The 55,811-nt window shown below is 73.1% G+C and carries 55 protein-coding genes (1 of these 55 running past the window's edge); 26 read left to right on the top strand and 29 right to left on the bottom strand.

Annotated elements, in window-relative coordinates; genetic code table 11:
• Both yczR and J4557_RS28090 read left to right on the top strand, forming a co-directional pair.
• Positions 1-787, top strand: partial view of a MocR-like transcription factor YczR gene (yczR, locus tag J4557_RS28095; protein WP_208269757.1) — the 3' portion only. It extends 605 nt beyond the left edge of the window; the window shows 787 of its 1,392 coding nt (coding positions 606-1,392); its start codon lies off the left edge, out of view; it ends in the stop codon at positions 785-787.
• Positions 788-1,230: 443 nt separating this feature from the next.
• Entirely contained in the window at positions 1,231-2,427 is a 1,197-nt protein-coding gene (locus J4557_RS28090; RefSeq protein WP_208269756.1) for a CapA family protein, read from the top strand.
• A gap of 27 nt (positions 2,428-2,454) precedes the next feature.
• Here the strand turns inward: J4557_RS28090 and J4557_RS28085 are convergent, their stop codons facing one another.
• Positions 2,455-6,135, bottom strand: coding sequence for a hydantoinase B/oxoprolinase family protein (locus J4557_RS28085; protein ID WP_208269755.1), 3,681 nt, complete (start codon positions 6,133-6,135; stop codon positions 2,455-2,457).
• A gap of 129 nt (positions 6,136-6,264) precedes the next feature.
• Here J4557_RS28085 and J4557_RS28080 point away from each other — a divergent pair, with 129 nt between their 5' ends.
• A complete protein-coding gene (locus J4557_RS28080; protein ID WP_208269754.1) occupies positions 6,265-7,155 on the top strand; it encodes a universal stress protein in 891 nt (296 codons plus the stop codon).
• Positions 7,156-7,211: 56 nt separating this feature from the next.
• Positions 7,212-8,615, top strand: coding sequence for an FAD-binding oxidoreductase (locus J4557_RS28075; protein WP_208269753.1), 1,404 nt, complete (start codon positions 7,212-7,214; stop codon positions 8,613-8,615).
• Positions 8,616-8,674: 59 nt separating this feature from the next.
• Here the strand turns inward: J4557_RS28075 and J4557_RS28070 are convergent, their stop codons facing one another.
• The 10 genes from J4557_RS28070 to J4557_RS28025 form a co-directional block, all read right to left on the bottom strand.
• On the bottom strand, positions 8,675-8,983 hold the full coding sequence (locus tag J4557_RS28070) for a histidine kinase (protein WP_208269752.1): 309 nt from the start codon (positions 8,981-8,983) through the stop codon (positions 8,675-8,677).
• A gap of 210 nt (positions 8,984-9,193) precedes the next feature.
• Positions 9,194-9,799, bottom strand: a complete 606-nt coding sequence (locus J4557_RS28065) for a V-type ATP synthase subunit D (protein WP_208269751.1) — start codon at positions 9,797-9,799, stop codon at positions 9,194-9,196.
• A complete protein-coding gene (locus J4557_RS28060; protein WP_208269750.1) occupies positions 9,796-11,220 on the bottom strand; it encodes a V-type ATP synthase subunit B in 1,425 nt (474 codons plus the stop codon). The genes J4557_RS28065 and J4557_RS28060 overlap by 4 nt, the downstream gene beginning before the upstream one ends.
• Positions 11,217-12,725, bottom strand: coding sequence for a V-type ATP synthase subunit A (locus tag J4557_RS28055; RefSeq protein WP_208269749.1), 1,509 nt, complete (start codon positions 12,723-12,725; stop codon positions 11,217-11,219). The genes J4557_RS28060 and J4557_RS28055 overlap by 4 nt, the downstream gene beginning before the upstream one ends.
• Positions 12,710-13,234: a hypothetical protein gene (locus J4557_RS28050; protein ID WP_208269748.1), complete on the bottom strand. Its 525-nt coding sequence runs from the start codon at positions 13,232-13,234 to the stop codon at positions 12,710-12,712. The genes J4557_RS28055 and J4557_RS28050 overlap by 16 nt, the downstream gene beginning before the upstream one ends.
• Complete coding sequence (locus J4557_RS28045) at positions 13,231-13,461, bottom strand: hypothetical protein (protein WP_208269747.1); 231 nt, start codon at positions 13,459-13,461, stop codon at positions 13,231-13,233. The genes J4557_RS28050 and J4557_RS28045 overlap by 4 nt, the downstream gene beginning before the upstream one ends.
• Positions 13,458-13,709: an ATP synthase subunit C-like protein gene (locus J4557_RS28040; protein WP_208269746.1), complete on the bottom strand. Its 252-nt coding sequence runs from the start codon at positions 13,707-13,709 to the stop codon at positions 13,458-13,460. The genes J4557_RS28045 and J4557_RS28040 overlap by 4 nt, the downstream gene beginning before the upstream one ends.
• Positions 13,694-15,121, bottom strand: a complete 1,428-nt coding sequence (locus J4557_RS28035; RefSeq protein WP_208269745.1) for a V-type ATPase 116kDa subunit family protein — start codon at positions 15,119-15,121, stop codon at positions 13,694-13,696. Before J4557_RS28035 ends, J4557_RS28040 begins: the two co-directional genes overlap by 16 nt.
• A complete protein-coding gene (locus J4557_RS28030) occupies positions 15,108-16,031 on the bottom strand; it encodes a hypothetical protein (RefSeq protein ID WP_208269744.1) in 924 nt (307 codons plus the stop codon). The genes J4557_RS28035 and J4557_RS28030 overlap by 14 nt, the downstream gene beginning before the upstream one ends.
• Positions 16,028-16,465, bottom strand: a complete 438-nt coding sequence (locus tag J4557_RS28025; RefSeq protein WP_208269743.1) for a hypothetical protein — start codon at positions 16,463-16,465, stop codon at positions 16,028-16,030. The genes J4557_RS28030 and J4557_RS28025 overlap by 4 nt, the downstream gene beginning before the upstream one ends.
• A gap of 406 nt (positions 16,466-16,871) precedes the next feature.
• On the opposite strand from J4557_RS28025, the gene J4557_RS28020 reads away from it, so the two are divergent.
• Together J4557_RS28020 and J4557_RS28015 are read left to right on the top strand one after the other, a co-directional pair.
• Positions 16,872-17,261: a PLD nuclease N-terminal domain-containing protein gene (locus J4557_RS28020; protein WP_208269742.1), complete on the top strand. Its 390-nt coding sequence runs from the start codon at positions 16,872-16,874 to the stop codon at positions 17,259-17,261.
• 115 nt (positions 17,262-17,376) lie between these two features.
• Entirely contained in the window at positions 17,377-18,162 is a 786-nt protein-coding gene (locus tag J4557_RS28015; RefSeq protein WP_208269741.1) for a YhjD/YihY/BrkB family envelope integrity protein, read from the top strand.
• On the opposite strand, the gene J4557_RS28010 is transcribed toward J4557_RS28015, so the two are convergent.
• Positions 18,149-19,198 carry a class I fructose-bisphosphate aldolase gene (locus tag J4557_RS28010; RefSeq protein ID WP_208269740.1) on the bottom strand — a complete coding sequence of 350 codons (1,050 nt, stop codon included), beginning with the start codon at positions 19,196-19,198 and terminating at the stop codon, positions 18,149-18,151. The two genes, J4557_RS28015 and J4557_RS28010, sit on opposite strands and share 14 nt — an antisense overlap.
• A gap of 166 nt (positions 19,199-19,364) precedes the next feature.
• A complete protein-coding gene (locus J4557_RS28005; protein ID WP_208269739.1) occupies positions 19,365-20,213 on the bottom strand; it encodes a universal stress protein in 849 nt (282 codons plus the stop codon).
• 245 nt (positions 20,214-20,458) lie between these two features.
• On the opposite strand from J4557_RS28005, the gene J4557_RS28000 reads away from it, so the two are divergent.
• The 9 genes from J4557_RS28000 to J4557_RS27960 are packed head-to-tail and all read left to right on the top strand — an operon-like array spanning position 20,459 to position 27,513.
• The gene (locus tag J4557_RS28000) at positions 20,459-20,692 is read left to right on the top strand and encodes a HypC/HybG/HupF family hydrogenase formation chaperone (protein ID WP_208269738.1); all 234 of its coding nucleotides are present in this window, start codon (positions 20,459-20,461) and stop codon (positions 20,690-20,692) included.
• Positions 20,689-21,639, top strand: a complete 951-nt coding sequence (locus J4557_RS27995) for a DMT family transporter (protein WP_208269737.1) — start codon at positions 20,689-20,691, stop codon at positions 21,637-21,639. The genes J4557_RS28000 and J4557_RS27995 overlap by 4 nt, the downstream gene beginning before the upstream one ends.
• The gene (locus J4557_RS27990; protein WP_208269736.1) at positions 21,636-22,403 is read left to right on the top strand and encodes a DUF6390 family protein; all 768 of its coding nucleotides are present in this window, start codon (positions 21,636-21,638) and stop codon (positions 22,401-22,403) included. Before J4557_RS27995 ends, J4557_RS27990 begins: the two co-directional genes overlap by 4 nt.
• Before the next feature lie 16 nt (positions 22,404-22,419).
• On the top strand, positions 22,420-22,899 hold the full coding sequence (locus tag J4557_RS27985; protein ID WP_208269735.1) for a Crp/Fnr family transcriptional regulator: 480 nt from the start codon (positions 22,420-22,422) through the stop codon (positions 22,897-22,899).
• Positions 22,896-23,720, top strand: a complete 825-nt coding sequence (locus J4557_RS27980; protein ID WP_243776457.1) for an FAD/NAD(P)-binding protein — start codon at positions 22,896-22,898, stop codon at positions 23,718-23,720. Before J4557_RS27985 ends, J4557_RS27980 begins: the two co-directional genes overlap by 4 nt.
• Before the next feature lie 2 nt (positions 23,721-23,722).
• A complete protein-coding gene (locus J4557_RS27975; protein ID WP_208269734.1) occupies positions 23,723-24,508 on the top strand; it encodes an NADH-quinone oxidoreductase subunit B family protein in 786 nt (261 codons plus the stop codon).
• Entirely contained in the window at positions 24,492-25,787 is a 1,296-nt protein-coding gene (locus J4557_RS27970; RefSeq protein ID WP_208269733.1) for a Ni/Fe hydrogenase subunit alpha, read from the top strand. The genes J4557_RS27975 and J4557_RS27970 overlap by 17 nt, the downstream gene beginning before the upstream one ends.
• Complete coding sequence (locus tag J4557_RS27965) at positions 25,784-26,365, top strand: hydrogenase maturation protease (RefSeq protein ID WP_208269732.1); 582 nt, start codon at positions 25,784-25,786, stop codon at positions 26,363-26,365. The genes J4557_RS27970 and J4557_RS27965 overlap by 4 nt, the downstream gene beginning before the upstream one ends.
• Positions 26,362-27,513 carry a 4Fe-4S dicluster domain-containing protein gene (locus tag J4557_RS27960; RefSeq protein WP_208269731.1) on the top strand — a complete coding sequence of 384 codons (1,152 nt, stop codon included), beginning with the start codon at positions 26,362-26,364 and terminating at the stop codon, positions 27,511-27,513. Before J4557_RS27965 ends, J4557_RS27960 begins: the two co-directional genes overlap by 4 nt.
• Before the next feature lie 63 nt (positions 27,514-27,576).
• On the opposite strand, the gene J4557_RS27955 is transcribed toward J4557_RS27960, so the two are convergent.
• The gene (locus tag J4557_RS27955; RefSeq protein ID WP_208269730.1) at positions 27,577-29,634 is read right to left on the bottom strand and encodes a PP2C family protein-serine/threonine phosphatase; all 2,058 of its coding nucleotides are present in this window, start codon (positions 29,632-29,634) and stop codon (positions 27,577-27,579) included.
• Positions 29,635-29,708: 74 nt separating this feature from the next.
• The gene (locus tag J4557_RS27950) at positions 29,709-30,554 is read right to left on the bottom strand and encodes a universal stress protein (RefSeq protein ID WP_208269729.1); all 846 of its coding nucleotides are present in this window, start codon (positions 30,552-30,554) and stop codon (positions 29,709-29,711) included.
• Between the two features lie 342 nt (positions 30,555-30,896).
• On the opposite strand from J4557_RS27950, the gene J4557_RS27945 reads away from it, so the two are divergent.
• Positions 30,897-32,219, top strand: coding sequence for a nicotinate phosphoribosyltransferase (locus tag J4557_RS27945; RefSeq protein WP_208269728.1), 1,323 nt, complete (start codon positions 30,897-30,899; stop codon positions 32,217-32,219).
• Positions 32,220-32,236: 17 nt separating this feature from the next.
• Here the strand turns inward: J4557_RS27945 and J4557_RS27940 are convergent, their stop codons facing one another.
• The 3 genes from J4557_RS27940 to J4557_RS27930 are packed head-to-tail and all read right to left on the bottom strand — an operon-like array spanning position 32,237 to position 35,051.
• A complete protein-coding gene (locus tag J4557_RS27940; protein WP_208269727.1) occupies positions 32,237-34,552 on the bottom strand; it encodes a heavy metal translocating P-type ATPase in 2,316 nt (771 codons plus the stop codon).
• Positions 34,553-34,566: 14 nt separating this feature from the next.
• Positions 34,567-34,803 (bottom strand): hypothetical protein, encoded by a 237-nt coding sequence (locus J4557_RS27935; protein ID WP_208269726.1) that lies wholly within the window; start codon positions 34,801-34,803, stop codon positions 34,567-34,569.
• The gene (locus tag J4557_RS27930) at positions 34,800-35,051 is read right to left on the bottom strand and encodes a DUF1876 domain-containing protein (RefSeq protein ID WP_208269725.1); all 252 of its coding nucleotides are present in this window, start codon (positions 35,049-35,051) and stop codon (positions 34,800-34,802) included. Before J4557_RS27930 ends, J4557_RS27935 begins: the two co-directional genes overlap by 4 nt.
• Before the next feature lie 318 nt (positions 35,052-35,369).
• Between J4557_RS27930 and J4557_RS27925 the strand changes: the two genes are divergently transcribed.
• The gene (locus J4557_RS27925) at positions 35,370-35,948 is read left to right on the top strand and encodes a hypothetical protein (protein ID WP_208269724.1); all 579 of its coding nucleotides are present in this window, start codon (positions 35,370-35,372) and stop codon (positions 35,946-35,948) included.
• Between the two features lies 1 nt (position 35,949).
• Entirely contained in the window at positions 35,950-36,573 is a 624-nt protein-coding gene (locus J4557_RS27920) for a class F sortase (protein ID WP_208269723.1), read from the top strand.
• Positions 36,574-36,787: 214 nt separating this feature from the next.
• Here the strand turns inward: J4557_RS27920 and J4557_RS27915 are convergent, their stop codons facing one another.
• From J4557_RS27915 to J4557_RS27890, 6 genes are all read right to left on the bottom strand, one after another.
• Positions 36,788-37,240 (bottom strand): Crp/Fnr family transcriptional regulator, encoded by a 453-nt coding sequence (locus tag J4557_RS27915; RefSeq protein WP_208269722.1) that lies wholly within the window; start codon positions 37,238-37,240, stop codon positions 36,788-36,790.
• A 172-nt stretch (positions 37,241-37,412) separates the two neighbouring features.
• On the bottom strand, positions 37,413-38,258 hold the full coding sequence (locus J4557_RS27910) for a universal stress protein (RefSeq protein WP_208269721.1): 846 nt from the start codon (positions 38,256-38,258) through the stop codon (positions 37,413-37,415).
• A gap of 71 nt (positions 38,259-38,329) precedes the next feature.
• The gene (locus tag J4557_RS27905) at positions 38,330-38,743 is read right to left on the bottom strand and encodes an OsmC family protein (RefSeq protein WP_208269720.1); all 414 of its coding nucleotides are present in this window, start codon (positions 38,741-38,743) and stop codon (positions 38,330-38,332) included.
• Between the two features lie 123 nt (positions 38,744-38,866).
• Positions 38,867-39,730: a universal stress protein gene (locus J4557_RS27900; protein ID WP_208269719.1), complete on the bottom strand. Its 864-nt coding sequence runs from the start codon at positions 39,728-39,730 to the stop codon at positions 38,867-38,869.
• Positions 39,727-40,221 (bottom strand): flavodoxin domain-containing protein, encoded by a 495-nt coding sequence (locus tag J4557_RS27895; protein WP_208269718.1) that lies wholly within the window; start codon positions 40,219-40,221, stop codon positions 39,727-39,729. Before J4557_RS27895 ends, J4557_RS27900 begins: the two co-directional genes overlap by 4 nt.
• A 258-nt stretch (positions 40,222-40,479) precedes the next feature.
• Positions 40,480-40,683 carry a DUF1918 domain-containing protein gene (locus J4557_RS27890; protein WP_208269717.1) on the bottom strand — a complete coding sequence of 68 codons (204 nt, stop codon included), beginning with the start codon at positions 40,681-40,683 and terminating at the stop codon, positions 40,480-40,482.
• A gap of 223 nt (positions 40,684-40,906) precedes the next feature.
• On the opposite strand from J4557_RS27890, the gene J4557_RS27885 reads away from it, so the two are divergent.
• From J4557_RS27885 to J4557_RS27875, 3 genes are all read left to right on the top strand, one after another.
• The gene (locus J4557_RS27885; RefSeq protein ID WP_208269716.1) at positions 40,907-41,374 is read left to right on the top strand and encodes a hypothetical protein; all 468 of its coding nucleotides are present in this window, start codon (positions 40,907-40,909) and stop codon (positions 41,372-41,374) included.
• 124 nt (positions 41,375-41,498) lie between these two features.
• A complete protein-coding gene (locus tag J4557_RS27880) occupies positions 41,499-41,864 on the top strand; it encodes an STAS domain-containing protein (RefSeq protein WP_208269715.1) in 366 nt (121 codons plus the stop codon).
• Between the two features lie 71 nt (positions 41,865-41,935).
• Entirely contained in the window at positions 41,936-42,190 is a 255-nt protein-coding gene (locus tag J4557_RS27875; RefSeq protein WP_208269714.1) for a hypothetical protein, read from the top strand.
• A gap of 106 nt (positions 42,191-42,296) precedes the next feature.
• Here the strand turns inward: J4557_RS27875 and J4557_RS27870 are convergent, their stop codons facing one another.
• Both J4557_RS27870 and J4557_RS27865 read right to left on the bottom strand, forming a co-directional pair.
• A complete protein-coding gene (locus tag J4557_RS27870) occupies positions 42,297-44,987 on the bottom strand; it encodes a cation-translocating P-type ATPase (protein ID WP_208269713.1) in 2,691 nt (896 codons plus the stop codon).
• Positions 44,988-45,127: 140 nt separating this feature from the next.
• A complete protein-coding gene (locus J4557_RS27865; RefSeq protein WP_208269712.1) occupies positions 45,128-47,770 on the bottom strand; it encodes a bifunctional acetate--CoA ligase family protein/GNAT family N-acetyltransferase in 2,643 nt (880 codons plus the stop codon).
• Positions 47,771-48,076: 306 nt separating this feature from the next.
• On the opposite strand from J4557_RS27865, the gene J4557_RS27860 reads away from it, so the two are divergent.
• The 5 genes from J4557_RS27860 to J4557_RS27840 are packed head-to-tail and all read left to right on the top strand — an operon-like array spanning position 48,077 to position 52,957.
• Entirely contained in the window at positions 48,077-49,441 is a 1,365-nt protein-coding gene (locus tag J4557_RS27860; RefSeq protein ID WP_208269711.1) for an amino acid permease, read from the top strand.
• 27 nt (positions 49,442-49,468) lie between these two features.
• Entirely contained in the window at positions 49,469-50,677 is a 1,209-nt protein-coding gene (locus J4557_RS27855; protein WP_208269710.1) for an arginine deiminase, read from the top strand.
• Positions 50,674-51,612 carry an ornithine carbamoyltransferase gene (argF, locus tag J4557_RS27850; protein ID WP_208269709.1) on the top strand — a complete coding sequence of 313 codons (939 nt, stop codon included), beginning with the start codon at positions 50,674-50,676 and terminating at the stop codon, positions 51,610-51,612. Before J4557_RS27855 ends, argF begins: the two co-directional genes overlap by 4 nt.
• A complete protein-coding gene (locus J4557_RS27845; RefSeq protein WP_208269708.1) occupies positions 51,609-52,508 on the top strand; it encodes a carbamate kinase in 900 nt (299 codons plus the stop codon). Before argF ends, J4557_RS27845 begins: the two co-directional genes overlap by 4 nt.
• The gene (locus J4557_RS27840) at positions 52,505-52,957 is read left to right on the top strand and encodes a pyridoxamine 5'-phosphate oxidase family protein (RefSeq protein WP_208269707.1); all 453 of its coding nucleotides are present in this window, start codon (positions 52,505-52,507) and stop codon (positions 52,955-52,957) included. Before J4557_RS27845 ends, J4557_RS27840 begins: the two co-directional genes overlap by 4 nt.
• Positions 52,958-52,994: 37 nt before the next feature.
• On the opposite strand, the gene J4557_RS27835 is transcribed toward J4557_RS27840, so the two are convergent.
• The 3 genes from J4557_RS27835 to J4557_RS27825 all read right to left on the bottom strand — a co-directional run bounded on the left by J4557_RS27835 (position 52,995) and on the right by J4557_RS27825 (position 55,334).
• Complete coding sequence (locus tag J4557_RS27835; protein ID WP_243776456.1) at positions 52,995-53,642, bottom strand: CBS domain-containing protein; 648 nt, start codon at positions 53,640-53,642, stop codon at positions 52,995-52,997.
• 41 nt (positions 53,643-53,683) lie between these two features.
• Positions 53,684-54,529: a universal stress protein gene (locus J4557_RS27830; RefSeq protein WP_208269705.1), complete on the bottom strand. Its 846-nt coding sequence runs from the start codon at positions 54,527-54,529 to the stop codon at positions 53,684-53,686.
• A 331-nt stretch (positions 54,530-54,860) separates the two neighbouring features.
• Positions 54,861-55,334 (bottom strand): cyclic nucleotide-binding domain-containing protein, encoded by a 474-nt coding sequence (locus tag J4557_RS27825; protein ID WP_208269704.1) that lies wholly within the window; start codon positions 55,332-55,334, stop codon positions 54,861-54,863.
• Between the last annotated feature and the right edge of the window lie 477 nt (positions 55,335-55,811).

Below are 55,811 nucleotides of genomic sequence, written 5' to 3'. Positions count from 1 at the left end.
GACGTTCCTGGAGGTTCGCGCCCGGCTGTTGCCCGTCGCCTTGACCCCTTCCGGCTGGGACACCGCGCAGCTCCGTGAAGCGGCGCGCGCCGCGCATCTCGCCTACCTGATACCCGACTTCCACAACCCGACCGGGATGAGCATGGCCGCGGGCGTGCGCCGCGACCTCCGACTGCCCTGCCTCACCGTCGTCGACGAGACCATGAGCGATCTCGCTCTGGACGGAGCGAGCCCGGAGCCCTTCGCGGTCCACATGCCCACCGCCATCAGTATCGGCTCAGTCTCCAAGAGCATCTGGGGCGGCCTCCGCATCGGCTGGATTCGCGCGACCCCCTCCCTTCTGGAACGCGTCGAACAGGCTCGCCCCGCCACGGACCTCGGCACCCCCGTAGTCGAACAGCTCGCCACCGCCGTCCTGCTCAACGAACGTCGGACCCGGCGGCACAAGACGCTCCATCAGCTGAGAGAACAGCGAGAAGCGCTGAGGCGAGCACTCACCGAGCACCTGCCTCATGTCCACGCACCACAGCCGGCCGGTGGCATGACGCTGTGGGCTACATTCCCCGAACCCATCAGCTCGCGCCTGGCAGCCATCGCCCCTGACCACGGAGTGGCGATCGCGGCCGGACCTCGATTCGGTGTCGGAGGCGCGTTCGAACGCAACATCCGCCTGCCGTACACGCTCCCTGCGGACCAACTCACCCAGGCGATCCGCAGACTCGCACAGGCGGAACAGGCGCTCACCCAAGGAGCGACCGGAACCCATACCCCCGCGCCTGTTGCATGAGCGTCAACAACGCTATGACCCGCAACGACGTTGTCACGTTCGCACTGGGCGCCGTCGCTTAGCACTGCCCAAGGTCGGCGCTCTCTGGGCGGTCAACGACCTGCCCACCTCGCTGCTCATGGAGCGCTTCTACGGCTCGGGTCGGCCAGCCGGGGCAGGGCCGAGTGGAGCAGTTCGTCCAGGTGCGCGAACGGCCCGATCGGCTCCCGGACCTCTCGCGTCATGCGCGCGATTTCCCCCCCGGCATGGGCTTCGCTCACCCTCGGCTCCTCTTTCAGTCGTCCCCAATTAGTGATTTTCCCCGATTTGCCGGACTGTGCCATGAGAGAGCCGCAAAGGGAACTTCTCTCCACCATCGGCCAAAGACCAAAAGCACCACATTATTGAGCATTAGCCGGTTGCTCGCACTCATTTCAGGAACGACGGCCCGTGTGACGAGTTATTTGCTGAAGAGGACTTCCCGGACAACGGCGTTCCTGCTGGCCGCGGCGCTCACCGCGCTCGTGGCGGGGTGCACGGCCGACGTGCGCCATGCTCCGTCCCATCGGCGTGCGGCCGCGCCCAGGGGGCCCGCCACCGTCACGGTGGCGGCCACCGGCGACTTCCTTCTGCACCAGCCGCTCATCACGCAGGCGGCCGAGGACGCCGCGACGAGCGGCCACCGCGGCTGGGACTTCCTCCCCATGCTGAGGCAGCTGCGCCCCCTCATCGACACCGCCGACATCGGCATCTGCCACCTGGAGACACCGGTGGCCACGCGCCGCGGCCCGTTCCAGGGCTATCCCACGTTCAACTCCCCGCCGCAGATCGTCGACGCCATCCGCGACCTCGGCTACGACACCTGCTCCACCGCGTCCAACCACACCATCGACCAGGGCGACGCCGGGGTGCGGCGGACGCTCGGCGCCCTGGACGCCGCGGGCGTCCGGCACACCGGATCGGCGCGCGGCCCCGCCGAGGCCGACCGCACCGATCTGCTCGACGTGCGGGGTGTGAAGGTCGCGCAGCTCTCCTACACCTACGGCACCAACGGCATTCCGATCCCGCGGGGCCGGCCGTGGCTGGTCAATTCCGGGCTGGACGCGCCCGCGATCCTGCACGCCGCCGCCCGCGCGAGAGCGAACGGCGCCGAGATCGTCATCGTCAGCCTGCACTGGGGCGAGGAGTACCGGCACGCGCCCACGGACGAGCAGCGGGCGCTGGCCCGCCGCCTGCTCGCCTCACCCGACGTCGATCTGATCATCGGCGATCACGTGCACGTCGTGCAGCCGTTCGACCGGATCAACGGTAAGTGGGTCGTGTACGGCATGGGCAACCAGGTCGCCAATCCGGTCGCCAACAGCGAGGACACCCACGAGGGCCTGGTCGCCCGGTTCCAGCTGACGCGCGACGCGGCGGGCCGCTGGCGTGCCGCGCCGTCGTTCGTCCCGACCCTCGTGGAAGCGGGCCCGCCGATCCGGCTCGTCGACCTGCCCCGTGCGCTCGCCCGTGGCGACCTTCCCGCCTCGACCCGCGCCCGGTACCGCGCGGCGCTCGACCGCACGACGACGACCGTCCGCAGCCTCGGACCGAAGGTCCCCATGCTGGACGGCCCCCTCCCGGGCGCCCCGGCCTCCGCCGAGCAGCTCGCGGGCCCCTAGGACGCGTCGAGACGGGCGTGCGGCCGCTCACTCCGCACCGTAGCCGCCGCCGCCCGGTGTCTCGATGACGAAGACGTCGCCGGCGCCGACGTGCAGCGAGTCGCAGCCCTTCATCGGCGTCACGGTGCCGTCGGCGCGCTCCACCCACTGCCGGCCCAGCGCGCCCGGAGCGCCGCCCGCCATGCCGTACGGCGGGACGCGCCGGTGGCTGCTCAGCGTGGTCACCGTCATCGGTTCCAGGAAGCGGATGCGCCGCCGGGCTCCGTCGCCCCCGCGCCGGCGTCCCGCCCCACCGCTGCCGCGGCGGATCTCGTGGCCTTCGAGCAGCACCGGGTAGCGCCACTCCAGCACTTCGGGGTCGGTGAGCCGGGAGTTGGTCATGTGGGTCTGGACGACGTCGGCGCCGTTGAAGCCGCTCCCGGCACCGGAGCCACTGGCCACCGTCTCGTAGTACTGGTGGCGCTCATTGCCGAAGGTGACGTTGTTCATCGTGCCCGAGCCCTCCGCCATCACCCGCAGCGCACCGTACAGCGCACCGGTCACGGCCTGCGAGGTCTCGACGTTGCCCGCGGCCACGGCCGCCGGGTACTCCGGCGACAGCATCGTGCCCGGGGGGATCGTGACGTGGATCGGCGTCAGGCAGCCGGCGTTCAGCGGGATGTCCTCGGCCACCAGCGTGCGGAACACGTACAGCACGGCCGCCATCGCCACCGACGACGGCGCGTTGAAGTTGCCGTCCGACTGGGGGGAGGTGCCGGTGAAGTCGATGTCGGCCGTCCTGGCACGGCGGTCGATGCGGATCGCGACTCTGATCACCGCGCCGCTGTCGAGCTCGTAGGCGTACGAACCGTCGTGCAGCGCGCTGATCACCCGACGGACCGACTCCTCCGCGTTGTCCTTGACGTGACCCATGTAGGCGTGCACGACGTCCAGGCCGAAACTCCGGACCATGTCGCGCAGCTCCCGCACGCCCTTCTCGTTGGCGGCGACCTGGGCGCGCAGGTCGGCGACGTTGTCGAGCGGGTTGCGGGACGGATGGACCGCCGAGCTGAGCAGCTCGATCGTCTCGGCCTCCCGCATCCTGCCGCCCTCGACGAGGAGCCAGTTGTCGATCAGGACGCCCTCCTCCTCCACCCTCCTGCTGAAGGCCGGCATGGACCCCGGGGTGATGCCGCCGATCTCGGCGTGGTGCCCCCTGGACGCGACGAGGAAGGAGAGGCCGCCGCCCTCGCCCGGCGCGGAATCCACGTCCCCGGCGAAGACGGGGGTGACGACGGTGACGTCGGGCAGATGCGTCCCGCCATGGTAGGGGTCGTTGAGCACGTAGACCTCGCCCCGCCGCATCCCCCCGGCGGGCATCCGCCGCCTGATCAGCTCCTTGATGGAGGCCCCCATCGAGCCGAGGTGCACGGGGATGTGCGGCGCGTTGGCGATGAGGTCGCCGTCCGCGTCGAAGATCGCGCAGGAGAAGTCCAGGCGCTCCTTGATGTTGACCGAGTGCGCCGTGCTCCGCAGCCGGACGCCCATCTGCTCGGCGATGGACATGAAGAGGCTGTTGAAGATCTCCAGCATGACCGGGTCGGCGGCGGTGCCGACCGCGCGTCCCCCGGGCCTCGGCGCCACCCGGGCGAGCAGCAGGTGGCCGAGCTCGTTCACCCTCGCGCTCCAGCCCTCGTCGACCACGGTCGTCCCGTTGGCCTCCGCGATGATCGCCGGGCCCGGGACGGTGTCCCCGGGCCGCAGGTCCCCCCGCTGGTACAGGGCGACCTCCCGCCAGGCGCCGCCGGCGTACGCCCGGACGCTCACCGGCTCGGCGGGCCCTCGGCCGCCGCCCGGGAGCGGCGCCTCCGCCGCCCGGTCCAGGTCGCCGACGGCCTCGATCGACACGGCCTCCACGACGATCTGCTTGTCCCGCATGAGGAAGGCGAACCGGCGCCGGTAGGTCTCCTCGAACTCGGCGACCATCGACTCCACGGTGCCGATCCGGACCAGCAGGGCCGTGTCGGTGCCGGCGTAGCGCAGGTGAGCGCGGCGCAGGACGCGCTTCGCCCCCATCCCCTCGTCCCGCAGCTCATCGCGCGCGTCGCGCTCCAGCCTCCCCAGGATCGCGCTCAGCTCGGGCAGCAGGTCCTCGCTCAGCGGGGCCTCCACCGCGGACTCCCGCATGGCGGTGACGTCGGCCAGCCCCATCCCGTACGCCGACAGCACCCCGGCCAGCGGATGGACGAGCACCTGCCGCATGCCGAGGGCGTCGGCGACCGCGCAGGCATGCTGGCCGCCGGCGCCGCCGAAGGTGGCCAGCACATATCCGGTGACGTCGTAGCCGCGTTGCACGGAGATCTTCTTGATCGCGTTGGCCATGTTGGTCACCGCGATCTCCAGGAACCCGGCCGCGACGTCCTCGGGCGGGCGGCCGTCGCCGATCTCGGCCGCCAGGGCGGCGAAGCGGTCCCGGACGACCTCGGCGTCGATGGGCCGGTCACCCGCCGGGCCGAAGACGTGCGGGAAGTGCTCGGGCCGGATCCGCCCGAGCATCACGTTCGCGTCGGTCAGGGTGAGCGGGCCGCCGCGGCGGTAGCAGGCCGGACCGGGATCGGCGCCCGCGGAGTCGGGGCCCACCCGGTACCGGCCGCCGTCGAAGTGCAGCACCGACCCGCCGCCGGCCGCGACCGTGCGGATGCTCAGCATCGGCGCCCGCATCCGCACTCCCGCCACCTGCGTCTCGTACTGGCGCTCGAACTCGCCCGCGTAGTGCGAGACGTCGGTGGAGGTCCCGCCCATGTCGAAGCCGATGACCCGCTGGAAGCCCGCGGCGGCCGACGTGCGCGCCATTCCGACGATGCCGCCCGCCGGCCCGGACAGGATCGAGTCCTTGCCGCGGAACCCCCGGGCGTCGGTGAGCCCGCCGTTGGACTGCATGAACATCAACGGCACGCCGTCCAGCTCCTCGGACACCCGGTCGACGTACCGGCCCAGGATCGGCGAGAGGTAGGCGTCGACGACGGTGGTGTCGCCGCGCGAGACCAGCTTCATCAGCGGGCTCGTCGCATGCGACTCCGAGACCTGGGTGAAACCGGTCCGGCGTGCGATCTCCCCGATGGCGATCTCGTGCGCGGCGTGGCGGTAGCCGTGCACGCACACGATCGCGACCGAACGCAGTCCCTCCTCGTAGGCCGCGCGGAGGTCGCGTTCGACTGCGTCCTCGTCCAGCGGGACGACGACCCGCCCGTGCGCGTCGACGCGCTCCTTCACCTCGATCACCCGTGCGTACAGCAGCTCGGGCAGCACGATCTCCCTCGCGAAGATGTGCGGGCGGTTCTGGTACGCGATCCGCAGCGCGTCGCGGAAACCCTCGGTGATGACCAGTACCGTCGGCTCGCCCCTGCGTTCGAGCAGGGCGTTCGTCGCCACCGTCGTCCCGAGCCGCACGCCCGCGATCCGCTCCGTCGGGATCGGCCCGCCGGGCGCCACCCCGAGCAGGTGCCTGATCCCGGCGAGCGCCGCGTCCTGATAGCGCTCCCTGGCCTGCGAGAGGAGCTTGTGCGTGAGGAGGGCACCGTCCGGCCGCCTGGCGACCACGTCGGTGAACGTGCCGCCACGGTCGATCCAGAACTCCCAGCCCGAGAAGCGCGGCGAGGCAGGCCCGCTGGGCGAGGCGCCCGCGGCGTCGTCCCGCGAAGGCGGGTCGTGCCCGTCGTCAAGGGCCATGCTTCACGTCTATCACCCGACGGCCGAGAGGAAGGAGGCGGCCCAGGTCACGGCCCGCCGGGCGACCGGTGCCCCCTGTGGTTTCGGTCCGGCGAGGCTGGACACAACCGCCGCGAAGGGAGGCGGCAAATGAACCAGAACCACAGGTCAGACACCGTACTGGTCGGATACGACGGGTCCCCCGCCAGCGATCGGGCGCTCCAATGGGCCGTGGAGGCGGCTCGGCTGCGCCGGCTCCCTCTCACGATCTGCCACGCATGGCACTGGCCCTACCCGCTTCGCCCGCCGGACGAGGACACCCTGGAGGTGGTCCAGAGCGCGGGGGCGATCGTGGCGGACGAGGGCGTGCGCAAGGCGCACGCTCTGGCCGAAGACCTGGAAGTCCGCTGGGAGCTGGAACGGGGGTGGGCCTCGGCCATGCTGCTGAAGGCCTCCCGGAGCGCCCGCCTGGTCGTGCTCGGCGCCCGCGGGCACGGCGGGTTCGAGGGCCTCGTGGTCGGCTCCACCGCGGTCCAGATGGCGGCCCACGCCGATCGGCCGGTCATCGTCGTACGGGCGGACTCGCCCGTCGCCCACCCGGACGGGGGACGGATCGTGGTCGGCGTGGACGGCTCACCGGCCAGCGAATCGGCGCTCGGGTTCGCCTTCGAGGAGGCCGCTCTGCACAAGGGATCGGTGACCGCCCTGTGCAGCTGGTGGGACCCCGCCGCGCTCCCCGGACCGGACCGCGCGCCCTTCAGCGACCCCGAGGCGGTCAGGCGTGAGGCCACAGCACGGTTCGAGCACGCCGTCAGGCCGTGGCAGTACGACTTCCCCGACATCCCGGTGGAGGCGGAGTTCGTCGTGGACACGCCGCGACGTGCCCTGATCAACGCCGCTCAAGGCGCCTCCCTCCTGGTGGTGGGCGACCGCGGGATCGGCTCGGCGCCCCAGATGCTCCTGGGACCGGTGACCCAGGCGGCACTGCAAGAGGCGCCATGTCCGGTGGCGGTGGTGCCCGCACAGCAGAACGAACGATGAAGGCAGGCGCCCCCCGTTACGAAAACGTCGGCCACATCGACGAAAGGGGCGATGACATGCCGGGACCCACCATCGAGCTCCTGCGGGAACAGGCGCGTGGCCGCGTCATCACTGCGGATGACGCCGGCTACGACGAGGCCCGCAGAGTTCACAACGCCATGATCGACCGCCGCCCGCGCGTCATCGTCGAGTGCGCCGACGCCGGCGACGTCATGGCGGCCGTGGACTTCGCGCGGGAGAACGATCTCGATCTCTCGGTGCGAGGGGGATCCCACAGCGTGCCCGGGTTCGGCACCAACGACGGCGGCGTCGTGATCGACCTCTCGGCCACGATGAGGAGTGTCCGGGTCGAGCCGCACACCCGGACGGTGCGCGCCGAGGGCGGATGCACCTGGGGGGACTTCAACCACGCGACGCACGCCTTCGGGCTGGCCACCACGGGCGGGATCATCTCCACGACGGGAATCGCGGGCCTCACGCTCGGCGGCGGCATCGGCCACCTGAGCCGTAGCCGCGGGCTGTCGGCCGACAATCTGATCTCCGCCGACGTCGTCACCGCGGACGGGCGCTTCCTCACGGCGAGCGAGAAGGAGCATGAGGATCTGTTCTGGGCACTGCGCGGAGGCGGCGGGAACTTCGGCGTGGTGACCTCGTTCGAATACCGCCTCCACCCGATCAGCGACGTCTATGCGGGCTTGTTCTTCTTTCCGCTGGACAGGACACGCGACGTGCTCGAGTTCTACCGCGGCCACATCACCGAGGCGAGGGAGGAGCTGGGCATGTTCCCCGCCTTCCAGATCGCCCCACCGCTGCCGTTCATCCCCGAATCCGAGCACGGCAAGCCGTTCTGTGCCGTCGTGGCGTGCTGGGCGGGCCCGCTGGAGCAGGCGGAGAGCGCTCTCGCCCCGATCCGCGAGGTGGCGCCCAGGGTCGCCGAGCTGGTCACGCCGATGCCCTACCCGGCGCTCAACAGCCTGTTCGACGATCTGGTCCCGCGGGGTCTCCAGCACTACTGGAAGACCGCGTTCGCCTCCGAACTGACCGACGGGGCCATCGCCGCACACGTCGAGCACGGCCCGCAGGTGCCGGCCGTCAACTCGACCGTTCACATCTACCCGATCAACGGGGCCTGCCACCGGACGGCGCCGGACGCCACCGCCTTCGTCCACCGCGATGCGACCTTCGCGACCGTCATCGCCGGGATGTGGCCCGACCCGGCCGAGAACGACGACAACGTCCGGTGGGTGAAGGACTACCACCGGGCCCTGGAACCGCACTCCGCCCGAGGCGGCTACGTCAACTTCATGGCCGGCGACGACGCGCCCCGCCTCCGTGACGCCTACAAGGAGAACTACGAGCGGCTCGTGTCGGTCAAGAACGTGTACGACCCGGGCAACCTCTTCCACATGAACCAGAACATCGCTCCTGCAGGCCCTGCCGCAGCAGGCGCCGCGCGCTGATCCGATGACGCGAACGCCGGCGGCCTCGGCGAGGCCGCCGGCGGGGGCGCACGAGCTCTTCAGCGTTCAGTGGCGTCCCCGGCGACGGCGTCGAGATCGAAAACGGCCAGGCGCAGCCGTCTGACCATTCCGTCCAGCGCGTCCAATGCGGCCCGGACCCGTTCGGCGGCGGCCGGGTCGGCGATCTCCGGCAGCGCTCCGTGCAGGCGCAGGCTGACCTCGAAGATCTCCTGCACCAGGGTGTCGGACAGATAGCGCCCGATCCGCTCGCGATGCGCGTCCAGCGCCCCTGTCTCCCCTAAGGCATCACGTGGGAGGGCGCTGCCGCCTTGGTGGACCGAAGGGCAGATGGAGTTCGGGAGTGACATGACGGAAACCTTCCTTCATGTTCACGTGAGTCGCCCGGTTGAGCCGATCTGGGACGAACGTACCCGGAACGCTCCAAGTGGCTCGAGGAGAATGTCACCTGCGCCCCAAATTGTCCTATCCATGAGGGCGATCACCTGATCCGCACCCGCGCAGCGGATCCTCGCCTCCCCCGCGATGACCGATCGAGCCCGGGCGTTCGGCGGACCGGATCACGGGCGGTCGTCGCGGCCGGCGAGCAGGCGCAGGCGGGCGCCGTCCTCACGCTCGCGCTCCTCCAGGGAGAGCTCGATCCGGTCGAGCGCGGAGCGCAGCCTGGGAAGGCGGCGGCGTTCGATCGCGCGAATGCGCTGGCGCGTCGCCGAGACCTCGGCGTCGATGACGGCCGCCGCGGCCTTCGCGGCGGCGTGCGCGCAGGCGGCTTCGAGTGCGGCCCGGCATGCCCGCCGGGCGGGTTCGAGAGCGGGGCTGCCCGGAGCCGGGCCGGACTCGTCCGGCAGGTCGAAGGCGATGTGCGCGGGGTGGTCCACCCCCATCGTGGTGGCGTGCTCCACGGTCAGTTCGGCATGCCGTCCGGTCGAGGCGAGGGGCAGGACGCGGCGCCCGCCCAGCAGGAGGGCGCGCAGGAGAAGCCGGTCGGCCTCCCGGCAGCGGCGGTCCCATTCGTCGCCCGTCGCGGCGGCGAGCCGGTGGAGTCCGTCCTGCTCGCCGCGCAGGATGGCGAGCTTGCGCTGGAGGAGGTCGAGGGCGGCTTCGGCCGCGTCGATGCGCTGCCGGTGCCAGAGCCGCCCGGCGCGTCCCTGCGGGCCGGCGCTCATCGTTCGCGCCCGAGGTGGGCGTCGATGGTCTCGCTCGGCAGCATGGTGAGCTCTCTTCGGGGCAGCGCCGCGAGCGCACGCCAGGCCCTGTCCAGGGTCTGCCGCAGTGGCCGGGACTCGGATCTGCCTTGTGCGATGAGGGTCTGGCGGCAGGCCCGCTCGAAGTCGAGGTAGCGATGGTCGGTCTCGCTGAGGGCCCCGATCCCGACGAGTTCGCCGAGTTCACGGGCGTGCCGGGCCCCGGAGAGGGCCGCGAGCGTCTGCGCGGCGACGTCGAGGTGGTCGGAGCGGGTGCGGCCGGGGCCGGCGGCCTTGCGCATGAGCCGCGACAGGGACTCCAGCGGGTCGACCGGCGGGTAGACGCCGAGAGCGTGCAGTTCGTCGGACAGGACGATCTGGCCCTCGGTGATGTAGCCCGTCAGGTCGGGCACGGGGTGGGTGATGTCGCCGCCCGGCATGGTCAGGACGGGGATGAGCGTGACCGAGCCGGCGCGGCCGCGGACGCGTCCGCACCGTTCGTAGAGGGAGGCCAGGTCGCTGTAGAGGTAGCCGGGGTAGGCGCGCCGGGCGGGGATCTCGCCGCGGGCGGAGGACACCTCCCGCAGCGCTTCGCAGTAGGACGTCATGTCGCCCATGACCACCAGGACGTGCCGTCCCTCCTGGAAGGCGAGGTGCTCGGCCACGGTCAGCGCGATGCGCGGCGTGAGGATCCGTTCGATCACGGGGGCGTCGGCGAGGTTGAGCAGCAGCACCAGGTCGCCGGCGGCGGAGCGGCCCTCCAGGATCCGGCGGACGGTGGCGGCGTCGGCGTGGGTCAGGCCCATCGCGGCGAACACGACGCAGAACGGCTCGTCGCCCGCCGACGCCTGGGCCGCGATCTGGGCGGCCAGTTCCAGGTGGGGAAGCCCCGCCCGGGAGAAGATCGGCAGCTTCTGCCCCCTGGCGAGCGTGGTCAGCGCGTCGACGGCCGAGATCCCCGTCAACACCGGCTCGGCGGGCGGGTCGCGGTGCACGGGGTTGAGCGGGACACCGGCGACGGGGGCGTCGGCGGCGCCCAGCACCGGCGGCCCGCCGTCCAGCGGCCGCCCCATCCCGTCGCAGACCCGCCCGAGCCAGGCCGTACCGACCGGGACGCGCATCGGCGCGCCGCTGAAGGTGACGCGGGTGCCCTCGGTGTGCATTCCGCCGGTGCCCTCCAGCACCTGGACCAGCACGCGGTCCCGGGCGGTGTCCAGGACGAGCCCGTGCCGCCTGTCGCCCGTGGCGAGCCGGATCTCGGCGAACTCGTCCCACCCCACGTCCTCGGCACCCGACACGATCATGAGGGGGCCGCGGAGCCGCGCTATCCGGGTGAAGGCCGGCCTCGGCCAGGCGGTGCGGTCCGTTTCCCGCCCCGGCGCCTCACCCGCCTCTCCGGTCATGGCAGGCTGCCCAGCCTGCTCAGGATCGCGTCCCGGCGGGCCTGGACGTCGGTCACGGTGCGGGCCTCTTCACGAGCGCGGACAAGGGGTGAGTAGTCGAGGTCCTCGACGGCCGCCACGTCGCCTCCCGCGCTCACCAGGTCGCGGCAGCGGTCCACCACGGCGATGACGGCGTCGGCCAGCGCGGCGGTGCGCTCGGGCGAGCAGGACGCGTCATGGGGGCTGAGTGCGCTCTGCTGAAGGACGCCCTCCCGCAGCAGGCGACCGGCCAGCAGCATCACGCGCTCGGTGCCGGGCAGGGTGCTCGTCCCGACGAGTTCGGCCAGGGCGGTGAGGCGGTCGGCCTCCGCGAGCAGGCTCGCCGTCCGCGACCGGCGCCGCGCCCATTCGGGGTCGCCCGCGGCGGCGTGGCTGCGCGCCAGCACCGGGACGTCCCGCGCGAACGACCCCGACCAGGAGACCGCCGGATAGTGGCGCGAGTACGCAAGGTCCTTGTCCAGACTCCATCTCGCGCGCACGAATCGTTCGGTGTAGGCGGTGACGGGCTCGGTCATGTCGCCGCCCGGCGGGGACACCGCGCCGATGATGGTGACCGACCCGTCAGCGCCGCCGCGGGTCCGGACCCGCCCGGCCCGCTCGTAGAAGGCGGCGAGCGCGGACGGCAGCGCGGCCGGGTAGCCCTCCTCCCCCGGCAGCTCGCCGGCCCGGGAGGCGAACTCGCGCAGAGCCTCGGCCCACCGCGAGGTCGAGTCGGCGATGACCACGGCGCCCTTTCCCTGGTCGCGGAAGTACTCGGCCACGGTGACACCGCTGTGGACACCGGCTTCGCGGGCCATCATCGGCATGTTGGAGGTGTTGGCGATGACGACGGTGCGGTCGGCCAGGCGCCCGCCCGTCCGCGGATCGTCCAGCTCGGCCAGCTCGGCGAGGACGTCGGCCATCTCGTTCCCGCGCTCACCGCAGCCGACGTAGACGATCACGTCGGCGTCGCACCATTTGGCGACCTGCTGCAGGAGCATGGTCTTGCCCGTGCCGAAACCGCCGGGGACGGCGACGGTCCCGCCGCGCGGCACGGGGAAGAGGAGGTCGATGACGCGCTGTCCCGTGTGGAGGGGCGTGTCGGCGTCCAGCCGTTCGGCATAGGGGCGCGGCTTCCTGATCGGCCAGTACTCCGCCCCGGGCATGTCCGCCCTCAGGGTGCGGGTCGCCGGATCGAGCCGGACCCCCGCGTCGCCCAGCGGACGCAGCAGCCCGTCGAAGACACCGCCGAGCAGATGGGGGCCGAGCGGAGCGGAGAGGGCCCTGCCCGTCGTGCCGCCGGCGGCGCCGGGAGCGAGCCCGCCGGTGTACTCATAGGCCTGGACGGCGGCGGTCTCGCCTTCCAGCGCGACGATCTCGCCGGGAAGCGCGGCGGAGCCGAGTTCGACCACGTCGTTCATGGCGGCGCCGCGCAGGCCCACCATCTCCACGAGGGGGCCGTTGACGCGGGTCACTTCGGCGTCCACAGGTCCGCCGCCTCCTTCCCCAGTGCCGCCATCGCCCGCTCGGCGAGGGCGCCGGCGGACAGGTCCAGTTCCGCGTCGGGACCGCGCGCGATCAGGCCGCCGCCGGCCGCCCGCTCGACGAGTGCTCCGGGGCCGAGCAGGCGGCGCGCCCTCGCCGTCAGCGCCCGTTCGGCCGTCGCCGCCGCCGGCCCGTCGAAGAGGCTTCGCACCTCGGCACGGACCCTGCGCAGCAGCTCTTCGTACACCTCCCTGCGCGCGCCCAGGATGATCTCCCGTGACGCGGCGCGGGCCTGGGAACGCGCCGCCGCCGCGGCCGCCGTCCCGTCGGAGCGGCCGGCCGCACGCGCGTCGTCGAGGATCCGGGCCGCTTCGGCGCGGGCCGCGTCGACGGTGGCGGCCGCGTCGCGTTCGGCCTCGGCGATCAGGCGAGCGGCCTCGGCGCGGGCACGGGCCGCCAGAGCCTCGTGCACCGGCGCCAGGGCGTTCCTGACGTGGCGGTCGCCTTTCATGGCGGCATCACGACGGTCAGGATTCCGGGGCGCCGGTCGTACGCGCCCTCGAGCGCCGCCGCGGCGGCGGGCGTCAGCACGACCACCCTCACCCGGTCGTCGAGCGAGTCCCAGGCGGACCGGACCTCCCGCGCTCCGTCCGCGGGGCTGATCAGCGCCCCGCCGAGGGAGTACGCCTCCACGCGGGCGCGCTCCCCCAGCACGGCGATGCGGCCGGTGGCGCTCATGCCTTCCCGATCAGGATGATGCCGATGATCAATCCGTAGATGGCGATGCCTTCGGCGAGCCCGACGATCACCATCGCACGGCCGAACAGCTCGGGGCGCTCGCTCAGCGCGGCGAGCGCCGCGGCGCCGGTGTAGGCGACCGCGATGCCCGCGGCGATCGCGGCCCCGGCGACCGCTATCCCCGCGCCCACGTACGGGGCCCAGTTCGCGGCCACCGTGTGCCCGGCCGCCATCACGTCTGCGGACATGAGGTGTCCACCTCCTCTGCCGTCATGGGAATGTGCCAGGGCCGGAACGTCCGGCCCTGGGTCCGGAAAAGCCGGGAGAACAGCTCGTAGTACTCCAGCCGCAGCGCCTGCACGCCCGCGACGAGCGCTTCGAGCGAGAACGTCACCGCCGTGCCGGCGGCGAAGACGACCACGGCGACCGCCGCGAGGGCGCCGCCGTGCCGCCACAGCGCGGCGGTGCCGGACCAGACGATGGCGGCCAGCGCGGCGTGCGTCAGCCCGAACGCCGCCAGCCGCGCGAACGAGACCACGTTCGCCCCCAGCCGCACGACCAGGTCGAACAGCTCGACCACCGCTTCCATCACCCCGGTGCCGCCCCCGCCCGCCCCGGCGAGGAAGCCGGTGAAGGCGAGCAGCAGGCCGGCGACCGCGACCACCGCACCGGCCACGGCGACCGCCGGCAGGGCCAGGGCGATGCCGGCGGCCAGGCCGCCGATCCCGGCGAACACCGAGGCGCCGGAGATCCCCGACGGCTCGTACAGGGTGGCGGACCAGCCGCCCTCCCTCCAGCGGTTCGCGATGGCGATCGCGTACGCCCCGGCCAGCAGCACGGTGCCGAGGCCCACGGCGTACACCAGCAGTTCGACCGGGCTGTCGAGCGGCGCCAGCCACAGCCGCGGAACCACGCCCGTGGGGCCGAAGAACTCGCCGTACAGCACCCCGAAGATCGTGCTGGTGACACCGGCGCCCAGGACGAACGGCCACGCGCGCCGCCACCGCGACAGCGTCCGGGGACGCCCGGCCAGCAACGCCGCTCCGGCCGCCAGCAGGATCAGCCCGTGGCCCGCGTCCCCGAACATGATCCCGAACATCAGGACGTAGGCGGCCCACGCCAGCGGCGTCGGATCGAGATCGGCGTAAGGGACGGCACCGTAGGTCGCCACCAGGGGCACCAGGGAACCCCGCAGGCTCTCCCGGCGGTCCTCTCCCGGCAGCAGGCTCGGGGCCTCCACACCGCGCGGATGCGGTAGCCGGACCAGGGCGGCGCCGACATCGGCGAGCCGGGCGGCCAGCCCGGGACAGGCCGCGCGGGGCGTCCAGCCGGCGAGCGCCGCCACATGCCCCCTGCGGACCGCGCCGGCGGCCCGCTCCTCCAACCGCGCTTCCCCTTCGAGCAGGTCCAGCCTGTTCAGCTCGGCCAGGCGCCGCAGGTCGGGTGCGGACGGAAGGATCGCTGGCCGTGCACGTCCCGCCGGGGAGCGCGGCGGCACGGGTGCCGCGCCGCCCTGCCCGTCGCGCCGTTCCAGTCCCGGATCGATCTCGACCACCCCGGCGTCCGCCACCAGCGCCAGAGCGTCCCGCAACGAGTCGGCGGGGGCCACGACGGCGACGCGCGCCATCCGCACCGGCCAGAGGCTTTCACGCCACTTCATCGAAGGCCTCCCCCGGTCCGCCGCCGCGCGCGGCCATCTCCAGCGCGGCCCTGATCCGCCGGGCATCGGCCGCCAGCACCGCCACCGCCCCGACGATCGGACCGATGTCGAACGCGGAGCCGCGAAGGAGGGCCTTGCCGTCGTCCTCCAGCCGGTGCCAGCAGCGGGTCTCCGCCCGCCAGAGGCCGGCCGCGTCATCGATGCCCTCGAACGGCCATCGGGCGTGCCGGTCGAGCCGCCCGGCCATCTCGGGCAGCGAGGGCGCGTCCAGCGCGGCCCGTCCGAGCAGCCTCGCGGCCCGGCCGAACGCGCCCTCGGGAAGCTCACGGGCCGCACCGAACCGTTCGCCGGCGACGAGCACGGCCGCCGCTCCAGCCGCCCACTCGGCGGCTCGTCCGCCGATGCCGGAGACACGCCAGGCCCACGACAGCCTGAGGAAGAGCCGGATCCCGTACGGGTCGGCCGCACCGGGATCTCCCCAGGGAGTGGCCGCGAGGCGCTCCCGCAACGCCTCGGTGTCCGGCACGTCCACCAGCAGCGGCCACGCGGTCTTGAGGGCTCCGAGGGCGTACGGTTCCTCGGCGGGCCGGCCTTCCAGCCGCTGGAGCAGGCCGTCGATGTTCGCCAGCTCGAACCACCCGGCCAGCGCCCGCAGCGCGGTCACGCCCTTGCGCGGCAGCCAGCCCGCCAGGACCCGCAGGTGCCACAGCAGCGAACTCGCGACGGCGTGCTGCGCCGCGTCCACTCCCGGTTCCGCCGGAAGGGTCTTCCCGTACGGCGTCGCCGACAGGGCCGCGAAAGCCTCCTGCACCGACACCGATCGTGCGATCGTCCTGACCCGCTCGGGGCCGAGCGCGTTCCGTGCGAGCGCCCGGGCCCGTACCTGACCGGCGACCAACCCCGCGCTCATGGCGGTGTCCACGTGTCGTCGACGAAGGAGCCGACGAGCCCCACCGCCCTGGCGACCAGCCCATCGAGCCTGCTCGAGGCCACGGCCCGGATCCGGTTCGCCTCGTCGTCCGCAGCGGACAGCAGAGCCCGATCCTCTCCTTCCGCCGCGTGCCTCACCTCGGCCTCGGCCGATGCCCGCTCGCCGGCGGCCGCAGAGCGCGCTTGCTCCACCAGGCCGGCGGCCTCCGCCCGAGCGGTCTCCTCGAGGACGCGCGCCCGGTCGCGGGCCTCGCTCACGATCCGCCGCCAGTCCGCCTCGGCATCCTCCAGTCCGGTGAAGACCGGTGCGAGCTCCTCTTCCAGGGCCGCACGCCGATCAGCCGGAACGGCCGCGGCCGGGCCGGGCGCTCCCGCGGGGCGGAACCGCTGCAGTACGTCGTGGATCGCCGGCACCGTCCCTCCCCGCGTCTCGCCGTGCCTCCCTGGTTCGGCATCCTCATGGTCGGAGCCGGCACCATCGGCCGCCAGGGGCCGGAAGTCCGACAACGCAGAGACGAAAGTCCCCTTCACCCGGACGCACAAACAGCGAGCGAGCGGCCACGGTCCGCGACCGCGACCGCGACCGCGACAGATCCTGCGGGACCGGGGAGCCCGACTCTCAGACGAGCCACCCCGGCGGCGGTCTCCAAAAAGGCCGGCACCTCGAAACCGCGAGGCGACCGATCAGCCCGCTTTTCTCAATGGTTCGTCGTTCTTGGCCATTGATATACCCAGCCAGCACCATGGACGGGTGGAGGAACAAAAGGGAGCAACCTAACATATATAGGGCAATACCCCATCAGATGTCGGGAGTTGAAAGATGAACTACCCACTTCTCAACGTGTTCTTGACCATGATGTGGGTCTTCCTCTGGGTGCTGTGGTTCGTGCTGCTGTTCCGCGTGATCAGCGATCTGTTCCGCGATGACTCCCTGAGCGGCTGGGCCAAGGCCGCTTGGACGGTCTTCGTCATCGTCCTGCCGTTCCTCGGTGTCTTCACCTACCTGATCGTCCGCGGCAGGGGAATGGGCAAGCGCGAGATCGGCCATATGCGCGAACGCGAGGCCCGCTACCGGGAGGCCGTCGCACGGAGCTCGCCGCCCACCGGAGGAAGCGCCGAGGAGCTGGCTCGCCTGGCGGAGCTGAAGGCCCACGGCGACCTGACCTCGGACGAGTTCGAGCGCGCCAAGACCAAGGTCCTCACGGGGTGAGTTCGCGCGCTTCGCAGAGACCGGCCTGATGGCTCGAGGGATGAGGCGGAACGTGCGCTCGGGGCGCCGGGCGGCCGCCCGGCGCTTCGGAGCGGTCCGATCGAACCGGATCTGGGTGCGCCTCACGGCCCTGGACTTCTTCGGCAACTCCTTCCAGCTGGCCGCGCTCGCCGTGCTGTGCTTCTTCCCGTTCCTCATCGTCGTCACCACGGCGCTCGGCCGGGACACCGCCACCGTGGTCGCCGGATGGCTGGGCCTGGACGAGCCGGCCGCGAAGGCCGTCGCGGACCTGTTCAAGATCGGTTCGATCTCCGGATCGGTGACGGTGCTCGGGACGTGCCTGCTGCTCCTCGGCGCCGTCGCGGTGGCCGGCGTCCTTCAGGGCTGGTACCAGCGCATGTTCGACGTCCCGTCCAGGGGCTGGCACGATCTGACCTACCGGCTGCTCTGGCTCGCCGTACTGTTCGGCTACGGCACGATCCAAGCCGTCGTGGCGAGGGCCCTGGGCTCCTTCGGAGACGCCGTCCTGCAGAACGTGGTCGGCTTCATACTGGCGACCACGTTCTGGTGGACGACCGTCGAGGTGCTGCTCGCAGGTTCGGTCCGCTGGCGCACGTCGCTCCCCACAGCCGCGGCCACGGGAGCGTGCTGCATCGGCCTCGGTGTCTTCTCGGCGCGCTTCTTCTCCGACCAGATCGTGGCCAACAACCAGAACTACGGCCCCATCGGGGTCGTCATGGTGATCCTGTCCTGGCTGGTCGCCGTCGGGGTGGTCGTCCACCTCGGTTCGGTGCTCGGGGGCCTGTTCACCGAGCACCGCGGCCGGTCCCGCCCGCGCCGCCGGGCAGCGGGCTCCATGGGCGCCTCAGCGGCGGCTGAGGACCCTGTCAGGCGACCGTGACGGCGTCGTCCAGGTAGACGTCCTGGACCGCGTGGATGAGCTCCACGCCCTCGTCGCGCGGGCGCTGGAAGGACTTGCGCCCCACGATGAGGCCCATGCCGCCGGCCCGCTTGTTGATCACGGCGGTCCGGACGGCCTTCGCCAGGTCGCCACCGCCGACCGAGGCGCCGCCGGAATTGATCAGCCCGACCCGGCCCATGTAGCAGTTGGCGACCTGCCAGCGGGTCAGGTCGATCGGATGACCGGTGGTGAGTTCGTCGTAGACGCGGTCGTCGGTCTTGCCGAACCCCAGCGCGGTGAAGCCGCCGTTGGTCTCCGGCTGCTTCTGCTTGACGATGTCGGCCTCGACGGTGGCGGCGAGATGGTTGGCCTGCCCGGTGAGGTCGGCGCTGACGTGGTAGTCGATCCCGTCCTTCTTGAACGCGGGGTTGCGCAGGTAGGCCCACAGCACCGTGAACATGCCGAGCTCGTGGGCGCGTGCGAACGCCTCCCGCACCTCCTGAAGCTGCCGCATGCTCTCGGGCGCCCCGAAGTAGACGGTGGCGCCGACGGCGACCGCGCCGAGGTCGAACGCCTGCTCGACGGAGGCGAACATGACCTGGTCGTAGGAGTTGGGGTAGCTGAGCAGCTGGTTGTGGTTGAGCTTGGCGATGAACGGGATCCGGTGGGCGTACCGGCGCGAGGCCATGCCGAGCACTCCCAAGGTGCTGGCGATCGCGTTGCAGCCCGCCTCCACCGCCAGCCGGCACAGGTTCAGCGGGTCGAAGTAGTCGGGATTCGGAGCGAAGGAGGCCGCCGCCGAGTGCTCCACGCCCTGGTCCACCGGCAGGATCGACAGATAGCCGGTGTCCGCCAGGCGTCCCGTGCCGAAGACGTGCTGGAGGTTCCGCAGCACCGCCGGAGGCCTGTCGCTGACCGCCTGGACCCGGTCGACGAAGTCCGGTCCCGGTACGACGAGCCGGTCGCGGGAGATCGTCTCGCACCGGTGCTCCAGCAGGGCGGGCGCTTCCTCGCCGAGCAGTTCTTTGAGTCCCATGCCCTCAGGATCAGCGGCCCGCCGAGCCCCTTCCCAGGGCCGAACGTCCCGGGTCGGCCGCTTCGGGGACCCGGAGGAGCCCGGACGCGCTGGGGGCGCCCCCGCCGGCCCCCCTTCGCGTCCGAGCCCGGCACCTCCGAGTTCCCGCCGCCCCGGCGGTCGCGGGTCACTTCGGCCGGGTGACGACCGCGACCGGGGAGGCCGCGTGATGGATCACCCCATGGGCGACCGACCCCAGCCACGGGCCGGGCCAGTGGTGCTCGCGGGTGCCGACGACCAGCAGCGCCGCCTTCCGCGACCGGTGGGCGAGGACGGAGACGGGGTGGCCCGCGCGCACCTCGGTGGCCACGTCGACGAGCGGGAAGCGCTCGCGGAACGGCGCGCAGGCGGCGACGAGCCGAGCGCGCCGCTCATCGTTGATCCGCTCCTCGTCGGCCCAACGGCCGAGCTCCGCTTCCGCGGGGGCCTGCCAGGCGTGCACCATCCTGAGCCGCGCCCCGCGCGCCGAGGCCGCGGCGAACGCATGGGCCAGGACGTCGTGGTCCTCCCCGTCGAGGCCGCATCCGACCGCCACCTCGCCGTCCTGCACGCCCCCGTCGCGGACGATCACGACCGGTACGGAGGAGCGCCCGGCCATCCGCAGGCTCACCGAGCCCAGGAGGAGGTCGGCGAAGCCGCCGCGGCCCCGGCGGCCGAGGACCAGCTCCAGGCCGCCCTCGGCCTCGGTGCCCAGCGCGTCGATGGTCGAGCCGACCGCCAGCGCGGCGGTGACCCGGAGATCGGGGTAGCGGTCCCGGACCGCCGCCTCGGCCTCCGCGAGCACGGCGCGGCCGGCGCGCGAGACGCGCTCGTCCTCCTCCGGAGGCGCGAAGCGCCTGACCTGGTACGGCCAGATCTCCGCCACATGGACGATGTGCAGCCGCCGATGCCATCGGACCGCCTCGGCGGCGGCCCAGGCGACGGCGCGGCCGGCACTGACGGAACCGTCGGTTCCCACGATGACCGGTGCGGACATGGCCTCCTCCAGCACTCAGACGCATTCGCCGTCACCTCAAGGTTCGGCCGGGCCGTGCCGCGCCCACCAGAGACGAAGGTCCATTCGGAGCGGGACCGTTCGGCTTCCCGCGAGGCCGCGAGGACCGTCGAGAACGGCGCATCGGACGCGACCGAAATCGATCACGGGACCTTGGTCCCTTGGCGGGCACCGCGGGGCACGTTCTCATGGTGGTGTGCCAGGCGGCCTCTCAGGGGAGGAACGTCATGTGCCTGGAGCAGATCGGCCGGGTCGTCGAGACGGGGGACGGCACCGCCACGACCGCCATCGGACGGCGACGGCTTCCGTTGTCACTGGTGATCCTGGAGTCGCAGGGCACCCCGGTCTCTCCCGGAGACTGGCTGGTCGCCCACTGCGGCATCGCCCTGCGAAAGATCACGGAGGACGAGGCCGCCGGGCTGCTGGCGGCGCGCGCCGAGGCAGTGGAGCCGCCGTCATGAGCCCTCGATCACGAGGAATCGCGTTCGCGTCCGGTACCGCGGTCATCAGCGGTGTCGCGATCTTCCTGAACGCCCGCGGTGTGCGCGAGGCCGGCGACGTGACGGTCTACACCACCGCGAAGAATCTGGTCGCCGCCGGCCTGCTGGCCGTGCTGCTCGTCCTCAGGCCGGGCTCCGGGCGCCGGCTCAGGGGCTCCGAGGGCGACGGCCGGGCGGCGGGGCGGCCGTCGAAGGGGGCGGTCGCGGGGCTGGTCTGCGTCGGGATCATCGGCGGCAGCGTGCCCTTCGTGCTCTTCTTCGAGGGGCTGGCCCGGGAGTCGTCGGTTCATGCGGCGTTCCTGCAGAAGACGCTGGTGATCTGGGTGGCGCTGCTGGCGCCCGTCCTCCTGGGCGAACGGCTCCGGGCCGGCCACGGCGCCGCGATCGCCCTGCTGGTCACCGGGCAGGCGTTCGCGGACGGCGGTCTCGGCGGCTTCCGCTTCGGTCCGGGAGAGGCGCTGATCCTCGGTGCGACCCTGCTGTGGTCGATCGAGGTGATCCTGGCCAGGCGGCTTCTGGCGGGGCGGGTGGCCCCGCTGGTGCTGGGCACCGCGCGGATGGTCCTCGGGTCGGCCGTCCTGATCGGGTGGATCGCGGCGAGCGGACGGTGGTCCGCGCTGACCGGGCTGGACGCGCGCGGCTGGGAGTGGGCGGCGCTGACCGGCGCGATCCTGGCCGGGTACGTCGCCGGCTGGTTCACGGCGCTGTCGCTCGCCCCGGCCGTCGACGTGACGGCGGTGCTGAGCACGGGTGCGGTGGTGACCGCGGTCCTGAGCGCCCTCGACACCGGTGCGGCGCCACCGGCCGTCCAGGCGGGCGGGCTGGTCATGCTGGTGGCGGGAGCGGCGCTGGTCGTGACGCTCGCGTCCCGGGCGCGGCGGGCGGGCGTCGAAGAGGTCTCCGCGTGACCTGCGGCCCGGTGCTCTTCGCACGGTTCGCCTATCCGCCGAACGCCCTGGGCTACTGCGGACCGGCCGACAGCGAGGCCGTGCGGGGATACGCGGGCGCGGGCACCGTCGATCCGGGCCTGGTCGACCTTGCCGGACGGTTCACCGGAGCATGGCCCTACCTGCAGCTCATCGCCGCGGCCTCGCGCATCACCGATCCGCTGGACGCGCGGGTGGTCCGCGCCTACTGGGTCGGCGGCCCGCTTCTGGAACGGGTCGGTGCCGGGCTGATGAGGGCGCACCTGGAGGAGCGGTTCCGCCGCAGGATCGGCGGCCACTGGGCGGACCTGACATCCGCCGAGATGACCGGAGCCCGCGCGCACCACAACTTCCACGTGTTCGCGGTCTATCCCTGGGTGGGGCTGCTCAGGGCCGAGTTCGCCGAGGAGCCTCTCCGTGTACTGGATCGGTGCCGGATCCGCTGGGGCCGGGTGGAAGCCGTCGGGACCGGGTCGGTGACGGTGCGGTCGCGTCCCTTGGTGTGGGACGGCCTCGGGCTCGCGTTGGGCGCGCCCCGCGACGAGCAGGTCATGCCCGGCCCGGGGATCGAGGTCGCCGTGGGCGATGTGGTCGCCCTGCACTGGGACTGGATCTGCCACCGTCTCGACGCCTCCGGTCTGGCCGTCCTGCGGCACTACACGATGAGCCAGATGGCGCTGGTCAACGCCGCGCCACGGCCCGCGCCCGTCCTCGACCGCGGGCCCGGGACACGGGCGTCCCTCTGAGAGGAGGTCGGTAGGGGTGGAGACAGCACACGACGCCGCCGAGATCATGGCCGGGCAGCGTTTCTTCGCCGGCATGCGGGAACGCCATCGCGACGCCCTCGCCGCGGCGGCCGAGATCGAGGACGTCCCGGCCGGGCACCGCTTCTTCACCGAGGGCGGCCCGGCGGAGCGGTTCTGGCTGCTGCTGACCGGTTCGGTCGCGCTGGACCTGCAGGTTCCGGGCCGGGGCGCGGTGGTGGTGGAGACGCTTCCGCCGTCGTCGATCCTCGGCTGGTCGTGGCTGTTCGGCCCGTACCAGTGGAGGTTCGGCGCCGTGGCCGTGGACCCGGTGACGGCGCTGCGGTACGACGGGCCGATCGTGCGGGAGCTGTGCGCCGCCGACCTGACCCTCGGATACGAGCTGACCAAACGGTTCGGTGCCGTCATACTCGACCGCCTGGAGGCCACCCGGGTCCGGATGCTCGACCTGTACGCCCACCCGGAGGAGCGGGCATGACATCCGCAGCCTCGCTTCCCATGGAGCCCGTCCCGTACCGGGTGACGCGGCGGCGCGAGGAGACGGCCGACACCGTGACGCTCTCGCTGGAGCCCGTCGGCACGCCCATCCCCGAGCCGGAGCCGGGGCAGTTCACCATGATGTACGCCTTCGGCGTCGGTGAGGTGCCGATCTCGGTCAGCCGCACCGTGCCGGTGCTCGAGCAGACCGTCCGCGCGGTCGGGGCGGTGACGAGCGCCGTCACGCGGGCACGGCCGGGACAGGTGCTGGGGCTGCGGGGGCCGTTCGGCTCGGGGTGGCGGCTGGACGAGGCGCGCGGCCGGGACGTCCTCGTCGCCGCGGGCGGGATCGGCCTCGCGCCGCTGCGGCCCGTGGTGCTGCGCGCGCTGGCCGACCGGGACGCGTTCGGCCGCGTCGCCGTCCTCATCGGCGCCCGCACCCCCGGCGACCTGCCGTTCGCCGCCGAGTTCGACGAGTGGCGTCGGCGCGGCGCACAGGTCGAGGTCACGGTGGACCGGCCCGCTCCGGGCTGGACCGGCCACGTCGGGCTGATCACCGCTCTGGCGAAGGCCGCCGGCGTCGATCCGGGAAGGGCCACCGCCTTCGTCTGCGGGCCGGAGGTCATGATGCGGCTCACCGCCGAGTCGTTCATCGGGCTCGGGATGCGCGCGACCGACGTGCGGCTGTCGCTGGAGCGCAACATGCATTGCGGGCTCGGCTGGTGCGGGCACTGCCAGCTCGGGCCTCTGCTGATCTGCCGGGACGGGCCCGTCGTCGCCTACGAGCGGGCGCTGCCGCTCATGACCGTCAGGGAGCTGTAGCGATGGGACGGCCGACGCTCGCCGTGTGGAAGTTCGCCTCCTGTGACGGCTGCCAGCTGACGCTCCTGGACTGCGAGGACGAGCTGCTCGCCCTCGCCGGTCAGATCGAGATCGTGCACTTCCTGGAGGCCGGCGCCTCCGGCGCCGGGCCCTACGACGTCTCGCTGGTGGAGGGGTCGGTCACCACGCCCGCCGACCTGGACCGCATCCGCCACGTGCGCGCCGTCTCCCGGAGGCTGGTCACGATCGGCGCGTGCGCCACCGCCGGAGGCGTCCAGGCGCTGCGTAACTTCGCCGACGTCGAGGAGTTCGCGTCCGTCGTCTACGCCAGTCCGGAGTACATCGACACGCTCGCGACCTCCACGCCCATCGCCGCGCACGTGCCGGTGGACTTCGAGCTGCGCGGATGCCCCATCGACCGCCGCCAGCTGCTGGAGGTCCTCGCGGCACACCTCGCCGGCCGCAAGCCCGACGTGTCGCGGCACAGCGTCTGCTTCGAATGCAAGATCCGCGGGAACGTGTGCGTGATGGTCGCGCACGGCACCCCCTGCCTCGGCCCCATCACGCACGCGGGATGCGGCGCGATCTGCCCCGCCTACGGGCGCGGCTGCTACGGCTGCTTCGGACCGACGCCGACCTGGAGCGGCGCCCGCCCCAACACCCGCGGGCTGCTGCCGTGGCTCGACATGACCGACGACGAGGCGGATCGCGTGCTGTCGACCTTCAACGTCGCGGCCTTCCGCGAGGAGGCGCGGCCGGACGGAGCGGGCGATGACGCATCGCAATGACAGGACGCTGAAGGTCGGCGCCCTCGCACGGGTCGAGGGCGAGGGGGCGATGTACGTCCGCGTCCACGGCGCGGACGTCCGGGAGGTGCGGCTGAACATCTACGAGCCGCCGCGCTTCTTCGAGGCGTTCCTGCGGGGCCGCGCCCACACCGAGCCGCCCGACATCACGGCGCGCATCTGCGGGATCTGCCCCGTCGCCTACCAGATGAGCGCATGCCAGGCCATCGAGGCCGCGTGCGGGGTGACGGTGGACGGCCCGATCGCGGACCTGCGGCGGCTGCTGTACTGCGGGGAGTGGATCGAGAGCCATGCCCTGCACGTCTACCTGCTGCACGCACCCGACTTCCTCGGCTACCCCAGTGCGGTCGAGATGGCCCGCGACCACCGCGACGTGGTGGAGCGGGGGCTGCGGCTGAAGAAGGCGGGCAACACGGTCATGGAGACCCTCGGCGGCCGGGCGATCCACCCGGTGAACGTCAAGGTGGGCGGCTTCTACCGGACACCGGCACCGGCGGAGCTGGCCCCGCTCGCCGAGGCGCTGCGGGCGGCCCGCGACGACGCGCTCGCGACCGTCGAGTGGGCCGCTGGATTCGAGTTCCCCGACTTCACCCACGACCACGAGTACCTCGCCCTCACCGCCGAACGGTATCCGCTGGAGGGCGGCGTCCTCAGCCGCGGTTCGGGGCGTTCCTTCCCGGCCGCCGACTTCGAGGAGAACGTGATCGAGCAGCAGGTGCCGCACTCGACGGCCCTGCACGCCCGCTTCGCCGACGGCGGCCGCTACCTCGCCGGACCGACGGCCCGCTACTCGCTCAACCGCGGCCGGCTGTCGCCGCTCGCGCTGGAGGCCGCCGACCGGGCCGGGCTCGGCCCCGAGTGCCGCAACCCGTTCCGCAGCGTGCTGGTCCGCGCGGTCGAGATCGTCTACGCCGCCGACGAGGCCCTCCGGATCATCGCCGGCTACGAACCGCCGCCCCGTCCGGCCGTCCCGGTGCCCCCGCGAGCGGGGACCGGGCACGGGGCCACCGAAGCACCGCGCGGACTCCTCTACCACCGCTACGACCTCGATGCCGACGGGAAGATCACGGCCGCCCGGATCGTCCCGCCGACGTCGCAGAACCAGGCCGCCATCGAGGACGACCTCCGCCGGTTCGTCGCGGCCCGCATCGACCTGGACGACCATTCCCTCACCCACCAGTGCGAGCAGGCGATCCGCAACTACGACCCCTGCATCTCCTGCTCGACGCACTTCCTCGACCTCACGGTGGAACGGTCGTGACCATCGTCATCGGGATCGGCAACGAGCTGCGCCGCGACGACGGCGCCGGTCCCGCCGTGATCGCGGCCCTCCGCGGCCGGGCGGCGGCGCCGCCGGCGACCCTGGCGGTGACCGACGGCGAGCCCGCCCGCCTGATCGAGCTGTGGGCCGGGGCCGATCTCGCGATCGTCGTCGACGCGGTGCGCGCCGAGCCGCCCGCTCCCGGCCGGATCCACGACCTCGGCGCGGACACGGCGGCCCTCGCCGCGCGGCCGGTCAGCGGGCACGCGCTCGGGCTCGGGGAGGCCGTGGCGCTCGGGCTCGCCGTCGACCGGATGCCGGAGCGCCTGCGCGTCCTGGCGATCGAGGGCCTCGACTTCGGGCTGGGGCCCGGCCTCACCCCGCAGGTCTCCGCCGCCGTCGGCCTCGTCACCGACCGGCTGGCCGCCGAACTCGCCGCACCGGCGGTGACCGGGCCGCCGGGCGGCCACGGCGGACACCATTCCGCACGCATCGCAGACAGGGAGAAACCCATGCCGCAGCCCGAACCGCTCAGCGTGCCCGCCTCGCACCGCCGGGAAGGAGGCCGGCCGTCATGACCGCGCCGGAGAGCACGGCCCTGGAACTGACCGGCCTCGGCCCCCTGCACGACGCCCTGCGCCGCGCGGGATACACCGTCATCGGGCCGACCGTCCGCAACGACGCCATCGTGCTGGCCGAGCTGGCGTCCGCCGACGACCTGCCGTACGGGTGGGGCGTCACGCTCTCCCCCGGCGGCTACCGGCTGACCCGCCGGCGGGACCGCGCCGCGTTCGCCCACGCGGCCGGGCCGCAGTCGTGGAAGCCGTACCTGCACCAGACCCGGATCAAACTCTGGGACGCCGACCGCACCGAGGACGGCTTCACCGTGCGGAACCGGCCGCCCGACCCGGGCCCGCCGTTCGCGTTCCTCGGCGTGCGGCCGTGCGACCTTCGCGCCATCGCCGTCCAGGACCGCGTCCTCATCGGCGGGGAGCACGTCGACCCCGTCTACGAGCAGCGGCGCCGCGGCGCCTTCATCATCGCCGTCAACTGCACCGAGCCCGGTGGAACCTGCTTCTGCACGTCCATGGGCACCGGCCCGGCGGCCGGCCCGGGATACGACCTCGCGCTCACCGAACTGGTCGACGACGGCGACCCCCGCTATGTCGTGGAGATCGGGTCGGAACGCGGCACCGCCCTCATGGACGACCTCAGGGCGGCCACCGCGGACCCGGCCGACGTCGACCGCGCCCGCGCCGACGTCGCCGCCGCGGCCGGCCGCATGGGCCGTGAGATGCCCGCGCTCGGCCTGCGCGATCTGATGGCCGGAACGCTGGAGGCCGACCGCTGGGACGAGGTCGCCCAGCGCTGCCTGAGCTGCGGCAACTGCACGATGGTGTGCCCGACCTGCTTCTGCACGCGGGTCGCCGACACCACCGACCTGACCGGCGACCACGCCGAACGCTGGCAGCTGTGGGACTCCTGCTTCGACCTCGACCACTCCCACCTGCACGGGGGGAGCGTGCGCTCGTCCCCCAAGAGCCGCTACCGGCAGTGGCTCACCCACAAGCTCGGCACCTGGCACGACCAGTTCGGCTCGTCGGGCTGCGTGGGCTGCGGCCGCTGCATCGTCTGGTGCCCGGTCGGCATCGACCTCACCGAGGAGGTGGCCGCCCTGCGCGCCGAGGCCGCCGGGAACGGCCCCGGCGAGCCGGGCGGGGGGTAGCGGCGCGCGCATCCGGGCCGGGACCCGCGTTCCGGCCCCGTCCCGTCGCCGGTCGACGGGAGATCACTCGTGCGGTCGGAGGAGAAGGAGCGCGATGTCGTCCGCGCGGTCGCCGACGTCGCCTGCGGCGGCCGTGAGGCGGTCGGCGATCGTGTCCAGGGAGCACCGGGCGCCGCGGTCGAGGATCTCCGCGAGCTTGTCGATACCGGAGGCGATGTCCTCGCCGGGGACCTCGACGAGTCCGTCGGTGTAGAGCGCCAGCACCGCGCGGGGCGGGAGCGGAACCTCGTGAGACCGGTAGGTCGTGTCCGCGGTGATGCCGAGCAGGAGGCCGGGGTCCAGGTCCAGGACGGTCGCGGTGCCGTCGGGCTCGTGCAGCAGCGGCGGCAGATGGCCGGCGCTGGCGAAGCAGGCGGTGTTCGCGCCCAGGTCGATACGGGTGTACAGGCAGCTGGTGAACAGGTCCGTCTGGAGATCGGCCAGAAGCCGGTTGGTGCGGGCGAGGACCTGGTCAGGCGGTGCACCGGCGGCAGCGTGGGCGTGGATGGCGGTGCGGACCTGGCCCATGAGCGCCGCGGCGGCGATGTTGTGCCCCTGGACGTCGCCGATGACCGCGGCCACGGTCCTGTCGTCGAGCCGGATGACGTCATAGAAGTCGCCGCCGATGTCCACTCCCTGGGCGGCGGGCAGATATCGGGCCGCCACGTCCAGGCCGCTCACCTCGGGCAGGGCGTGGGGGAGCAACTCCTTCTGAAGGCCCTGGGCGAGAGCGTGTTCGGTGTCGTAGAGGCGGGCCCGGTCGAGCGCCTGGGCGATCAGCCCGCTGAGTGCCGTGAGGGTGGCGCGGTCCTCGGCGCCGATCGTGTGGGGATGGTCGTAGGCGAGGATCCAGGTGCCGATGGGACGGCCGGAGGCGATCAGCGGCAGGTACGCCCAGGCGGCCATGCCGTCGTACTGGCGGGCGCGGGCGGGGTAGGCGCGTTCCAGGTCGGCGCGGTCGGCGAAGAAGCCGGCCGTTCCCTCGGCCAGCGCCCGCGCCGCCGGGCTGGGGAAGGTCAGCGGCGTGCCGTCGAAACGCTCGACGACCCTGGGCGTGTAACCGCGGTGCCCGATGACGCGCAGGCGGCCGCCCTCGGCGACGGCCATCGCCAACGCCTGGGCACCGAACGCGGGCAGGACGGTGTCGGCGACCAGGTCGACGACGTCCCGTACGCTGACGGCCTCGGTCAACGCACCGGCCAGATGCAGGAGATGGTGCAGGGCTCCCAACCGCAGCGGAGGGGCGCCGGCGGGCGAGCGGGCTTGTGCCACCGCCGGGGCCTGCGCGGGAGCGATGCGGAGACTGATGCCGGTGTCGTCGGGGAACAACCCGAAGTCCAGCCACTGGCCGTCCGGGCGCATGGCGGTGAAAGAGGACGGCTGCCTGCCGATGACCGCGGCACGGTAACGGTCCTCGCAGACCGGGTCGTTGAGCCACGGCAGCGACTCCCAGGGCAGCGTCCCCACCAGGTCGACGGAGTCCTTACCGAGCAGGGCGGCGGCGGTGCGCGTGGCGAAGGCGACCCGGCCGTTGAGGTCCAGTGAGACACCGCCCTCGGGAAACCGCTCCGCGAACCTCACCGCCTCTCCCTCGGCCGGCTCGGCGCCGGACGACGGGATCGCCATGACCCGTGGCTCGGGTGCGGGCTCGAAGGCCCGGTCGGCGGCGGGTGTGCAGTGCAGAACGGTCCCCAGCAGGTCGCACGCGGCACCGACCCGCTCCCGGACGGGTGGCGTGAGGAAGTCGTGCCGCGCCCCGGGCCAGAGCAGCAGCAGCGCCCCGTGGACGATCCCGTCGTGCGTCACCGGAGCCGCGACCAGGCCGAACCGGTAGGGGAACACCAGGGCGGCCCGCGGGTAGCGGCGCGACAGCTCCTCCGGGCCGTCCACCTGTATCAGCTGCCGAGCGCGGACGGCGTCGGTCGCCGGCAGGGGATGCGTCAGCGCGACCCGCCGCCACAGGGCCGCGACCTCCCCCGGCAAGCCGACGAGCACCTCCAGCGCGAGGGTCTCCTCATCAGGTGCCAGGACGTACAGGGCGCCGGCGTGCGCCCCGGCGTCCCGTACCGCCTCGAAGACCATGTCGCCCAGCGCGCGCCGGGCGATCTCGCCCGCCCCGCCGTCGAGGGGGGCCGGCCCTGATCCGGGATGCCGGTTCAGCGGGGGACCACGGCGACCGGGCAGTGCGCGTGGTGGATGGCCCCGTGGCTGATCGAACCGAGCCGGGGCGCGGTCCAGCTGCGCTCGTGCGCGCCGGTGACCACCAGGCGGGCGCTGCGGGAGGCGTTGGTCAGCGCGGCCACGGGGTGCTCGATGAGGACCTCTTCCACCACCTCGACATGCGGATACTTGGCGCGCCACGGCGCGATCACGGTCGCGACCTGCTTCCGGATCTCCGCCTCGACCTTCTCGTCGTCGGGGGCGTACCCCGCCTCGATGTAGGTGGGGTACATCAGCCAGGCGTGGACCACCCGCAGGCGGGCCTCGTTGAGGGCGGCGGCGTCGAAGGCGTAGCTCAGGGTCGTCTCCTCCTCCTTGGTCAGGTCGAGACCGACGACGACTTCGCCCTGGGCGTCGGTGTCGCCGCGGACGATGACGAGCGGGACGGTCGTGCGAGCCGCCATCCGCAGGCTCGTCGAGCCGAGCAGCATGCTGGAGAAACCGCCGTGCCCGCGGCTCCCGAGCACGAGTTCGTAGGCCTTCTCCGACTCGCGCATCAGGGCCTTGGGCGCGTACTCGGCCACCAGCAGCGTCGTGGTCTGCAGCTCCGGGTGCCGTTGCCGGACCCGCTCCCGTGCTTCGTCGAGGACGCGATGGCTGAGCCGTGTCAGGCGCTCGATCGTCTCGGGCGGTGCGAACAGCGGCGCGCGGTACGGGCTGCTGTCGACGGCGTGGACGATGTGCAGGGGCCGGTTGCGGCGGACGGCTTCGTCGGCGGCCCAGTCGATGGCGTGGTCGGCGCACTCTGACCCGTCGACGCCGACGACGATCGATTCGGACATGTTCCCTCCTCGGTGATGCGCATCGCGGACGCCGGTGCCCCCGCGGCTCTGCGTGCGGTCTCGACTCCAGCGTCACCGGCGCGGCCGATCACTCCCTAGGGGCGAAGGTCCCCCAGTTCAGGGCCTTCCCAGCGTGGAGGTCCTTTACCGCCGCACGGGACGTCGGGCCGCGGTCGGGGAACCGCGCCGGGTCGGGGCCGTAGGCGCCATCGCCGAACGCGGTCCCTATAGGCCGGCGAAAACCTGACGAACTCTTGAAGTGTGAAGCGCGGCCGCCACCGAGCGGCGCGGGCGCGGCTTAGAACCTGGTCAGAAGCCTTCCCAGAGGGAAGGGAGGAGGGTATGACCGGTGGATTGCTGACCGACCTCTACGAGCTGACCATGGCGGCGAGCTATCTCCAGCACGGGATGACCGAGCGGGCGACCTTCAGCTTGTTCGTCCGCCGCCTGCCCGCCGATCGCGGCTTCCTCGTCGCCTGCGGGCTGGCCGACTGCCTGTCGTTCCTCGAGGACTACCGGTTCGCTCCAGAGGACATCGACTATCTGGAACGACAGCAGCGATTCGGCAGGAGCACGCTTCGGGCGCTGGAGGACCTCCGGTTCACCGGGGACGTGTGGGCGGTGCCGGAGGGACGGGTCGTCTTCGCCGGTGAACCCCTCCTGGAGGTCACCGCACCGATCATCGAAGCGCAACTGGTGGAGACCGTCCTGCTCAACCACGTCACGTTCCAGTCCCTGATCGCCACCAAGGCCGTCCGCTGCGTCCAGGCCGCCGCCGGCGCGGACGTCATCGACTTCTCCTTCCGCCGGACGCAGGGCGTCGACGCCGCCATGGCCGTCGCGCGCGCAAGCCACATCGCCGGCTTCGCCGGCACGAGCAACGTCGAAGCCGCCCGCCGCCACGGCATCCCGGCGGCCGGGACGATGGCCCACTCGTACATCGAGGCGTTCTCCGACGAGGAGCACGCCTTCGCGGCCTTCGTCGGCGACTTCCCCGACCGCTCGACACTGCTGGTGGACACCTACGACACCCTGGACGGGGTCAGAACCGCGATACGCGTGGCCCGGCGTGCCGGCCTTCACCACCTGCCCGGTGTCCGGCTCGACTCCGGAGACCTCGGTGCGCTGGCCGTGGGGGCCCGGCGCATCCTGGACGAGGCCGGCATGACGCAGACCCGGATCGTGGCCAGCGGCGGGCTCGACGAGTACCGGATCGCCGAGATCGCGGATCGCGGCGCCCCCATCGACACCTACGGCGTGGGCACCAAGATGGGCGTCTCCGCCGATGCCCCGGTCCTCGACAGCGCGTACAAGCTCGTCTCCTACGGCGACCGGCACGTGATGAAGCTGTCGGCCGGCAAGGCCACCGCACCCGGCGCCAAGCAGGTGCACCGCGGGCCGCAGGGCGACACCGTCTCCCTGCGGGACGAGCCCGCGCCGCCGGGCACCGAGCCTCTGCTCGTCCCGGTGATGCGGGGCGGGCGCACGATCGTCTCCGAGCCGCTCTCCGCGGTCCGGGACCGCCTCGCCGGCGAACTCGCGGCGCTGCCCGGGCAGGTCACCCGGCTGCGGGCTCCGGAGACCGGTGCCGTCCGCCTCAGCGACGGCCTCCGGCGAGCCCGCGACAGGCTCCGCGAGGAGCTGATCTCCCGCCAGGGCCGGTGAGAGGCCGCCGGGCGACGTCACCGTGCGGTCGGGGTGGGGTCGTCGGCGAGCACGAAGTAGTTCTCCTCCTCCTGCGCGAAGTGCAGCCGCAGGACGGCGTGCAGCTCCTGGATCGTCGCGCGGAGGTCGGCGGCCGTTCCCTCCGAGTCCGGCCGGTCGCGCAGCTCGGCGGCCAGCAGGCCGATGCGGCGCGTCAGGTCGGCGATCTCGGTGTGGCCGCGGCTCATCACCCCGGTCGGGTCCGATCCGCCCAGGGCGCGGGCCACGGCCGGATACAGCTGGTCCTCGTCGCGGCGCTCGTGGTCGGCGATGTCGCGCAGGAGCCTCTCGACGGTGTCGAGCGCGGCGTCGCGCGTCCCGAGGTCCGGTCCGGCGATCTTCTCGGCGAGGTCGGGAAGCCCGTCGATGCGGGGGCGCAGGGCCCGGTGCTCGTCGTCGAGCCGGCGGACGAGATCCGCCTCGTCTCCGTGCAGCCGGGGCCTGCTGTCGCGTCCGGGGCCGAGCGCGCGCAGGGCGCCGAGGATGGCGGCGAGGTCGATGCCCTCCTGCAGCAGGGCGCCGACCGCCGGGGCGAGGTAGCCGAACGCGGCGGCCAGCATGGCCACCAGCGACAGCCCCATGCCGAGCAGGGCGCTCTGCCGGGCGACCGAACGGGTCCGCCGGGCGATCGCGAGCGTCTCGGCCAGCCGCTCCAGGCGATCGACCGTGATCACGACGTCGGCGGTCTCGGAGGCGGCCGTCGCGCCGCGGGCGCCGAGCGCGACGCCCACGCCGGCCGCCGCCAGGGCCGGGGCGTCGTTGACGCCGTCACCGACCATGACCGTGGCGGCGCGGGCCGTCTCGGCCCGCGCGATCTCGACCTTGCCCTCGGGGGTCTGCCCCGCGTGGACGGCGTCGGCGCCCACCAGCTCGGCGATCGGTCCCGCGACGGACGGCCGGTCGCCGGTCACCATCACCGTCCGCTCGATCCCCGCCCTGCGCAGCAGCCGGAAGGTGCGGGCCGCGTCGGGACGGACCGTGTCGCGCAGCAGCAGGACCCCCGCGAGCCGCCCGTCGACGCCGACGAACACGGTGATCATGCCGCGCGCGGCGGCACGGGCCCGCATGCGCTCGACCCAGGCCGGGTCGCCCTCCCCCGCCCAGTCGGCCTTTCCGACGCTCACCTCGTGACCCGAGACCTCCCCACGCGCACCCTTGCCGGGCTCCTCCGTCACCCCGGACGGGGCGGCGAGCCGCAGTCCGCGATCATGGGCCGCGCCGACGATCGCGGTCGCCAGCACGTGCGGGGACACCTGGTCGATGGCGGCGGCCGCCCCCAGAACGTCCTCGGCGGTCCGGCCCTGAGCCGTGACCACCTCGGTGAGGGCGGGGTGCCCGGCCGTGACCGTGCCGGTCTTGTCGAACAGCAGCACCCGGGCTTCGGCGAGGCGCTCCAGCGCGCTCCCGCCCTTCACGACCACTCCCCTGCGCGCGCACCGCGACAGCCCGGAGACGAAGGCGATCGGCGCGGCCAGGATCAGGGGGCAGGGGGTGGCCACCACCAGCACCGCCACGGCGCGGACCGGATCCCTGGCCGCCCACCAGGCCGCCCCCGCGAGCACCAGCGTCGCCGGCAGGAAGAACGCGGCATAGCGGTCGGCGAGCCGCACGAACGGGGAGTTCTCCGCCGCCGCCTCGCGGGCCAGCCGGACGATCCCCGAATAGGTGCTGGAGCGGCTGTCGGTGGTCGCCCGCAGCCCGAACGCGCTCCCGGAGTTCACGGCTCCGCTGCGCACGCCGTCCCCCTCGGCGTGCTCCACCGGGACGGGCTCGCCGGTCAGCGTCGACTCGTCCAGCACCGCCGGCCCCTGCTCCACCTGCCCGTCCACGGGGACCACCTCGCCCGGACGGACGAGCAGCCGGTCCCCGGGACGGACCCGTTCGACCTCGACGGTCTCCAGCCCGTCCGCGCCACGGCGATGCGCCACGCGCGGCGCCATCGACAGCAACGCCCCCAGGTCCCGGCGGGCGCGGCGTCCGGCGCGCTCCTCCAGCAGCCGACCGCCTGTGATCATGGCCGCGATCACGGCGCCCGCCAGGGGCTCGCCGACGGCGAGCGTGCCCGCCAGGGCGAGCAGGGCGATCACGTCGCTGCCGAACCTGCGGTGCAGCAGCCCGTCCAGCACCCACCAGGCGGCGGGGACGAGAACGATAACGGTGACCAGCGCCCAGGCGTCGTCACCAGGACCCGGCAGCCCCGCCCAGCGCAGAGCCGCGCCCACCGCCAGCCCCAGCGCGGCGGCGATGAAGAGAAGCTCCGAAGCACGGCGCCTGAGCCCGTCGATGACGTCCATCCGCCCTCCCACGATCAGCGATGGGCCCGGCGGGCGGCGTCCACCGCCACCACGAGCCGCGACACGGCGAGCGCGACGGCGAGCACGATCGCGCCCCACAGAACGGCGTTCAGGGACGCTCCCAGCCAGAGAGCCGTCGCGGTGCCCGCCGTCGCGACGGCGGGCACCGCGAGATGCGGACGCCGGCGCGGCCCGCGGTGTGCGGCCCCGCCGTGCCCCGTCCCGGACGCTCCGGGGACCTCGGTTCTCACATCGGCCCCGTGAGTTCGGCGATGTCCTCGCTCGCGAGTCCCTGGAGCCGGTCGGCGAGGTCCGCCAGCGCCCGGCTGACGGCCAGTTCGTCGCCGATCTCCGGTATCCGGCGGTCGGCCGGATTGCGGCGGGCGTGCCCGTGCCCGGTGGTCTTCTGCTCACGGCCGGTGAACAGCACCGCGCGCACGTCGGTGTCGGTGGCGTCCTCGCTGATGTAGAGCTCCACGCTCCACTGCTTGGTCTCCATGGTGAACCTCCTCACCTGGCTGGCCTCCAAATCCCATGCTCGGCGGCCGCCTCCGGCCGCCCCAGGGGCGAACGTCCCTCGCCCGGACGACCAACGACCCGTCGTGCGTCAGGACCGTTGACCGGCCGAAACGGCCTCGGCCACCGCATCCCGCCGCCCCGAGGCGCTGGGACGGGAGCCGCCGGGTCCCCGGCGAGCGGGGCGAAGGTCCCGTGCGGAAGGCGCCTTCCGCCTCTGCTTCCGCGACGGGACGGCGCCTGCACTGAGAGCAGGAACCCCCCGTCCAACCGTGCCGCAGGGCACGCGGAAGGAAAGATCATGTTGATCAGCGGCTCCGTGGTCCACGCGTTCATCGCGCTCCTGGCGCTCACCCCCCTGGACCCGACCCCCACCCCGACGACCACCGCCCCCACGACGCCGGCGACGACCCCCGGCACTCCCTCACCGACGACTCCTGAGCCGACCACGCCGACGCCCACCGCGCGGGTGGCGATCACTCCCTCGACGGTGCCGGCGGGCGGCGCCCAGGTCACCGTCACCGCGTTCTGCCCGCAGGGCACCGCGAAGGCCACCGTCGGCTCCAACGCCTTCGGGCGGCACCCGCTCAACGGCACCGGCCGGCTGACCGTGCAGACCCTCGCCGCCGCCAGGCCCGACCGGTACGCGGTCAACCTGCGCTGCGAGGGGACCACCATCAGCGCGCAGACCTCGCTGCTGATCACGCAGGCCAGTCCCGCTCCGACCCCCTCCGGCCCGACCCCGTCCGGCCCGCCGCAGACCGGAGGCGGCGCCACCTCGGCCGCGAACCCGCTGCTGACCGGCGGCGTCGCCCTGATCGGCCTCGGCGCCGTGGCGGGCGTGCTGGCGCTGCGGCGCCGCCGCGAAGGCGGTGAATGACATGCGCCGATGGGGCGGCAGGTGGCTGCCGATCGCAGCCGCCGCCGTCGCCATCGGAGCGCTGCTGGTGGTGTTCGGCCTCCACCGCGCCGGCCCTCCCCCGCACCCGTCCACCAGCCCGAGCACGACCCTCCACCCACGCCCCGCCACACCCATGCCCAGATCGGTGCCCGTCCGCATCCGCATCCCCGCCATCGGCGTGGACGCCCCCGTCCTCGCCCTGGGGCTCAACACCGACGGAACCGTCCAGGAACCCTCACTGAGCCAGCCGCACCTCACCAGCTGGTACAAGGGCGGTGCGGCACCGGGCGAGCGCGGCCCCGCCGCCTTCTACGGACACGTCGACACCCGCGCCTCGGGACCGGCGGTGTTCTACGCCCTCGGCAAACTGAAGCCCGGCGCCCAGGTGAGCGTCACCCGGCAGGACGGCCGCACCGCGGTATTCCAGGTCACCGCCCTCGAACAGGTACCCAAGGCCCACTTCCCGACCAAGCGCGTCTACGGCCCGACCACCGACCCCACCATCCGGCTCATGACCTGCGGCGGCACCTTCAACCCGGCCAAGCACAGCTACAACGACAACATCATCGTCTACGGGGTCCTCGTCGGATGGACCATGACGTGACCGGGCCCGGCGTGCGGCACAGCGCCCGCGCTGTGCCGCGGGACCCTTGGCGGGCCGGACCTTCACGACCCCGCACGGCCTCCGCCGTGGACGGTATCGTCGCCGTCGACAACCGGCTCACCGCCGCCGTCGACGACCGGCCGTCCCCGTACCGCCGATCTCACCGACTACTGACGGTCGCCCGGCGACCGCCGAGCGGAGGGGCCGATGCCGCTCACCCGTCCACGCTCCGGTGCTCAGACGGCCCTGTACTCCGGTCCGTGCCGGGCGAAGGGGCCAGGAGCCGGGTTCGCGCCGTCCGCAGCCGATCGGCCATGACCTCCGCGAAGCGGCGCGTCAGCTCGTAGCCGAGCGAGGGGTCGACGGCGCACAGGACCCGGACCAGCCGCCCGTCGAACTCGACGGCTTCGACGGGTGTGCTCGCCACCGCTCCGAACCGCCACCGGTACGGCGGGAACATCCACGACCATCCGACGACCGCGCCGGGGCCCAGCGCGTCGATGGGGACGGAGCCGCCCCCGGGCAGGCGCGAGTCGAGAGCGACCGTCCCGTCGCGGATGATCCAGAACCGCTCCGCCGGTTCGAGCTCGGTGGCCAGGCGGCGGCCCGCCGGGAAGGCGGTGAGCCGAGCGGCGGTCGCCAGCCTGCCGAGATCCGTACCTCGCATGCCGCTCAGGAAAGGCTCTCGCGCCAGTTCCCCCGTCACCATGGCCATGATCGCTCACCCCCCGGCCTCGTCGTCGGTCTGCTTCGGCCCGGCGCGCGCGGGCGCGGGGCCGCTCGTACACGTCCGGGCCGAGAGGGTCTGCCCTCGGCCCGGACGTTCACCGGCGGTCCGTTCACTCGACAGGGCGGGGGACGACGGCGACGGTACAGGCGGCGTGCTGCAGCACCGCGTGGCTCGTCGCTCCCAGCGTCAAGTGCTCCACGGTGCCCGTCCCGCGCTGGCCGACCACGGCCAGCGCGGCGCCTTCGGCGGCTCCGAAGAGAGCGTCACGGGGCGACTCGAGCATCAGCTCGGTCACGGCCTCGACGTAGGGGTACTTCACCCGCCACGGCGCGACCGCCCGCTCCAGGACGGAGCCGCACACGTGCCGGAGCTTGTCCTCGTCGGCGAAGAGCGACAGGTCCCCGTCCGGGGCCGCACCGGGCTCCCAGCACCCGTAGACCGCGCGCAGCTCCCAGCCGCGCAGAGCCGCCTGCTCGAAGCCGAACGCCAGCGCCGCGTCCGCGGACCGCGACCCGTCGACGCCCACGACCACGCGGCGGTGGTGCGCGCCGGCGGACCTGACGACCACGACCGGGCGGCGTACCCGCGCGGGCAGCTGCAACGCGGTCGAGCCGATGGGAAGCTCGCCCGTTTCGTGCGAGCCGACCACGATCAGGTCGGCGTCCTCGCTCGCGTGCAGCAACGCGGGGTAGACGCTCCCGTCCATCAAGCGTTTGCGCACCTGCAGGGCGGGCGCCATCTCCCGCGCGAGCTCCACACCGCTGTCGAGCAGGTGCTCGCCCATGCGCTTGACGATCCCGACGCCCTCGGGGTCGAGGTAGGTGATCGGGTACGGCCAGCGCCAGACGTGGCAGACGGTCAGCGGAACGCGCCGCATGCGCGCCTCTTCCACCGCCCACCGCAGGGCCTGCTCGCTGCCGGTACCGCCGTCATAGCCGACGAGCACGTGGCTCATGTCCCCTCCTCACGATCTGCCGGTACCGCGGCCGCGGTCCCGGGGGCGGAGCGCCGCCGTGATCCGCCCGCTCAGACGGCCGGGACGGCGCCGAGCACGTCCAAGTCGACCTTCGGCGGGTCGAGTATCGAGTTCTGCACGGTGCAGCTGGCCACGGCGGCCTCCAGGCCCTTCAGCGCCGTCGCCGGGAGGTCGACCGGGGGACGCAGGTGGAGGCGGACCCGCGCGACGCGGGCGGGGACGCCCGGGTTCATCGTGAAGTCCGCGGTGATCTCCAGTCCGGTGGCCGGTAGCGCGCGTCCCGCGAGGTAGCGGCGGGCATAGTGCGCCGCGCACGCCGCCAGGGCCGCCACGAACAGCTCGACCGGTGTCGGGCCCGCGTCCATGCCTCCCGAGGTGTACGGCTGGTCCACGCCGATCACGTGGTCCCGTATGAGCACGGTGAAGGCGTCGTTCTCACGGTGGACGACCCTGATCTCCTGCATCGGGAGGTCGCCTCCCTCATTCGTTTCGTCGTTTGCCCTTCACCTATAGCCTCACCTGGGGAGACACCGTCGCATGAGTGCCGAAGGTCCCGCCCGGGAGGGCTGGAGGACCCGTCTCGGCGGTCAGGCGGGGGCGACCACGGCGACGGGGCACCGGGAGCGGTGCAGCATCGCGTGGCCGACGGATCCGAGCAGCAGTCCGGTGAATCCGCCGCGCCCCCGCGAACCCACCACGAGCAGGTCCGCCTGCTCGGAGGCGCGTACCAGCGCCGGTGCGGCGCGGCCGTGGACGACCTCTGGGACGACCTCGACGTCGGGGAACTTCGCGCGCCATCCGGACAGGCATTCGCTGAGGACGCGCTCCTCCCCCTTCGTGACCACCTCCGGGTCATAGACCAGGGGCTGCATGTCTCCGGGGCCCGTCGAGATCGGGTGCGGCCAGGCGAGCACGGCATGCAGCCGGGCTCTGCGGACGGAGGCCTCTCCGAAGGCGAATCCGACCGCTTCCGTGGAGGCCGGCGAACCGTCCACGCCGAGCGCGACCTCGCCGTACTCCTCGGACGGCGCGTCGCGGACGACGACGGCCGGGCAGCGTGCGTGAGAGGCGACCTGGAACGCCACCGACCCCAGGACGAGCCCTCCGACGCCTCCTCGGCCGCGGGAGCCGACCACGAGCATCAGCGCGTCCTGGGCCCTGTCGACGAGCAGCTCGGCGGCCTGCCCGCCGATCTGCTCCCCTGTGACGTCCAGGCCGGGGGCACGTTCGCCCGCCCGGTCGACCGCGTATCCGACGATGTCCTCACCGCCGTACAGCAGCCATGCCCGCATCGCCCCCGCCCGGGGGTCGACGGGCACGTCGAACAGCCACGGCGTGACGACGTACAGGATCCGCAGCGGGGCGTTCCGGCGGACCGCCTCGTCCGCCGCCCAGTCCACGGCGCGCAGGCTCTGCTTGGATCCGTCGACCCCGACGACGATGCCGTTCATGCGCTCACCGCCCTCAGGTCGTCGGCGATGGCGTCCGTCCATGCGCGGACGCGGTCGCGGTCGCGGTGGTCGCCGCTCGCCCGCTGGGCGATCCGGGAGGCCAGGAACCCGCGGGCACCGGGGTCGAGCCGGCCGCCGAACGTGGCGTGCCCCCGCGCGCCGACGTGCCGGGCGACCTTGGCCACGCCCGGCACCGGGGCGATCTCCCGCTCCTCGGCCGAACGGTCGAGGGGACCGCTGCTGAACAGCCACACCGGCCGATCCGCCAGGGCCCCGGCGTGGTGGCGGGCGAAACGGCGCGCCTCCCGGTGCCAGCGCCCGGCGTAGAGGGCGCCGCCGAGGACGACGGCGTCGAAGCCGTCGAGCGTCGTGACGTCCCCGGCCGGGCTGACCTGTGCGTCCACCCCCGTGCGCAGCAGTTCGGCGCCGATCCACTCGGCGATCTCAGCGGTGCCCCCGCGTTCGGACGCGTACGCCACCAGCACCTTCATGGTCTCTCCCCTCACTGCCCGGGGCGGCCCTTCAGGCCCCTCGGTAGGGCCTGTCGTCGGAGTCGTCGTGGCGGCCCGGACCGCGGCCGGCGAGATAGAAGACGGCGACGAGGAACGTCACTCCGAGAACCACCAGAACGATCATCGAAATGCCCAGTAGGAGCGTGCCCGCCGGCATCGCGGTCACCTCGTTCCGTGCTCGCTTCGCGGCCGGCACCGCCCGGCGGCGGCCGGTGCCGGCGTGGAGGCACGGCTTCGTCAGCCGTGCGCGCCGCTCGGCGCGTGCTGTTCGATCACGGCGTCCGAGGCGGGGTAGTAGGTGCTCTCATGACCGTCGTCCCAGCGGACGACGTAGGGCGGCTCGCCGTCGTGGCCGTGCACGTCGAGGATCAGCGCCTTGCGGGTCGGCTCCCCCACCTGGTGGCCGCGAACGATCACCCAGTCGCCCTTGTTCGCCTTCATGTCGTCTCCTTCGTCAGCCCGTCGGCCGGTTCTCACCGACACCTCCAGCGTGGTCACGGGCGGTTCCCGGATGCAGGGGCCGAAGGTCCCGGCTTCATCGGTGCCTACGTCCCCCGGGCTCCGCGCGGGCCGGAACGGGCCCTACGGCCCTGTTCCCGCCCCCACGCCGCGGCTGCAATGGAAGGGAGAGCGGAGTCAGGCACGACCGAGGGGGCGAGCAACCGTGAACGCAGGTCGCATGAAGGAGGCGGCGGGCACGAACACGCCGCGAATCTCACAGATCGTCATTCTCATCGGCGGACCCGAGGAAGCGCGGCGCACCGGCGGCAGGGTGATCGCACCGGCGCGCCTGCTGCGTGCCTGGCGCCGGCTCACGATGCTCGACGAGGAGATGCACGCCGGTCCTCACGACGAGGAGGAGGACCGCCGGATCGGCCGGCTGTTCGACCGTCTGCGGGACGAGATCCTCGCGTCGGTGTCGGCGCCGCTGGCCGAGGAGGCGCGCCTGCTGATCCCCGCGCTGAGCGAGCATTCCGGCCCGGTGGAGACCCGGCTGGCCTGCTCCGGCGCGCTGGGCTGGCTCGACAGCCTGGTGACCTCCATGCTCATGCAGCTCGGAACGCAGGCGACGCGGATGTCGGCCGGCCGCCGGCCGGCACCGGACAGGCCCTTCCGGGACGCGGACGCGTGACGCCCCCGGCGCCCGAGATCCCGGACTTCCACGGACGCGCAGGGGACTTTGGTCCCTGGAGCCGGCTCCGCCCCTCGTCAGAGGCTTGAGAAAGCCGCGCGGCGAGCGGACAGGAGACGATTCCATGAACATGACGACCGGACGGCCCACGCCGTCCACGCAGCTTCGGACCACGGTCCGGCCCGGGTCGCCCCAACGCGTCGCCGTGGCCGGAGAGCTCGACATCCTCACGGCCGCGCACCTGGAAGGCCTGCTCACCGAGATCATCGAGAACGGCCCACCGCGGGTCGAGATCGACGCCCGCGACCTCACGTTCTGCGACGCCACCGGCCTCCAGGCGCTGGTCGCCGCCGACGAGATCGCCATGCGGCGCGGCGGCGGCCTCACGCTGACCGACGCCCCGCCGCTGCTGCGCAGGATCCTGCGCATCACCGGCCTCGACCGGCGCTTCCCCGTGGGCGAGCGGACCGGAGGCGGGCGCCCGGCATGATCACGGTGATCGAGACCCTGGGCCTCGCTCGACGCTGCTGTTTGGGCTGAGCCTGGTGATCGATCCCGTGGGTGTTCGAACGCCCTGGACAAGTTCACGCCACCGGGCGCCCTGGTCGACCGCTACTGGGCGTCGCGTTCCTGTTCGTCGCCGCCATCGTCGCCCTGATCCCCGCCGGCCGGCTCACCGCTCTGACGGCCGAGGAGACCTCCGGCCGGACGGCCCACGTCCTCTCGGGCATCGCGGCATGGCTCGGCGCCGCTATGCGCGGCACCGGCGTCCTGGCATGCGTCCTCAAGAAGGGACGGGACATCCGCCTCCCCTGACGTGCCCGATGCCGGACGCCCCGGCCTCGGCCGCGGTCCGGATCCACGCCTCCTCGCCCAGGCGCGCACGACCGCTCGCACCGACTCCACGCGAGTGGCACACCGCTCAGCCGGCCGCGGCGCGGCGGCGGCGGAACCACCGGCGCAGTTCGTCGGTGCCCCAGACGATGAAGGGGAACACGGCGATGATGCCCAGGACGTCCGCAGGCAGGGCCGCCGTGCCGAAGAGGTGCTGGAAGGGCGGGAGGTAGATCAGGGCCGCGGCGAAGAGGAGTTCGAAGCCGATCCCCGCGAGCAGCAGGGGGTTGGACGTGAGGCCGACCTGGCGCAGCGACGCGTGGTCGGTGCGGGACGCCATGGCGGTGCCGATCTGGCAGGTGACCAGCCCGGCGAAGGTCGCCGTGGTCGCCGCCAGGTAGGCGTGGTGGAGGGCCGTGCCGGAACCTGTGGCGTCACCGGGATGCCAGCCGGCGCGCCACAGCACGTAGAAGAAGACCGACATCACCAGCACGGCGGAGACCAGGCCGAGGTAGCCCCAGGCGCGGATCAGCATGTCCCGGGAGATGACGCCCTGGGAGGACGGCCGGGGCGGGCGGCTCATGATGCCGGGCTCGGCCGGCTCGCGACCGAGCGCCAGGGCGGGCAGCGTCTCGGTGCCGAGGTCGATCGCCAGGATCTGCAGCACGGTGAGCGGCAGAGGGACGAGCCCTCCGCTGAGCGCGAAGATCAGGAAGGGAACGATCTCCGGGATCGCGTGGGCGAAGATGTAGAGGATGAACTTGCGGACGTTGTCGTAGACGCGGCGCCCGGACTCGATCGCCGTCACGATCGTGGCGAAGTTGTCGTCGGTCAGCACCATGGTCGACGCCTCGCGGGCGACGTCGGTGCCGGACCGTCCCATGGCGACGCCGATGTGGGCCTGGTGCAGGGCCGGGGCGTCGTTGGCGCCGTCCCCGGTCATCGCGACGATCTGCCCGTGGGCCCGCAGGGCGTCGGCGACCTTGAGCTTGGTCTCCGGGGAGGAGCGGGCGAAGACGATCTCGGCGGGGCCGGTGAGCAGCTCGTCCAGCTCGTGGTCGTGCACCTCTTCGGACTCGGCGACCACGCGCAGTTCGGGGACGCCGATGCCGACCTCCCGGGCGACGGCCGCAGCCGTGGTCCCGTTGTCGCCGGTGACGATGTGGACGCGCAGGCCCGCATCGTGGCAGCGGCGGACCGCGGCGGCGACCTGGGGACGCGGCGGGTCGTACAGGCCCACCAGCCCGATCAGCCGCAGGTCCTCCTCTGCGTCCTCCCGCTTTTCCGGCACCTGCCGCCCGGAGGGCAGCTCACGGACGGCCACCGCGAGGACCCGCAGGCCCTTCTGGGCGAGCTCGTCGACGGCGGCGAGCATCCGGGTCCGCTGATCATCGGTGAGGTCGGCGTGGCGGAGCACCGACTCCGGGGCGCCCTTGACGGAGATGAGAAGCCGGTCGTCCCGCTCCGCGACCGTGGACATCAGCCGCAGCCGGGCGTCGAAGCGGAAGACCGCGCGGCGGCGGGAATCCCGGTCGGCCAGCCGCTCGGCGACGTCCGGGCCCGCGCCCTCGAAGAGGGCGATCTCGGTCGGGTCCCCCTGCAGTGCGCCGTCCTCGCCACGGGAGACCGTCGTGCAGTCGGTGATCGCCTGTGCCAGGTCCGGCGGCGGCGGGCGGTCCTCCGACGCCGTGACCGTTCCGGCGTCCGGAGTCCAGAAGGTGTGCAGCCGCATCCGGTTCTGGGTGAGCGTGCCGGTCTTGTCGGTGCAGATCACGTTCGTCGACCCGAGGGTCTCGACCGCGCTGAGGCGCTTGACCACCGCGCCCTGCTTGGCCAGGACCCGGACGCCGACCGCCAGGGCGAGCGTGATGGTGGGCAGCAGACCTTCGGGGACGTTGGCGACCAGCAGGCCGATGGCGAACATCAGCGCGTCCCGCAGCGGGAGGCCGACCAGCGCGCCGATCAGCAGGAAGACGACGCCCATGCCGATGGCGACGCCCGCGATCAGCCAGGCGACCTTCTTGACCTGGCTCTCCAGGGGGCTGTCCTGGCGCGGGGCGCGCTGGCTGAGCGCCGCGATGCGGCCGAGCTCGGTGTGCCCGCCGGTGGCGAACACGATCGCCCGCGCCTCTCCCCCGGTGCAGGTCGTCCCGCTGAAGACCAGGTTCGGTTCGCGCAGGAGCGCGATCCCCTCCTGCCCCGGGGCCGCGACGCGCTCGACGGGGGCCGACTCCCCGGTGAGCATGGACATGTCCAGCTCCAGCGCGCCGTCGGTGAGCCGGGCGTCGGCGGGGACCTTGTCGCCCTCTTCGATGACCACCAGGTCACCGGGGACGAGCTCCGCGACGTCGACGGCCTGGCGCCGGCCGTCCCGGACGACTCGGGCCTGTTCGGGCAGGTAGGCGGCCAGTGCCTCGACGGCCCGTTCGGCCTGGTGCTCCTGCAGGAGCGCGAACGCCGCGTTCACCAGGATCACCGCGAGGATCGCCCACCCCAGCACCTGCATCCCGGCGATGAAGGCGAGCGCGCCGGCGCCCCACAGCAGCAGCGCCAGCGGATGCGCCAGCTGGCCCGCGAGCAGCCGGACGAACGACGTCCTCTCGTGCCGGCGCACCTCGTTCGGCCCGTACACCGCGAGCCGGCGGGCCGCCTCGCGCGCCGACAGCCCGCGGTCCCCCGTTCCGAGTTCCTTGCGGAGCAGCGGCAGCGGCTCCTCGGGGTTCGCCGCGGCCGCCGCGTCCGGCTTCGACTCGGGACGCGCGACGGAATGATGTGCCATGGATCTCATGCTCGTCACCCCGTGATCAGCGGGTCAGGGCCGAACGCCGGGCGTGCGGCGGGCCGAAGGTCCTTCAGGCCGTACCCCCGCCGAAACCGGGGTAACTCCCGCGGGAACCGCCGCCCGGAAGAGCGCCGAGATCAACGGAGGCGGCGGAGGTACGGATCCCAGACGCGGCCCGGGGCCAGGCGGATGCGCGCGTCGACGGCCACGACGCCGTCCGGCCGGACGATCGTCGGGTTGAGGTCCAGTTCGGCGATCTCCGGAAGATCGGCCACGAGCCGGGAGAGCCGGAGCAGCGCGTCCCGCAGCGCCGGGAGATCACCGGCGGGCCGGGCGGGATGACCGGCGAGGAGCGCGGACACCCTCGGCTCGCGGGCCAGTTCGCCGGCCTCCCTCTCGGTGAGGGGCGCGAGCCGCGCGGTGCGGTCGGCGAGGGCCTCGGTGTCGACACCGCCGGCCCCGAAGATCACGACGGGGCCGAAGACGTCGTCCTGGACGGCGCCGCACAGGACCTCGACGCCCTCGGCGGCCATCCGCTGCACGATCGCCCCCCGGAGCCGGTCCCCGAACCGGTCGGCCAGCGCCCGGTACGCGTCGCGGACGTCCTCGGGCCCGCGCAGGTCGAGTCGCAGGGCCCCGGCCGCGGTCTTGTGCAGGACGCCCTCGACGTCGGCCTTCACCACCACGGGACCGCCGAGTTCGTCCGCCGCGGCGATCGCCTCCTGCTCGCCGCACGCCCAGCGCCACGGCGCGAGGGGCAGCCCGTAGAGCTCCAGCAGTTCGAACGCCTGGACGGGCGGCAGCCAGCCGCCCTCCGGTACGTCCGCCAGGAAACCGCCGATGAGCCTTGCGGCCTCGCCCGCACGCAGCCCCGGCAGCTCGGGCGGCAGGCCGGGGGCCTGGTCGCGGCGCCGGGCGTAGGACCACGCGTGCGCCAGGGCGCGAGCGGCGCTCTCCGGGTAGGCGTAGCAGGGAACGCCCTGATCGGAGATCAGCACGGTCTCCGGCTGCCCCAGGACCACGGCGGCCACCGGTTTGGCGCAGCCGTCGAGGGCGCTCGTCAGATCCGCCAGCGCCGTCGGCGCCACGACCGCGAGCACGGCGTCCACCGACGGGTCGGCCGCGACCAGCCGGATCGCCTGCTGGAAGGTCTCGGCGGAGACGGCCGCGGTCGTGTCGACGGGATCGGCGACCGAGGAGCACGCGGGCAGCACCGCGGTCAGCCGGCGGCGCGCCGCCGCTCCGAGGGTCGGGACGGTGAGTCCGGCGTCAACGCAGGCGTCGGCGGCCAGGACGCCGGCGCCCCCCGCGTTGGACACGACCGCCACGCGCGGCCCGGCGGGCGGCGCCTGGCTCGCCAGCAGCGCGGCCGCGTCCACCAGCTCGCCGAGGTCGTCGGTCGCGACGATGCCCGCCTGCTCGAACAGGGCCCGGCGGGTGGCCTCCGGCGTGGCGGCGGCGGCCGTGTGCGACGCCGCCGCCTTCGTGCCCGGGCCGGAGCGTCCCGCGAGGACCGTCAGCAGCGGCATGCGGGACGCCACCCGGCGCGCCGTGCGGGCGAACTTGCGCGGGCTTCCGAACGACTCGACGTGCAGCAGGCCGAGCCGCGTGGTCTGCTCCGACTCCCACCACATGAGCATGTCGTTGGCGCTGACGTCGTACTTGTCGCCGAGGGAGGCGAAGGACGACACGCCGATGCCGAGGCGGGAGAGGTGATCGATCAGCGCGATGCCGACGCCGCCCGACTGCACCGCCACCCCGGCGACGCCGGGGGCGGGGCGGCGGGCCGCGAAGGTCGCGTCCAGCTCGGTGCCGGTGTCGGCCACGCCGAGGCAGTTGGGGCCGACGAGCCGGATGCCGTGCTCCCGGCAGGCCGCCAGCAGCTCGCCGCCCTGGTCGGCGGTGAGCCCGGACGTGATCACGACGACGGCCGGGATGCCGAAGGCCCCGCATTCGGCCGCCACGCCGGTGACGGCGTCGGCCGGGACGGTGATGACGGCGAGGTCGACCGGCCCCGGCAGGTCGGACACCGCGGCCACGCACGGCACTCCGTGCAGCTCGGTGCCGGCGGCGTGCGGATTGACCGCGTAGAGCCGCCCCGCGTAGCCGCCCGCCGCGATGTTGCGCAGGACGGACGCGCCCACCGTGCCCGCTCGCCGGCTCGCGCCGACGACCGCGACCGCACGGGGCCTGAACAGCGGCAGGAGGCTGGCGACGTCGGCGCTCCGCTCGCGCTCGGCCACCACGTCCAGGTAATGCTCATCGGACACCAGCGGCATCGTGATCTCGACGACGCCCGATGAGGCGCGGCGCTTGGCGGGCATGCCCGCATCGGCGAAGACCCGCAGCATCGGGCCGTTCTCGGCCAGGGTGTCGGCCCGGAACGCCACGATCCCGTTCTCCCGGGCCAGCGATCCCAGGTGCTCCAGCAGCAGGGTGCCGACACCGCGATGGTGCATCCTGTCGGCGACCGCCATCGCGATCTCGGCTTCGCCGGGCGCGTCGGACGGCTCGTACTCCGCGATGCCGATGAGCTCGCCGCGCAGCCAGACCCCCAGCGCCGCGTGGCCCGAGCCGTCCGGGCGGCAGACCTGATCGGCGATCCGGTCGGCCATCCCCCTGTTCAGCCCGAAGAAGCGCAGGTACAGGCTCTCGTCGCTGAGGTCGCGGTGCAGCGCGCACACCGCCTCGCGATCGGCTTCGGTCAGCTGTCTGATCTCGACCTGCGTGCCGTCGGCCAGGAGCGCGTAGACCTGCCCGGTGGACGTTCGTGCCCTCATGGGCCCAGCCTCCGACGGATGGATCGCGGGGTCAGCACCCGAACGTCACCGCGCCCCGGGACCTTCGGCCCTCGTGACCGCGGCATGCCCGCGGCGGCCGCGCCCAAGCCCCGGCTCGGCGTGTCGCCCGCCATGCAACGGACGGGGCTCTTGCGTCGCGGGCGCCCGGAGCCGCTCAAGGGCCCTCGGCCACCGCGCCGCGGGACCTTGGTCCGGTGTGCCCGGGACCGATGCCCGGCGACTCGCCGGGGTCGCGGGTGATCGGCTGATGGCGCGGCACGCGGGCCGCTCATCGAGGAGGCGCTCATGCGCACGCAACCCGCCCGACGGAGACTGGGGCTGTGGATGGCCTCGGCTCTGGTCGTGGGCAACATGATCGGATCCGGCGTCTTCCTGCTGCCCAGTTCACTGGCCAAGTACGGCCCCATCTCCCTGGTCGCCTGGGTCTTCACGGCCGCCGGCGCCGTCCTGCTGGCGCTGGTGTTCGCGCGGCTGGCCCGCGCCTACCCGAAGACCGGCGGGCCGTACGCCTACGCGCGGCGGGCGTTCGGCGACTTCGTCGGATTCCAGACCGCGTGGGGGTACTGGATCGCGGTGTGGGCCGGGAACGCGGCGATCGCGGTCGCGTTCGTCGGGTACCTCGCGCACTTCTGGCACGCGCTCGGCACGAACAAGCCCCTGGCCGCCGGCGTGGGCCTGGCGGCGATCTGGGTCCTGACGGCCGTCAACGCGTACGGCGTGCGGCAGGGCGGGGTCGTCCAGGTCGTGACGACCGTGGTGAAGCTGGTGCCGCTGCTGCTCATCGCGGTCGGCGGGCTGTTCTTCATCAAGTCCGCCAACTTCGGCCCGTTCAACGCGAGCGGGACCAGCGCCTTCTCGGCGGTCACCGCCGCCGCGGCGCTGACGCTGTGGTCGTTCATCGGCCTGGAGTCGGCGACCGTCCCCGCCGAGGACGTGGAGGACCCCGAGAAGACGATCCCCCGCGCGACCGTGGCCGGCACCGCCGTCACCGCGCTGATCTACATCCTCGGCACCGTCGCCGTCCTCGGGCTCGTCCCGGCGGCGGCCCTGTCGGGCTCCACGGCGCCGTTCGCGGACGCCGCGGACGCCGCGTTCGGCGGCTGGGCGGCCGACCTGGTGGCGGCGGGCGCCGCGATCAGCGCGTTCGGCGCGCTCAACGGCTGGATCCTGCTGCAGGGACAGGTGCCCTACGCCGCGGCGCGCGACGGGCTGTTCCCCCGGTTCTTCGCCCGCACGGGACGCGGCGGAACCCCCGTCGCCGGGCTCGTGGTGTCCAGCGTCCTGGTCACCGTGCTGATGGTCATGAACTACAACAGCAGCCTGGTCGACCAGTTCACCTTCATCATCCTGCTGGCCACCCTCACCACCGTCATCCCGTACGCCTACGCGGCCGCCGCCGAGCTGGTCCTGCTGGCCACCGACCGCGCCGCGTTCTCCGGGCGCCGCCTCTCCGTCGCCGCGGTGATCGCGCTGCTGGCGTTCGGCTACTCGGTCTGGGCGATCGCCGGCGCCGGCTACGAGGTCGTCTACAAGGGCACCCTGCTGATCTTCGCCGGGATGCCCGTCTACGCCTGGCTGAAGTACCGGGAGAACCGCACACCGATCAAGGCCGTGGGCAGCGGGACCGAACCGCCCGCCAAGGCCGCCTGACCCGCCCCACCCGAAAGGACGTCATTCGTGTTCACCGTTTCCTCCGAGGTCGGGCGGCTGCGGCAGGTGCTGCTGCACCGCCCCGACCTGGAACTCCTCCGCCTCACCCCCGGCAACAAGGACGACCTGCTCTTCGACGAGGTGCTGTGGGCCAAGCGCGCCCGCCAGGAGCACGACGTGTTCGCCGACACCCTGCGCGAGCGCGGCGTCCAGGTGCACTACCTCGGCGAGCTGCTGGCCGAGACCCTCAAGATCGAGCAGGCGCGGGCGCACGTGCTCGACCACACGGCGTCCGAGACCGCGCTCGGCCCGACGCTGGCCGGCCCCGTCCGGGCCGCGCTCGACGGCATGGACCCCGACACCCTCGCCCGGCACCTCATCGGCGGGCTGACGAAGGCGGAGATGGGCCTGGCCGTCCACAGCCTGCTGCTCGCCTCGCTCGACGACGGCGACTTCGTCCTGCCGCCGCTGCCGAACCACCTGTTCACCCGAGACCCGTCCGCGTGGGTGTACGGCGGCGTGACGCTGCATCCGATGGCCAAGCCCGCCCGCCGCCGCGAGACCCTGCATCTCAGCGCGATCTACCGGTTCCACCCGATGTTCGCCGAACGGCCCCCGACCATCTGGTATCCGGGCGCGGACTTCGCCCTGCCCACGATCGAGGGCGGCGACGTCCATGTCCTCGGCAACGGGCTGGTCCTGATCGGGATGAGCGAGCGGACCACCCCGCAGGCCATCGAGCTGCTCGCCCAGCGCCTGTTCACCGCCGGCGCCGCCGGACGCGTCATCGCCGCGCAGCTGCCGCGCCGGCGGGCGTTCATGCACCTGGACACCGTCATGACGATGGTCGGCAAGGACGTCTTCACCGTCTACCCCGAGCTGCCGCCGCTGCGCTCCTACACCCTGACGCCGGGGCGCGCGGACGAGGTCGTGGTCCACGAGAACGAGGCGCTGTTCCCCGCGATCGCCCGCGCCCTGGACCTCGCCCACGTCCGCGTCCTGACCGCCGAGCAGGACGTCCGCGCGGCCGAGCGCGAGCAGTGGGACGACGGGAACAACGTCCTGGCCGTCGAACCGGGCGTCGTCGTCGCCTACGAGCGCAACGTCACCACCAACACCATGCTCCGCCGCAACGGCATCGAGGTCGTCACCATTCCGGGCGGCGAGCTCGGCCGCGGACGCGGCGGCCCCCGCTGCATGACCTGCCCCCTCCACCGCGACGAGGTGACCCCGTGAAAGACCTGCTGCGCGTCGGCGACATGAGCGCCCGCGACCTGGCCCTGCTGCTGAAACTGGCCGCCGGGTTCCAGGACGATCCCACCGCCGCAAGCGAACTGCTCGCGGGGCGGATCGTCCCGATGTACTTCGCCAAGCCGTCCACCCGGACCCGCCTGTCCACGGCGGCGGCGGTCGCGCGCCTCGGCGGCGCCCCCGTCACCGTCGGGCCGGACGAGCTGCAGCTGCGGCGCGGGGAGACCATCGGCGACACCGCGCGGGTCATGGGCTCCTACGCCGCCGCGGTCGTCATCCGCACCTTCGCCGACGCCGACGTCGAGGAGCTCGCGGCCGCCGCGCCGATACCGGTGATCAACGCCCTGACCGACGGCCACCACCCCCTCCAGGCCGTCGCGGACCTGCTGACCGTCCAGGAGCACTTCGGCGACCTGCACGGCCGCCGGATCGCCTACGTCGGCGACGGCGCCAACAACGTCGCCCGCAGCCTGACGGAGGCCGCGGCGCTCGCCGGCATGGACATGGCGATCGCGGCTCCGGACGGCCACCTGCCCGGCGAGGAGGCCCTCGCGTCCGCAAGAGCCGAGGCCGGTCGGCACGGCGGAAGCGTCCTCGTGACGCACGATCCCGCCGTGGCCGTCGCCGGCGCGAGCGTGGTGTACACCGACGTCTGGTTGTCGATGGGCGATCCCGAGGAAGAGCGCGCGCACCGCCGCGCCGCGTTCGACGCGTACCAGGTGAACCAGGACCTCATGGACCGCGCCGGTGAGGACGCCGTGTTCATGCACTGCCTGCCCGCCCACCGCGGCGAGGAGGTCACCGCGGCCGTCATCGACGGCGGCCGTTCGCTGGCCTTCCGGCAGGCCGCCAACCGGCTCCCGGCCGCCCAGGCCGTCCTCTACGCCCTCCTGACGGACCAGCTGGAAGGACGCCGATGAGGATCGTCGCCGCGCTCGGAGGCAACGCGCTGCTGCGGCGCGGGGAACCCCTGGACGCCGCCGTCCAGATCGCCCACGTCCGCGAGGCCGTCCGCGGCCTCGCGGCGCTGGCGGAGGGCAACGAGCTGATCGTCACGCACGGGAACGGCCCGCAGGTCGGGTTGCTGGCGATCGAGAGCGCCGCGGACCCGGAGCTCAGCACGCCCTACCCGCTCGACGCGCTCGGCGCCGCGACCCAGGGCATGATCGGCTACTGGCTGATCCGGGAACTCCGCCGCGCACTTCCCGGCCGCGAGGTCGTCGCCCTGCTGACCGAGACCCTGGTCGACCCGGCCGACCCCGCCTTCCGGAACCCGACCAAGTTCATCGGCCGCGGCTGCACGCCGGCCGAGGCCAGGCGGATGCGGGACGATCGGGGCTGGGCGATGCGCCCGGACGGCCGGATGTGGCGACGCGTCGTCCCGTCCCCCGAACCGCGCGACATCGTGGAGCTCGCGACCATGCGGCGGCTCGTCGACGGCGGCTGCGTGGTCATCGCGGCCGGTGGCGGCGGCGTGCCGGTCGACCCGGACCACCATGGCGTCGAGGCGGTCGTCGACAAGGACCTCACGGCCGCCCTCCTCGCGGAGCGCCTGAAGGCGGACACGCTGATGCTGCTCACCGACGTCCCCGCCGTGATGCGCGACCATGGCACGGTGAACGCCCGTCCTGTCGGCACCATCACCCCGGACCGGCTGCGCGCGATGGACCTGCCGAGCGGCTCCATGGGGCCGAAGGCGGAGGCGGCCTGCCGCTTCGCCGAGCATCGGCCCGGCGCCGTCGCGGTCATCGGGTCCCTCGCCGACGCGCCCGCCCTGCTCGCGGGCGGCACGGGCACCAGAATCGAGGCGCCATGACCACCGGACTCCAGATCCTCGACACCGACGCCTGCCTGACACTGCTGCGCAGCGTCGCGGTCGGCCGGATCGCCTGGGCCACCGACGACGGCACCGCGTCCATCCTGCCGGTCAACTTCATCCTGGACGGCACCACCCTGGTGTTCACCACCGCACCCGGCTCCAAAACGGACGCCATCCAGGCCCGACGCCCCCTCACCCTCGAGGCCGACGACCTCGAACCGGCACTGCGAACCGCATGGAGCGTCATCGCCACCGGCCCCGCCGAGATCGTCACCGACCCCACCGACATCCAACGCCTCAAAACACTGCCACTCGCCCCATGGATCCCCGCCCCCGAACCGTTCTTCGTCCGCCTCACCCCCGAAAAGATCACCGGACGCCGCATCCCCCTGCACCCCGGCGGCGTCACCACCGAGCACATCGACCCCCGCGACGAACCGACCTGACGAAGGCCGGACCCGCTCGACGAACACGGAGGGAGCCCTAATGCCGCCGGCCCGCGCGGCCCCGGTGCGGCCGCGCGGAGTCGTCCTCGTCGTAGTCCAGTCGATTGATCACCCTGACGACGCCGTCGACGGAGGCCGTCAGGCGTTCGGCGATCGGGACGAGACTCGCCACGGGCACACGGCCCCGCAGGGTGACCACACCGTCGCGCACGTCGACCTCCACCTCGGCGGGGTCGAGCCAGAGGCTCTGGATGACGATCTCGTGGATCACCTCGTCGTGGATCTCCGCGTCCGCTCTCAGGAAGACGCTCAGCAGGTCGGCACGGCTGACGATGCCGACCGGCCGGCCGTCGGGGTCCACGACCGGGAGCCGCTTGAAGCCGTGGCGGCACATCGACCGCGCCGCTTCGGCGACCGCGGTGTCCGCGGTCGTGGTGACCGCGGGCGAGCTCATGGCCTCACCGGCCGTGGTGGCCTCGGACCGCTGCCGCTCAAGGCGTTGCCTCCGTCCCGGCCCCCCTTGGCCGGCCGCCGCCTTGCGGAGCAGGTCCGCCTCGGTGACCACGCCGATGAGGCGCCCCCCCTCGTCCACGACGGGTGCTCCGCTGATCTCGTGGTCGGCGAGAGCGGTGATCACGTCCTTGAACGAATCGTCGGGCGACACCGTCACGACGTCGGATGTCATGACCGTCTCCACGGTCGGTCGCTTCATCTGCATGAGTCCCTTCAGCGGGATGGGATGACCGCCACCGGGCACTGCGCGTGGTGCATCACTCCGTGGCTGACGGATCCGAGCTGGGGCGAGGTCCAGTGCCAGTCGCGGGCACCGACCACCAGAAGGCGGGCCTCGCGCGAGGCCTTGGACAATGCGGTCACCGGATGCTCCAAGACGATTTCGTCGACGACGTCGACTTCGGGATATCTCCCTTGCAGTGACTGGTAAGCGGTGATGACCGCTTTCCTCAGGTCCGCCTCGATCTGCTCGACGTCGGCGTAACCCGCCTCGATGAAGGTCGCGAGCGTCTGCCACGCGTGGACGACGCGGAGCCGGACACCGTGGAGCACGGCGGCGTCGAAGGCGTAGTCGAGGATCGCGCCGGCGTCTCGCACCGGGTCGATGCCCACGAGTATGTCGCCGCCACGGGCGGCCTCCCCGCGCGCGATCACCACCGGGACGGTGGAGCGCTCGGCCATGCGCAGGCTCGTGCTCCCCAGTTGCAGGTCGGTGAATTCGCCCAGGCCACGGCTTCCCAGGACCAGCTCGAACGCGTTCTCCGACTGTGCTCTCAGGGCCCGCCAGGTCTCCCCGGTCACCAGAACGGTCGTCGTCTCCAGGTCCGGCCACCGCTCCCGGACGCGTTCGTGGGCGGCCGCCAGGAGCATCCTGCCCACCCGGGTAATGGGCCCGGCGTTCTCGGGCTGCGCCGGATGGGGCGTCGTGGACGGCCGACACTCGACGGCATGGACGATGTTCAGGGGACGTCCGCGCACGACGGCTTCAGCGGCGGCCCAGTCGAGGGCGCGCGCCGCCCCATCGGAACCATCGGTGCCGATGACGATCGGGGCGGACATCGATCTCTCCTCATTGACCTCTGCGAGCGGCACGGACAGGCCGCGTGAACGCTTGTTCCCACGTTTCATGGCCTGCTAGTGCCGCCCCAGGGGCAAAGGTCCCTCCTATCGGGCAACCTTTGTCCCGCGAAGAGGAAAGCCACGTCCGGGATCACTCGTGCGCGACCGCGGGAAGAGACCAGCCGGTGCGTCAGGCCGCGCCCGGCCGGCCGCGCAGCGCCGAACTCGCCCGCCCTGGATCTCCTCGATCGCCTTCCGTTGCGCGGTGCCGAGGGTCGCGGGGGCGGCGGGGAACACGCCGTCCTGCTCCGCAAGGAGAAGGTGCACGCGGTCAGTGGGAGGCTCCCGCCGGGGCCGGCGCCTGTTCCAGGAGGCTGAGGCGCGTGGCGTGGAGCCGTTCGACGACGAGTTCCGCGAATCGGCGCGTCAGCTCGTACCCGAGGGCCGTGTCGACCGCACAGAGGGTGCGCGCCAGCCGGGCGTCGAACTCGAGGGCGTCGACCCTCGTGCTCGCGACGGCCCCATAGCTCCATAGACGCGGCTGGAAAAGCCATGACCACCCGAGCACGGACCCGGGTCCCAGGGTCTCGATGACCGCACGCCGATCGGGCAGCTGCAGGTCGACGGTCACCGTCCCGGCGTCGATGATCCAGAATCGCTCAGCAGGCCGCCCCTGCGTGCACATCCGGTGCGCGGCCGGGATCGTGACGCGACGGCCCGCAGTCGCGAGCCTCGTCAGATCGGCCTTCCTCATGCCGCGCAGGAACGGTTCGCGAGCGAGTTCTTCGCCGGTCAGTACGCCCACCGCGCTCACCCCCTGCAATTGCGAGACGCTCCGCGCCCTGCGGAACGGCACGGTCCCCGATCAGCGGCATCGGCCGCCACCAACCACCCCACCACCCGCGCGGGCACGACGCACAGGGCCGAAGGACCCGCCCGTATCCGGGTCGGCACGGGACCGTTCCGGCTCGCCGTTCGGTCCCGCGCCCGTGTCGCCGGCCTGCAGGCCAAGGGATTCGACCGCTGCAGCGGTTTCGGCCGGCGCGTGTTCGGCGCCCGTTTCAGCGGGGAGGCTTCATACGGCGGCTGCACCGTACCGGACACCGCGCGGACCGGATGGTGGCACGGAAGCGAGTACCGGGACCGCGGGGAGCGGGCCGAAGGTCCCGGTGGCGGGGGACGCTCGGCACTGATCTTGCGGCCGGGCGGCTGCGACGCTGGAAGCGACCGAGGGAGGTCGTCAATGCAGATCATGCCCGAACACCGCGCCGTCGTCGTCGGC

The organism is Actinomadura nitritigenes, from assembly GCF_017573545.1.
In the GTDB taxonomy this organism is placed as follows: Bacteria; Actinomycetota; Actinomycetes; order Streptosporangiales; family Streptosporangiaceae; genus Spirillospora; species Spirillospora nitritigenes.
The sequence above is the reverse complement of the archived record's forward strand: the minus strand, read 5'-3'. Positions and strand labels throughout refer to the sequence as shown.

Excerpts from the sequence above, each read along its gene's own strand:
- J4557_RS27930 (WP_208269725.1), bottom strand. The coding sequence starts at position 35,051 with ATGGAGACCAAGCAGTGGAGCGTGGAGCTCTACATCAGCGAGGACGCC.
- J4557_RS27950 (WP_208269729.1), bottom strand. The coding sequence starts at position 30,554 with ATGTCCGAATCGATCGTCGTCGGCGTCGACGGGTCAGAGTGCGCCGAC.
- J4557_RS28070 (WP_208269752.1), bottom strand. The coding sequence starts at position 8,983 with ATGTCACTCCCGAACTCCATCTGCCCTTCGGTCCACCAAGGCGGCAGC.
- J4557_RS27905 (WP_208269720.1), bottom strand. The coding sequence starts at position 38,743 with ATGCAGGAGATCAGGGTCGTCCACCGTGAGAACGACGCCTTCACCGTG.
- J4557_RS27970 (WP_208269733.1), top strand. The coding sequence starts at position 24,492 with ATGACGCATCGCAATGACAGGACGCTGAAGGTCGGCGCCCTCGCACGG.
- J4557_RS28065 (WP_208269751.1), bottom strand. The coding sequence starts at position 9,799 with ATGAGCGCCGGCCCGCAGGGACGCGCCGGGCGGCTCTGGCACCGGCAG.
- J4557_RS27865 (WP_208269712.1), bottom strand. The coding sequence starts at position 47,770 with ATGAGGGCACGAACGTCCACCGGGCAGGTCTACGCGCTCCTGGCCGAC.
- J4557_RS27870 (WP_208269713.1), bottom strand. The coding sequence starts at position 44,987 with ATGGCACATCATTCCGTCGCGCGTCCCGAGTCGAAGCCGGACGCGGCG.
- J4557_RS28075 (WP_208269753.1), top strand. The coding sequence starts at position 7,212 with ATGCCGGGACCCACCATCGAGCTCCTGCGGGAACAGGCGCGTGGCCGC.
- J4557_RS28030 (WP_208269744.1), bottom strand. The coding sequence starts at position 16,031 with ATGAGCGCGGGGTTGGTCGCCGGTCAGGTACGGGCCCGGGCGCTCGCA.
- J4557_RS27960 (WP_208269731.1), top strand. The coding sequence starts at position 26,362 with ATGACCGCGCCGGAGAGCACGGCCCTGGAACTGACCGGCCTCGGCCCC.
- J4557_RS28020 (WP_208269742.1), top strand. The coding sequence starts at position 16,872 with ATGAACTACCCACTTCTCAACGTGTTCTTGACCATGATGTGGGTCTTC.
- J4557_RS28080 (WP_208269754.1), top strand. The coding sequence starts at position 6,265 with ATGAACCAGAACCACAGGTCAGACACCGTACTGGTCGGATACGACGGG.
- J4557_RS28045 (WP_208269747.1), bottom strand. The coding sequence starts at position 13,461 with ATGAGCGCCACCGGCCGCATCGCCGTGCTGGGGGAGCGCGCCCGCGTG.
- J4557_RS27925 (WP_208269724.1), top strand. The coding sequence starts at position 35,370 with ATGTTGATCAGCGGCTCCGTGGTCCACGCGTTCATCGCGCTCCTGGCG.
- J4557_RS27900 (WP_208269719.1), bottom strand. The coding sequence starts at position 39,730 with ATGAACGGCATCGTCGTCGGGGTCGACGGATCCAAGCAGAGCCTGCGC.
- J4557_RS28005 (WP_208269739.1), bottom strand. The coding sequence starts at position 20,213 with ATGTCCGCACCGGTCATCGTGGGAACCGACGGTTCCGTCAGTGCCGGC.
- J4557_RS27880 (WP_208269715.1), top strand. The coding sequence starts at position 41,499 with ATGAACATGACGACCGGACGGCCCACGCCGTCCACGCAGCTTCGGACC.
- J4557_RS27860 (WP_208269711.1), top strand. The coding sequence starts at position 48,077 with ATGCGCACGCAACCCGCCCGACGGAGACTGGGGCTGTGGATGGCCTCG.
- J4557_RS27890 (WP_208269717.1), bottom strand. The coding sequence starts at position 40,683 with ATGAAGGCGAACAAGGGCGACTGGGTGATCGTTCGCGGCCACCAGGTG.
- J4557_RS28050 (WP_208269748.1), bottom strand. The coding sequence starts at position 13,234 with ATGAAAGGCGACCGCCACGTCAGGAACGCCCTGGCGCCGGTGCACGAG.
- J4557_RS27975 (WP_208269734.1), top strand. The coding sequence starts at position 23,723 with ATGGGACGGCCGACGCTCGCCGTGTGGAAGTTCGCCTCCTGTGACGGC.
- J4557_RS27945 (WP_208269728.1), top strand. The coding sequence starts at position 30,897 with ATGACCGGTGGATTGCTGACCGACCTCTACGAGCTGACCATGGCGGCG.
- J4557_RS28085 (WP_208269755.1), bottom strand. The coding sequence starts at position 6,135 with ATGGCCCTTGACGACGGGCACGACCCGCCTTCGCGGGACGACGCCGCG.
- J4557_RS27895 (WP_208269718.1), bottom strand. The coding sequence starts at position 40,221 with ATGAAGGTGCTGGTGGCGTACGCGTCCGAACGCGGGGGCACCGCTGAG.
- J4557_RS27840 (WP_208269707.1), top strand. The coding sequence starts at position 52,505 with ATGACCACCGGACTCCAGATCCTCGACACCGACGCCTGCCTGACACTG.
- J4557_RS27955 (WP_208269730.1), bottom strand. The coding sequence starts at position 29,634 with ATGGTCTTCGAGGCGGTACGGGACGCCGGGGCGCACGCCGGCGCCCTG.
- J4557_RS28040 (WP_208269746.1), bottom strand. The coding sequence starts at position 13,709 with ATGTCCGCAGACGTGATGGCGGCCGGGCACACGGTGGCCGCGAACTGG.
- J4557_RS27910 (WP_208269721.1), bottom strand. The coding sequence starts at position 38,258 with ATGAGCCACGTGCTCGTCGGCTATGACGGCGGTACCGGCAGCGAGCAG.
- J4557_RS27915 (WP_208269722.1), bottom strand. The coding sequence starts at position 37,240 with ATGCGAGGTACGGATCTCGGCAGGCTGGCGACCGCCGCTCGGCTCACC.
- J4557_RS27920 (WP_208269723.1), top strand. The coding sequence starts at position 35,950 with ATGCGCCGATGGGGCGGCAGGTGGCTGCCGATCGCAGCCGCCGCCGTC.
- J4557_RS27980 (WP_243776457.1), top strand. The coding sequence starts at position 22,896 with ATGACATCCGCAGCCTCGCTTCCCATGGAGCCCGTCCCGTACCGGGTG.
- J4557_RS27940 (WP_208269727.1), bottom strand. The coding sequence starts at position 34,552 with ATGGACGTCATCGACGGGCTCAGGCGCCGTGCTTCGGAGCTTCTCTTC.
- J4557_RS28010 (WP_208269740.1), bottom strand. The coding sequence starts at position 19,198 with ATGGGACTCAAAGAACTGCTCGGCGAGGAAGCGCCCGCCCTGCTGGAG.
- J4557_RS27830 (WP_208269705.1), bottom strand. The coding sequence starts at position 54,529 with ATGTCCGCCCCGATCGTCATCGGCACCGATGGTTCCGATGGGGCGGCG.
- J4557_RS27845 (WP_208269708.1), top strand. The coding sequence starts at position 51,609 with ATGAGGATCGTCGCCGCGCTCGGAGGCAACGCGCTGCTGCGGCGCGGG.
- J4557_RS28035 (WP_208269745.1), bottom strand. The coding sequence starts at position 15,121 with ATGAAGTGGCGTGAAAGCCTCTGGCCGGTGCGGATGGCGCGCGTCGCC.
- J4557_RS28060 (WP_208269750.1), bottom strand. The coding sequence starts at position 11,220 with ATGACCGGAGAGGCGGGTGAGGCGCCGGGGCGGGAAACGGACCGCACC.
- J4557_RS27835 (WP_243776456.1), bottom strand. The coding sequence starts at position 53,642 with ATGACATCCGACGTCGTGACGGTGTCGCCCGACGATTCGTTCAAGGAC.
- J4557_RS28000 (WP_208269738.1), top strand. The coding sequence starts at position 20,459 with ATGTGCCTGGAGCAGATCGGCCGGGTCGTCGAGACGGGGGACGGCACC.
- J4557_RS27995 (WP_208269737.1), top strand. The coding sequence starts at position 20,689 with ATGAGCCCTCGATCACGAGGAATCGCGTTCGCGTCCGGTACCGCGGTC.